This window comes from Falsiruegeria sp. JB4-1 (assembly GCF_055693495.1).
Genome location: NZ_JBVFTZ010000001.1, coordinates 740886 through 796959 on the forward strand (window position 1 = coordinate 740886; position 56074 = coordinate 796959).

At 56.1% G+C, this 56074-nt stretch carries 48 protein-coding genes, 4 tRNA genes, 3 rRNA genes and 3 pseudogenes (2 of these 58 only partly in view); 31 read left to right on the forward strand and 27 right to left on the reverse strand.

The features are described from left to right. A protein-coding gene (locus ACZ1HE_RS03800) for a DUF1330 domain-containing protein (RefSeq protein ID WP_472619619.1) crosses the window boundary here: on the reverse strand, positions 1 to 61 show its beginning. The gene continues 221 nt to the left of window position 1, outside the view; only the first 61 of its 282 coding nucleotides appear in the window; its start codon is at positions 59 to 61; its stop codon lies off the left edge, out of view. Positions 62 to 162: 101 nt separating this feature from the next. Here ACZ1HE_RS03800 and ACZ1HE_RS03805 point away from each other — a divergent pair, with 101 nt between their 5' ends. Continuing rightward, positions 163 to 1137 carry a LysR family transcriptional regulator gene (locus ACZ1HE_RS03805; RefSeq protein ID WP_472619620.1) on the forward strand — a complete coding sequence of 325 codons (975 nt, stop codon included), beginning with the start codon at positions 163 to 165 and terminating at the stop codon, positions 1135 to 1137. Here the strand turns inward: ACZ1HE_RS03805 and ACZ1HE_RS03810 are convergent. Both ACZ1HE_RS03810 and ACZ1HE_RS03815 read right to left on the reverse strand, forming a co-directional pair. Continuing rightward, the gene (locus ACZ1HE_RS03810; protein WP_472619621.1) at positions 1082 to 1786 is read right to left on the reverse strand and encodes a response regulator transcription factor; all 705 of its coding nucleotides are present in this window, start codon (positions 1784 to 1786) and stop codon (positions 1082 to 1084) included. The genes ACZ1HE_RS03805 and ACZ1HE_RS03810 overlap by 56 nt on opposite strands. Next, complete coding sequence (locus ACZ1HE_RS03815) at positions 1783 to 3648, reverse strand: PAS-domain containing protein (RefSeq protein WP_472619622.1); 1866 nt, start codon at positions 3646 to 3648, stop codon at positions 1783 to 1785. Before ACZ1HE_RS03815 ends, ACZ1HE_RS03810 begins: the two co-directional genes overlap by 4 nt. A 307-nt stretch (positions 3649 to 3955) precedes the next feature. Between ACZ1HE_RS03815 and ACZ1HE_RS03820 the strand changes: the two genes are divergently transcribed. The 8 genes from ACZ1HE_RS03820 to ACZ1HE_RS03855 all read left to right on the forward strand — a co-directional run bounded on the left by ACZ1HE_RS03820 (position 3956) and on the right by ACZ1HE_RS03855 (position 12830). Further along, the gene (locus ACZ1HE_RS03820; RefSeq protein ID WP_472624347.1) at positions 3956 to 5896 is read left to right on the forward strand and encodes an AMP-binding protein; all 1941 of its coding nucleotides are present in this window, start codon (positions 3956 to 3958) and stop codon (positions 5894 to 5896) included. 96 nt (positions 5897 to 5992) lie between these two features. Beyond that, on the forward strand, positions 5993 to 6811 hold the full coding sequence (locus tag ACZ1HE_RS03825) for an ABC transporter ATP-binding protein (protein ID WP_472619623.1): 819 nt from the start codon (positions 5993 to 5995) through the stop codon (positions 6809 to 6811). A 62-nt stretch (positions 6812 to 6873) separates the two neighbouring features. Further along, positions 6874 to 7875: a branched-chain amino acid ABC transporter permease gene (locus tag ACZ1HE_RS03830; protein WP_472619624.1), complete on the forward strand. Its 1002-nt coding sequence runs from the start codon at positions 6874 to 6876 to the stop codon at positions 7873 to 7875. A 94-nt stretch (positions 7876 to 7969) separates the two neighbouring features. Then, positions 7970 to 8227, forward strand: coding sequence for a hypothetical protein (locus ACZ1HE_RS03835; protein WP_108784915.1), 258 nt, complete (start codon positions 7970 to 7972; stop codon positions 8225 to 8227). 2 nt (positions 8228 to 8229) lie between these two features. Beyond that, positions 8230 to 9306, forward strand: a complete 1077-nt coding sequence (locus ACZ1HE_RS03840; RefSeq protein WP_472619625.1) for a branched-chain amino acid ABC transporter permease — start codon at positions 8230 to 8232, stop codon at positions 9304 to 9306. A gap of 76 nt (positions 9307 to 9382) precedes the next feature. Beyond that, on the forward strand, positions 9383 to 10663 hold the full coding sequence (locus ACZ1HE_RS03845; RefSeq protein WP_472619626.1) for an ABC transporter substrate-binding protein: 1281 nt from the start codon (positions 9383 to 9385) through the stop codon (positions 10661 to 10663). 98 nt (positions 10664 to 10761) lie between these two features. Further along, the gene (locus ACZ1HE_RS03850; protein WP_472619627.1) at positions 10762 to 11598 is read left to right on the forward strand and encodes an ABC transporter ATP-binding protein; all 837 of its coding nucleotides are present in this window, start codon (positions 10762 to 10764) and stop codon (positions 11596 to 11598) included. A 14-nt stretch (positions 11599 to 11612) separates the two neighbouring features. Then, the gene (locus ACZ1HE_RS03855; RefSeq protein WP_472619628.1) at positions 11613 to 12830 is read left to right on the forward strand and encodes a phenylacetate--CoA ligase family protein; all 1218 of its coding nucleotides are present in this window, start codon (positions 11613 to 11615) and stop codon (positions 12828 to 12830) included. A gap of 69 nt (positions 12831 to 12899) precedes the next feature. On the opposite strand, the gene ACZ1HE_RS03860 is transcribed toward ACZ1HE_RS03855, so the two are convergent. Genes ACZ1HE_RS03860 through ACZ1HE_RS03870 form a run of 3 tightly spaced genes read right to left on the reverse strand, consistent with a single transcriptional unit; the run spans position 12900 to position 14290 of the window. Further along, complete coding sequence (locus ACZ1HE_RS03860) at positions 12900 to 13295, reverse strand: hypothetical protein (protein ID WP_472619629.1); 396 nt, start codon at positions 13293 to 13295, stop codon at positions 12900 to 12902. After that, positions 13289 to 14029: an HlyD family secretion protein gene (locus ACZ1HE_RS03865; RefSeq protein ID WP_472619630.1), complete on the reverse strand. Its 741-nt coding sequence runs from the start codon at positions 14027 to 14029 to the stop codon at positions 13289 to 13291. Before ACZ1HE_RS03865 ends, ACZ1HE_RS03860 begins: the two co-directional genes overlap by 7 nt. A 3-nt stretch (positions 14030 to 14032) precedes the next feature. Further along, the gene (locus ACZ1HE_RS03870; protein ID WP_472619631.1) at positions 14033 to 14290 is read right to left on the reverse strand and encodes a DUF3302 domain-containing protein; all 258 of its coding nucleotides are present in this window, start codon (positions 14288 to 14290) and stop codon (positions 14033 to 14035) included. Between the two features lie 173 nt (positions 14291 to 14463). Between ACZ1HE_RS03870 and ACZ1HE_RS03875 the strand changes: the two are divergent. Continuing rightward, a pseudogene (locus tag ACZ1HE_RS03875) lies at positions 14464 to 16130 on the forward strand (ABC transporter permease). Here the strand turns inward: ACZ1HE_RS03875 and ACZ1HE_RS03880 are convergent. From ACZ1HE_RS03880 to ACZ1HE_RS03910, 7 genes are all read right to left on the reverse strand, one after another. Beyond that, a complete protein-coding gene (locus ACZ1HE_RS03880; protein WP_472619632.1) occupies positions 16127 to 16570 on the reverse strand; it encodes a DMT family transporter in 444 nt (147 codons plus the stop codon). The pseudogene ACZ1HE_RS03875 and the gene ACZ1HE_RS03880 sit on opposite strands and share 4 nt — an antisense overlap. Continuing rightward, positions 16567 to 17085: a GNAT family N-acetyltransferase gene (locus ACZ1HE_RS03885; RefSeq protein ID WP_472619633.1), complete on the reverse strand. Its 519-nt coding sequence runs from the start codon at positions 17083 to 17085 to the stop codon at positions 16567 to 16569. The genes ACZ1HE_RS03880 and ACZ1HE_RS03885 overlap by 4 nt, the downstream gene beginning before the upstream one ends. Beyond that, entirely contained in the window at positions 17082 to 17636 is a 555-nt protein-coding gene (locus ACZ1HE_RS03890) for a helix-turn-helix domain-containing protein (RefSeq protein WP_472619634.1), read from the reverse strand. The genes ACZ1HE_RS03885 and ACZ1HE_RS03890 overlap by 4 nt, the downstream gene beginning before the upstream one ends. A gap of 118 nt (positions 17637 to 17754) precedes the next feature. Then, positions 17755 to 18771 (reverse strand): extracellular solute-binding protein, encoded by a 1017-nt coding sequence (locus ACZ1HE_RS03895; protein ID WP_472619635.1) that lies wholly within the window; start codon positions 18769 to 18771, stop codon positions 17755 to 17757. A gap of 114 nt (positions 18772 to 18885) precedes the next feature. Then, positions 18886 to 20490: an arylsulfatase gene (locus ACZ1HE_RS03900; protein ID WP_472619636.1), complete on the reverse strand. Its 1605-nt coding sequence runs from the start codon at positions 20488 to 20490 to the stop codon at positions 18886 to 18888. A 147-nt stretch (positions 20491 to 20637) separates the two neighbouring features. Continuing rightward, entirely contained in the window at positions 20638 to 20763 is a 126-nt protein-coding gene (ykgO, locus tag ACZ1HE_RS03905; RefSeq protein WP_008562923.1) for a type B 50S ribosomal protein L36, read from the reverse strand. A gap of 87 nt (positions 20764 to 20850) precedes the next feature. Further along, a tRNA-Val gene (locus ACZ1HE_RS03910) sits at positions 20851 to 20925 on the reverse strand. Between the two features lie 149 nt (positions 20926 to 21074). On the opposite strand from ACZ1HE_RS03910, the gene ACZ1HE_RS03915 reads away from it, so the two are divergent. Continuing rightward, a complete protein-coding gene (locus tag ACZ1HE_RS03915) occupies positions 21075 to 21935 on the forward strand; it encodes an N-formylglutamate amidohydrolase (protein ID WP_472619637.1) in 861 nt (286 codons plus the stop codon). A gap of 56 nt (positions 21936 to 21991) precedes the next feature. Here the strand turns inward: ACZ1HE_RS03915 and ACZ1HE_RS03920 are convergent, their stop codons facing one another. Continuing rightward, positions 21992 to 23245 (reverse strand): DNA polymerase IV, encoded by a 1254-nt coding sequence (locus tag ACZ1HE_RS03920; RefSeq protein WP_472619638.1) that lies wholly within the window; start codon positions 23243 to 23245, stop codon positions 21992 to 21994. A 94-nt stretch (positions 23246 to 23339) separates the two neighbouring features. On the opposite strand from ACZ1HE_RS03920, the gene ACZ1HE_RS03925 reads away from it, so the two are divergent. Continuing rightward, on the forward strand, positions 23340 to 23753 hold the full coding sequence (locus ACZ1HE_RS03925; RefSeq protein WP_472619639.1) for an NUDIX hydrolase: 414 nt from the start codon (positions 23340 to 23342) through the stop codon (positions 23751 to 23753). 325 nt (positions 23754 to 24078) lie between these two features. Here ACZ1HE_RS03925 and pyrF read toward each other — a convergent pair whose 3' ends face one another. Both pyrF and ACZ1HE_RS03935 read right to left on the reverse strand, forming a co-directional pair. Further along, positions 24079 to 24819, reverse strand: a complete 741-nt coding sequence (pyrF, locus tag ACZ1HE_RS03930) for an orotidine-5'-phosphate decarboxylase (protein WP_472619640.1) — start codon at positions 24817 to 24819, stop codon at positions 24079 to 24081. Positions 24820 to 24854: 35 nt separating this feature from the next. Further along, a complete protein-coding gene (locus ACZ1HE_RS03935; RefSeq protein WP_472619641.1) occupies positions 24855 to 25163 on the reverse strand; it encodes a hypothetical protein in 309 nt (102 codons plus the stop codon). Between the two features lie 215 nt (positions 25164 to 25378). Between ACZ1HE_RS03935 and clpB the strand changes: the two genes are divergently transcribed. Beyond that, positions 25379 to 27997, forward strand: a complete 2619-nt coding sequence (gene clpB / locus ACZ1HE_RS03940) for an ATP-dependent chaperone ClpB (RefSeq protein ID WP_472619642.1) — start codon at positions 25379 to 25381, stop codon at positions 27995 to 27997. Between the two features lie 61 nt (positions 27998 to 28058). Here clpB and ACZ1HE_RS03945 read toward each other — a convergent pair whose 3' ends face one another. Then, positions 28059 to 28469 carry a hypothetical protein gene (locus ACZ1HE_RS03945; RefSeq protein ID WP_472619643.1) on the reverse strand — a complete coding sequence of 137 codons (411 nt, stop codon included), beginning with the start codon at positions 28467 to 28469 and terminating at the stop codon, positions 28059 to 28061. Between the two features lie 342 nt (positions 28470 to 28811). On the opposite strand from ACZ1HE_RS03945, the gene ACZ1HE_RS03950 reads away from it, so the two are divergent. The 3 genes from ACZ1HE_RS03950 to msrP all read left to right on the forward strand — a co-directional run bounded on the left by ACZ1HE_RS03950 (position 28812) and on the right by msrP (position 32611). Next, positions 28812 to 29909, forward strand: a complete 1098-nt coding sequence (locus ACZ1HE_RS03950) for a TAXI family TRAP transporter solute-binding subunit (protein WP_472619644.1) — start codon at positions 28812 to 28814, stop codon at positions 29907 to 29909. A gap of 238 nt (positions 29910 to 30147) precedes the next feature. Further along, a complete protein-coding gene (locus ACZ1HE_RS03955; RefSeq protein ID WP_472619645.1) occupies positions 30148 to 31641 on the forward strand; it encodes an FMN-binding glutamate synthase family protein in 1494 nt (497 codons plus the stop codon). 70 nt (positions 31642 to 31711) lie between these two features. Next, positions 31712 to 32611, forward strand: a complete 900-nt coding sequence (gene msrP, locus ACZ1HE_RS03960; protein WP_472619646.1) for a protein-methionine-sulfoxide reductase catalytic subunit MsrP — start codon at positions 31712 to 31714, stop codon at positions 32609 to 32611. Positions 32612 to 32628: 17 nt separating this feature from the next. On the opposite strand, the gene ACZ1HE_RS03965 is transcribed toward msrP, so the two are convergent. Beyond that, a complete protein-coding gene (locus ACZ1HE_RS03965; RefSeq protein WP_472619647.1) occupies positions 32629 to 33285 on the reverse strand; it encodes a hypothetical protein in 657 nt (218 codons plus the stop codon). A 146-nt stretch (positions 33286 to 33431) separates the two neighbouring features. Between ACZ1HE_RS03965 and msrQ the strand changes: the two genes are divergently transcribed. From msrQ to ACZ1HE_RS04000, 7 genes are all read left to right on the forward strand, one after another. After that, complete coding sequence (gene msrQ / locus ACZ1HE_RS03970) at positions 33432 to 34034, forward strand: protein-methionine-sulfoxide reductase heme-binding subunit MsrQ (RefSeq protein WP_472619648.1); 603 nt, start codon at positions 33432 to 33434, stop codon at positions 34032 to 34034. A 656-nt stretch (positions 34035 to 34690) separates the two neighbouring features. Next, a 16S ribosomal RNA gene (locus tag ACZ1HE_RS03975) occupies positions 34691 to 36152 on the forward strand. A 144-nt stretch (positions 36153 to 36296) separates the two neighbouring features. Further along, positions 36297 to 36372 (forward strand) — tRNA-Ala (locus tag ACZ1HE_RS03980). A gap of 61 nt (positions 36373 to 36433) precedes the next feature. After that, positions 36434 to 36510, forward strand: a tRNA-Ile gene (locus tag ACZ1HE_RS03985). A gap of 389 nt (positions 36511 to 36899) precedes the next feature. Beyond that, a 23S ribosomal RNA gene (locus tag ACZ1HE_RS03990) occupies positions 36900 to 39726 on the forward strand. A 228-nt stretch (positions 39727 to 39954) separates the two neighbouring features. Next, positions 39955 to 40069, forward strand: a 5S ribosomal RNA gene (gene rrf, locus ACZ1HE_RS03995). Together the 16S, 23S and 5S rRNA genes with 3 tRNA genes alongside form the textbook arrangement of a ribosomal RNA operon. A gap of 75 nt (positions 40070 to 40144) precedes the next feature. Beyond that, positions 40145 to 40221, forward strand: a tRNA-Met gene (locus ACZ1HE_RS04000). 420 nt (positions 40222 to 40641) lie between these two features. Here ACZ1HE_RS04000 and urtE read toward each other — a convergent pair. From urtE to urtA, 5 genes and pseudogenes are all read right to left on the reverse strand, one after another. After that, positions 40642 to 41338, reverse strand: a pseudogene (gene urtE / locus ACZ1HE_RS04005) (urea ABC transporter ATP-binding subunit UrtE). Between the two features lie 4 nt (positions 41339 to 41342). Next, positions 41343 to 42083 carry an urea ABC transporter ATP-binding protein UrtD gene (gene urtD / locus ACZ1HE_RS04010; protein ID WP_472619649.1) on the reverse strand — a complete coding sequence of 247 codons (741 nt, stop codon included), beginning with the start codon at positions 42081 to 42083 and terminating at the stop codon, positions 41343 to 41345. Continuing rightward, positions 42080 to 43309, reverse strand: coding sequence for an urea ABC transporter permease subunit UrtC (gene urtC, locus ACZ1HE_RS04015; protein ID WP_472619650.1), 1230 nt, complete (start codon positions 43307 to 43309; stop codon positions 42080 to 42082). Before urtC ends, urtD begins: the two co-directional genes overlap by 4 nt. A gap of 3 nt (positions 43310 to 43312) precedes the next feature. Next, positions 43313 to 45277, reverse strand: coding sequence for an urea ABC transporter permease subunit UrtB (urtB, locus tag ACZ1HE_RS04020; protein WP_472619651.1), 1965 nt, complete (start codon positions 45275 to 45277; stop codon positions 43313 to 43315). 63 nt (positions 45278 to 45340) lie between these two features. Further along, positions 45341 to 46621 carry an urea ABC transporter substrate-binding protein gene (gene urtA, locus ACZ1HE_RS04025; RefSeq protein WP_472619652.1) on the reverse strand — a complete coding sequence of 427 codons (1281 nt, stop codon included), beginning with the start codon at positions 46619 to 46621 and terminating at the stop codon, positions 45341 to 45343. A gap of 527 nt (positions 46622 to 47148) precedes the next feature. Between urtA and ACZ1HE_RS04030 the strand changes: the two genes are divergently transcribed. The 8 genes and pseudogenes from ACZ1HE_RS04030 (at position 47149) to ureG (ending at position 52106) form a co-directional block, all read left to right on the forward strand. Continuing rightward, positions 47149 to 47856, forward strand: a complete 708-nt coding sequence (locus ACZ1HE_RS04030; protein WP_472619653.1) for an urease accessory protein UreD — start codon at positions 47149 to 47151, stop codon at positions 47854 to 47856. Between the two features lies 1 nt (position 47857). Then, positions 47858 to 48159 (forward strand): annotated as a pseudogene (locus ACZ1HE_RS04035) (urease subunit gamma). 12 nt (positions 48160 to 48171) lie between these two features. After that, the gene (locus ACZ1HE_RS04040) at positions 48172 to 48339 is read left to right on the forward strand and encodes a hypothetical protein (protein WP_472619654.1); all 168 of its coding nucleotides are present in this window, start codon (positions 48172 to 48174) and stop codon (positions 48337 to 48339) included. After that, complete coding sequence (locus ACZ1HE_RS04045; protein WP_472619655.1) at positions 48336 to 48668, forward strand: urease subunit beta; 333 nt, start codon at positions 48336 to 48338, stop codon at positions 48666 to 48668. Before ACZ1HE_RS04040 ends, ACZ1HE_RS04045 begins: the two co-directional genes overlap by 4 nt. Next, the gene (ureC, locus tag ACZ1HE_RS04050) at positions 48643 to 50403 is read left to right on the forward strand and encodes an urease subunit alpha (protein WP_472619656.1); all 1761 of its coding nucleotides are present in this window, start codon (positions 48643 to 48645) and stop codon (positions 50401 to 50403) included. Before ACZ1HE_RS04045 ends, ureC begins: the two co-directional genes overlap by 26 nt. Before the next feature lie 11 nt (positions 50404 to 50414). Further along, positions 50415 to 50867, forward strand: coding sequence for an urease accessory protein UreE (locus tag ACZ1HE_RS04055; protein ID WP_472619657.1), 453 nt, complete (start codon positions 50415 to 50417; stop codon positions 50865 to 50867). Continuing rightward, entirely contained in the window at positions 50851 to 51498 is a 648-nt protein-coding gene (locus ACZ1HE_RS04060) for an urease accessory protein UreF (protein WP_472619658.1), read from the forward strand. The genes ACZ1HE_RS04055 and ACZ1HE_RS04060 overlap by 17 nt, the downstream gene beginning before the upstream one ends. Beyond that, positions 51495 to 52106, forward strand: a complete 612-nt coding sequence (gene ureG / locus ACZ1HE_RS04065; protein ID WP_472619659.1) for an urease accessory protein UreG — start codon at positions 51495 to 51497, stop codon at positions 52104 to 52106. Before ACZ1HE_RS04060 ends, ureG begins: the two co-directional genes overlap by 4 nt. A 346-nt stretch (positions 52107 to 52452) precedes the next feature. Here the strand turns inward: ureG and ACZ1HE_RS04070 are convergent, their stop codons facing one another. From ACZ1HE_RS04070 to ACZ1HE_RS04085, 4 genes are all read right to left on the reverse strand, one after another. Beyond that, the gene (locus tag ACZ1HE_RS04070; protein WP_472619660.1) at positions 52453 to 53682 is read right to left on the reverse strand and encodes a CHAT domain-containing protein; all 1230 of its coding nucleotides are present in this window, start codon (positions 53680 to 53682) and stop codon (positions 52453 to 52455) included. A gap of 106 nt (positions 53683 to 53788) precedes the next feature. Beyond that, positions 53789 to 54997, reverse strand: coding sequence for a hypothetical protein (locus ACZ1HE_RS04075; RefSeq protein WP_472619661.1), 1209 nt, complete (start codon positions 54995 to 54997; stop codon positions 53789 to 53791). A 2-nt stretch (positions 54998 to 54999) separates the two neighbouring features. Beyond that, entirely contained in the window at positions 55000 to 55893 is an 894-nt protein-coding gene (locus ACZ1HE_RS04080) for a hypothetical protein (RefSeq protein WP_472619662.1), read from the reverse strand. Positions 55894 to 55901: 8 nt separating this feature from the next. Further along, on the reverse strand, positions 55902 to 56074 hold the end of the coding sequence (locus ACZ1HE_RS04085) for a rhodanese-like domain-containing protein (RefSeq protein ID WP_472619663.1). Its footprint extends 688 nt past the window's final position; 173 of the gene's 861 nt are visible here — the last part of the coding sequence; the start codon falls outside the window, past its right edge — the gene reads right to left on this strand; it ends in the stop codon at positions 55902 to 55904.

A 56074-nucleotide genomic window follows, 5' to 3' on the forward strand; every position in this document is an offset into this window, starting at 1 on the left:
CCCGGTAGGTAGTCAGCGCTGCTGGATTCTTTAGATCGGCTTTAAAAACTGCATAGATCATCGGGTTCTCCTTTTGATGTCAGCTGTGTGTTCTGGATTTAGGTTCAGGTGGAGCTTGCGAAAACGCGTGAATTTGCAGGTTGAACATGCGAAAACGCATGCATGGAAATACAGTGGGACGATCTCAAAACCATTCTTGCCGTCGCCAGAACAGGTACGCTTGCAGCCGCCGCTGACACTTTGGGGATAAACTACACGACGGTGGCCCGGCGTATCCAAAGAGCCGAGGCTGCTGCAGGAGAGGTTCTGTTTCATCGGCAACCAGACGGGTATTTGGCAACCGAAACAGGTAGGTTGGTGGCAGAAAAAGCGGCTGAAATGGACCAGCAAGCTGAGTCGCTTTTTCGGGGTTTGCGTGGAAGCGATCAGTCTTTGCGGGGAAAGCTTGTCTTGACGGCGCCTCAGTTGCTTGTCGGGCCTTATGTAGCACCGGTTCTTGATCAGTTTTCCAAACGCCACCCCGAAATCGATATCCAATTGCGTGCGACCAATGATCTTTTGAACTTGAACACACGTGAAGCGGATGTTGCTATTCGCATCAGTCGCACTCCGGGTGATGCACTCACCGGGCTTCGTCTTTGTGAGCAGCAGGTCGCCAGTTTTGCGGCGCCGTCCGTCGCGCAACGCATGCAGGACGAACCAGATGCACCGATAGACTGGATTGTCTACGAGCAAACCCCGCGTGTGCCCAAGGCGTCATTGGAACGGTATCCAAATAGTCGGGTCAGAATGATGTTTGATGACATGGTGGCCATGGTTGGCGCAGCCCAGTGCCAGCCTGGGCGTTGTTCGCATGCCGATGTTTTTGGGCCGCGCGACGGTTGGCTTGCAGCAGGTTCCGGTGCTGCCGCCGGAATCTTATGCCGACATCTGGGTGGTGGCGCACCGCGATGTTTGGCCTTCTGCAAAGGTCCAGGCATTGCGGGACATTTTGGTGCCTTGGTTCAAGGCCAACCGATGGTGCTTTGTCAGCTGACCTCGGGTGCAGAACACGCAAGGTTCATCCACATTCACTACCGCATCAGTGCCATTCAACATCGCCCAAGAATATGTATCCAGCGCCATAGATCGTCTTGATCAGACGGGGGTTCTTCGGGTCTTCGTTGAGTTTTGTCCGCAGTCGCGAGATGCGGACGTCCATGGCGCGGTCAAAACTCTCTCCGGCGCCACCGCCGAGCATCTCCTGCATCTGCGCTCGGCTGATCAGACGTTTGGGGCTTTCAAGAAACAGCCGCAAAACCTCTCCCTCGGCATGCGAAAAGGTGCCTTCTTCACCGGTCTCATTCTCAAGAACATAGCGATCGAAATGTGCTGTCCATCCATTGAACACGGCTGTGTTCCCGCCACTTTGTATCGTCTTGGATCCGTCGCGAAGTCTGGCCCGCACCCGTGCGACAACCTCGGCCGGATCAAAAGGTTTGGTGATGTAGTCATCAGCGCCCAGCTCCAGCCCGGTCACGCGATCCTGAACTTGAGCACGCCCCGAGATGATGATGACAGATGCGCCCTGCTCCAAAGCCAAACGATGGACCAGCGCCAACCCATCCGTGTCAGGAAGGGATAAGTCAACAAGGCAGACATCCGGCGTGACCCTCTTGAGAGAAGCTTCGAACTCGCGAGCACGGGAAAAGCTCTGAGTGCGAAACCCGGCGTCTTCAAGCACGTCAGTGAGAATTTGGCGAATCTCGGGTTCGTCGTCGAGAATTGTGACGAGCGGTGTGGTCATTGTTCAGCCTCAGGTCGGATCAGCGCAGAAAGCTGAGCACGGGTGAAAGGTTTACGAAGAACTGGCCCCAAAGCCAGAGCTTGGCGATGCGTCGGGTCGCTTAACGGCAGCGAAGTCATCAGCACGATGGGCAAGTCATTACTCAATCGCTCGGCCAAGTCCAAACCGGTCGCGAGACCTTCGAGTTTGATATCGGACAGAACAAAGTGGATGTCAGGAAGATCAGCTGCCAAGGCGCAGGCTTCATCCACTGAAGTTGCTTCGATTACAGTGTGACCCAGCTCTACCAGCATGTCCCGGAAGTTTGCCCTCAATTCCTCGTTGTCTTCGACTAACAGGGCCAGGCCACCCTTGGAATGTGGCGCCGCGCGGTAGGGCAGGCGCAGCACAACCGAAGCTCCGTACGGGGTATTGCGAAGCCTCAAGTCACCCCCTGCAAGTTTGACGGTGTCATAAACCATCGGCAAGCCAAGCCCCGATCCTTCGCTTCCCTTTGAGGTGAAAAACGGATTGAGCGCCTTATCCAAGGCTTCTTTTGAAAACCCAGGGCCCGTATCACTCACGGTAATCTCGATCCAGATCTTGCCGATAGAATGGGCGCTGACTGTAATCTGCCCACTGGTGCCGCAAGCATCGCGCGCGTTTAGTATCAGATTCAGAAGAGCATCCTGCAACATTCCGGGATCCAACATCAGAGCTTCGTCAGGCGTGTGATCGAGAACACTCAACCCGATGCCTTGTGGCAACGAAGGTGACGCCAGCAGCTTCAGATCCTCGAGTACGCCGTGCATGTCGGTCGCAACGGGGCGCAGGGTCCGATTGCCGGTCATATCCGCGATGCGGTTCAACAATCGCCCACCACGTTGAGCAGTCTGTTGGGTGGCGGTGATCAGCTGGGCGGCTTCTTCTGACAGATTCATGCGCGCCAGTTTGGATTGCATACCCAGAATGATGGTCAGCAGATTGGAAAAGTCGTGCGCTAGCCCACTGGTCATCTGCGCCGCCATGGCGCGTCGACGCGATTGCTGCAGGGCGACGCGGGCCTGAGTTTCCTCAGTTATATCCATCGAAAGTATATAAACGCCGCCACTGTCTTCGGGGGTAAAGGCAACACGGATGCGGCGGGAATCGTGACCTTCGGTGAATTCAAAGACCGAACTTTCCCCAGTGTAGGCGGCTTTGAGATGAGGTTCGATCTTGGCAAAGGATGGGCCCAAGGCCTCGGAGATGTGCATCCGCAGAATGTTTGACGGGCGTCCGGGGATGACGGAACTCAGGCGACGGTTCGAGTAGGTATAATAACCTTGGGCATCCACATGGGCGATGTGAGCAGGCATCATTTCCGTGGTCAGGCGTGTTCGGGCCTCAATTGCCGTCAGCTGCCGCTTGGTTTCTTCCAGTGCACTGTTGGTTGCCGCTAATTCACGGTTGGTAGCGGACAATTCTTCGGCGTGACTAAGCAATTGATCCGATAGCTCTTCGGACCGGGACCGAAGCAACTCTTCGACTCGTTTGGTGCGCGTGATGTCGGTGTAAACCGTGACCCAACCACCCTCGGCCAAGGGGGCCCCTTCGATCGAGATCACCTGACCATTGGGACGCGTACGTTCGAAATAGTGCGGGACAAAAGCCAGTGCTTGATCAACGCGGCTCTGAACCAGGGCATCTATGTCGTCGACTGGGCCGTAATCCCCGCGCTCGGCAATGAATCGAATGGTCTCATCAAACCGGGCACCGGGTTCGGACAGCGAATCTGGCAAGAAGAACATTTCCTGAAACCGGCGATTGCAAACGGCCAGCTTCAGATCGTCGTCGTAGATCGAAATGGCCTGCGCAATCAGGTTCAGACCCGCAGTTGTCATCGTCTTGATATATGCGTCACTGGTGTTCAATTTGGCCCACTCCCATACCGTTCCTAGCATCGCTTTCCGGCAGACGGTAGCCATACGGGCGTGTGAACTAAACTGAACTTGGGCGAGTTTTTGACCGCTGTTACAATTCGTAAGATTTGGGAAAACATCAGGAAAAAGTTGACCCTGAACACTGAGCGCGTTCCTAATCGGGACAGAATCGCCTTGGGAAGTTTGAGGTGGTTGTTTCCGGCCCAGCGGAGGGGGTCGGTTGGGGAGGAGAGAAAAATTGGCTCAGACGCAGTCTGGCGCTGAAGGGATGCAATCCCTTCCGGCGCTGCTTCATCGTAATGCGACCCGGCACGGGTCAGCGCCCGCATACCGGGAAAAAGAATTTGGGATCTGGCAGACCTGGACTTGGTCCCAGACCGAGAAAGAGATTGAAGCACTGGCCTTGGGGCTGATCAATCTTGGTGTGAACGAAGGCGACTTTATTGCCATCATCGGACGCAACCGCCCGTATCTATATTGGGCGATGGTTGCCGCGCAATCGGTGGGGGCCGTGCCGGTCCCTCTCTATCAGGACGCCAATGCCGAAGAGATGGCTTATGTGCTGCAACATTGCGGTGCCCGTTTTGTCATCGTGAGTGACCAGGAGCAGGTCGACAAAGTGATCGAGGTGCAGGACCAACTGCAACAGTTCGAACATCTGATCTATCTCGATCCGCGCGGTCTGCGCAAATACGACCATCACACGCTGCATCAGTACAGCCACGTGCAGGATCAGGGGCGCGCAGCCCACGACGAATGGATCACTGACCTGAACGCGCGTCGGGCCAAGCTGGATTATGACAGTACCTGCGTGATGCTCTACACATCGGGCACAACAGGCAAGCCTAAGGGTGTGGTGCTATCGAACCGCAATGTGATTGAGAGCGCCAAGAACGCGAGTGATTTTGACAAGCTGACAGAGAAAGAAGATATCCTGTCCTATCTGCCCATGGCTTGGGTAGGTGATTTTATCTTCTCAATCGGCCAAGCCTATTGGTGTGGGTTCTGCGTGAACTGCCCTGAAAGCGCTGACACGATGATGACCGATCTGCGCGAGATCGGGCCGACCTATTTCTTTGCGCCACCGCGCGTATTCGAAACCCAGCTGACCAACGTCATGATCCGGATGGAAGATGCGGGTTCGCTGAAAAAGAACATGTTCCACAAATACATGGAGCACGCGAAGAAGGTTGGCGGCGATATTCTCGATGGTAATCCAGTCAGTACTGCAGATCGGATGAAGTATGCCATCGGGAACACGCTGGTCTATGGCCCGCTGAAAGATACGCTTGGACTGGGTCGGGTGCGCGTGGGCTATACCGCCGGTGAAGCCATCGGTCCCGAGATCTTTGAGTTCTATCGCTCGCTTGGCATCAATCTGAAGCAGCTTTACGGTCAGACCGAAGCCACCGTGTTCATCACTGTGCAGCCTGATGGCGAGGTACGTGCGGACACCGTGGGTGTTCCGGCCCCAGACGTAGAGATCAAGATCGACGACAACGGCGAGATTTACTACCGCTCGCCCGGAACGTTTGTCGAATACTACAAGAATCCGGAATCCACCGCCTCGACCAAGGACCCCGAGGGATGGGTTGCGACCGGCGACGCGGGATTCTTCGAGGACGGCTCGGGCCACTTGCGGATCATCGACCGTGCCAAGGACGTGGGCAAAATGGCGGATGGAGCCATGTTCGCGCCCAAGTACGTCGAGAACAAGTTGAAGTTTTATCCCGACATCCTGGAGGCGGTTCTGTTTGGCAACGGCAAGGACCGCTGCGTGGCCTTCATCAACATCGACCTCACTGCGGTAGGGAACTGGGCGGAACGCAACAACATCGCTTATGCGTCCTATCAGGAATTGGCCGGGCATCCAAAAGTTCTGGAGACGATCCAGAGCCACGTGGAAACGGTGAACAAATCCGTGGCCGAAGACCCGATGTTGTCTGGATGCCAAGTGCATCGCTTTGTTGTGCTGCATAAGGAGTTGGATGCGGATGACGGCGAGATGACCCGGACCCGCAAGGTGCGCCGTCGGATCGTAGAAGAGAAGTTCGCGGACATTATCGCGGCGCTTTATGATGGCTCGCCCCAGATCTCGACCACGACTGAAGTGACCTATGAGGATGGGCGCAAGGGCTCGATCAGCGCCACGCTCGATATTCGGGACGCGGCCGTGTCATCGGTTGCGGCAAAAATGGCAGCGGAATGAGGGGCGGTTGGACGACGCTCGTCCCCGTGCCGGGGACATCGCCCCGCCCACCATCCCGTAGGGAGCAGTCCCGCCGAATGAATGAGGGAGAGTTTGATGCTGGATGCATCTGAAGGCTATGTCACCGAGGACGGTCGCCAGATCGGCGGCGTGGTGATGGAGATGAAGAACATCACGCTTCGCTTTGGCGGTGTGGTGGCAATCAAGGACATTTCGTTCGACATTCGCGAAGGCGAGATCCGGGCCATCATTGGTCCGAACGGGGCTGGCAAGTCCTCAATGCTCAACGTGATTTCGGGGTTCTATGTGCCGCAGGAAGGCGAAGTGTTCTTTCACGGCAAGAAGCGTCCGCAAATGCGCCCCTATGAGGTTGCGCGTCAGGGGATTGCCCGGACCTTTCAGAACATTGCCTTGTTCGAAGGGATGAGCGTTCTGGACAACGTAATGACGGGCCGCTTGAACCATATGAAATCGGGTCTTTTTTCACAGGCTTTGTGGAAAGGTAAGGCAGAGCAGGAAGAAACCGAAAACCGCGAGATCGTTGAAAAGGTCATCGACTTTCTGGAAATCCAGCACATTCGGAAAACGCCCGTGTCGCGGCTGCCGTATGGCTTGAAGAAGCGGGTCGAGTTGGCACGCGCGTTGGCGGCAGAGCCTAAACTTTTGCTCTTGGATGAACCGATGGCGGGCATGAACGTCGAGGAGAAAGAGGACATGTCCCGCTTTATTCTCGATGTGAACGACGAGTTCGGCACCACCATTGCCCTGATCGAACACGATATGGGCGTTGTGATGGACCTGTCTGACCGTGTGGTCGTGATGGATTATGGCAAAAAGATTGGCGACGGCACCCCGGACGAGGTGCGCACCAATCAGGATGTCATCGATGCCTATTTGGGGGTGTCACATGACTGATCCAAGAGAATTAGAGAATTATGGGCAGATTTCAGTGACGAAGTTTGCAGGGGGAGAGCAGGATGCCTGATTCACTTCTTTATGGAACAGAGGTCGTTCTGAATGGCCTTATGGCGGGGGTCCTCTATGCGCTAGTGGCCCTGGGTTTTGTCCTGATTTACAAGGCATCTGGCATTTTCAACTACGCGCAGGGTGTTATGGCGCTGTTTGCGGCGATGACCCTTTATGGGATCATGGTCGGGCAGGTTCCGTTTGCGCATCTGATCAATGCGATCTTTGGGACGCACATCCATCACTTTGGGTGGGAGGTGCCAGCGATCATTGCGATTGTGCTGACAGTCGTGGTGATGGTGGTCTTTGCTTGGCTGGTTCAGCAATACATCTTTCGTCATCTGGTTGGTCAAGAGCCGATCATCCTGTTCATGGCGACCATTGGTTTGGCCTATTTCCTTGAAGGTGTGGCCGACCTGATGTGGGGTTCCGAGATCAAAGCGTTGGACGTTGGCTTGCCACAGGGTGGTAGCCTTTGGATCGAAGAAAACACCCAGTGGCTGGGGATGGGGAACGAGAACTTCTATGGGTTCTTCCTGGATCAGCTTGATTTGATTGCGACCGTGATTGCTGCGGTACTGGTGATCGCGCTGGTGGCTTTCAGCCAGTACACCAAACAGGGCCGCGCCATGCGCGCTGTGGCGGATGATCACCAGGCGGCTCTGTCGGTAGGGATCAACCTGAACTTCATCTGGGTTTTGGTCTGGTCGGTTGCGGGCTTTGTGGCCTTGGTTGCCGGTATCGTCTGGGGCAGCAAGTCGGGCGTTCAGTTCTCGCTGTCGCTGATCGCGCTGAAAGCCCTGCCGGTTTTGATGCTGGGTGGCTTTACCTCGATCCCGGGCGCCATTGTCGGTGGTCTGATCATCGGGGTCGGTGAGAAGCTGTTTGAGTTTTCCATTGGTCCGCTGGTAGGTGGCGCGACCGAGAATTGGTTCGCTTATGTGCTGGCGCTGCTGTTCTTGGTGTTCCGACCACAAGGTCTGTTTGGGGACAAGATTATCGAAAGGGTCTGAGGTTCAGGGTGGGCGACCCCGTTGCGCCTTGCGCAACGAGACCCACCCGCCCTGAACCTTCACCCAGTATGAGAAACGAAAGGGGTATCCGAAGATGAACAAACTGATCGCCATCATCAACGTGATTGCGTGGTCCGGGTTTTGGGCATTCGGGTATCTGGCCGTCACCGCTGAAGGGTTGACGGAGAGCCAACTGGTGATTGCCGCTCTGCTGGCCTTTGGCGGGCTGGTGACAGGGATCGCTGCTTACATGCGGCTGGTGCGGGCCTCGGAGGTCAGCGGCTATGCCAGGAAATCTAATCAACTCGACGCCGCGGCCCGGAACCGCGCGCAGTCCGAAGGGGGCATCTGAACATGTTCTACCGCGAAGCCGGAGATTTCAAAATCTCCTACACTCAGGACAACCAGACCTTTCCGATCCGGTTTGATCGCTATCGTTACTATGCGGTGATAATCTTTGCCTTTGCCGTGGTCCCGTTTCTGATCAACGACTATTGGGCCAATGCGATCATGCTACCCTTCCTGATCTATGCGATTGCGGCGATTGGGCTGAACGTCCTGACCGGCTATTGCGGGCAGGTCTCGCTGGGTACCGGCGGCTTCATGGCTGTGGGGGCTTATGCCTGCTACAAGCTGATGACTGCATTCCCGGATGTGAGCATGTTCATCCACGTCCTGCTAGCAGGCGGAATCACGGCCCTTGTCGGCGTGTTGTTCGGCCTGCCGTCTTTGCGGATCAAAGGCTTCTATCTGGCAGTTGCCACGCTTGCAGCACAATTCTTTCTGGTTTGGTTGTTCAACCGTGTGCCGTGGTTCTACAACTACTCGGCCTCGGGGCAGATCAACGCGCCCGAGCGTGATGTCTTTGGCATTATCATCACCGGCCCCAATGCACCGGCTTGGGCGACATATCTGTTCTGCCTGATTTTCCTGACATTCTGTGCCCTGATTGCGCGCAATCTGACGCGCGGCACCGTTGGTCGCAAGTGGATGGCCATTCGCGACATGGACATCGCGGCCGAAATCATTGGGGTGAACCCGCTGAAGGCCAAGATGACGGCCTTTGCGGTCAGCTCGTTCTTTGTGGGCATCTCAGGCGCGCTATTCTTTGCCGTCTATCTTGGCGCCGTCGAAGTGGGCGAGGTGTTTGGCATCCAGAAGTCGTTTCTGGTGCTCTTCATGGTGATCATTGGTGGACTGGGATCGATCTTTGGCTCCTTCGCTGGCGCGGCCTTTCTGGTTCTGCTGCCTGTGGTGCTGAAGGTTGTGGGAGCCGACTGGCTGGGATGGCCCACAGATATCGTGGCGCATCTGCAACTGGTGATTGTTGGCGCGCTGATCATCGTGTTCCTGATCATGGAACCGCATGGGTTGGCGCAGCTGTGGCGCGTTGCCAAGGAAAAGTTGCGTCTCTGGCCGTTCCCGCACTGACGCGGGGCTGGCTCAAGAATTGCGGGGCGGAGGACCTCGTTCACGATCGGATAATACCTAGGGAGGAATAAAGCCGATGAAAATGAAACTGACCACTCTGGCGCTTGGTGCGCTGATGGCCGCCGGACCTGTGATGGCAGACCTTGTGTTCCCGTCGTTGAGCTACCGGACAGGACCTTACGCGGCAGGCGGTATCCCGTTTGCGGATGGATATGCGGACTACTTCACCATGCTCAACGAGCGCGACGGCGGCATTGGCGGTGAGGCGATCCGTCTTGTCGAGTGCGAAACTGGCTACAACACCGAAAAAGGCGTGGAATGCTATGAATCGACCAAAGGTGAAGGCGCCTTGGTATATCAACCGCTGTCGACCGGCATCACCTATCAGCTGATCCCCAAAGCGACTGCAGACGGCATTCCGATCCACACCATGGGTTACGGGCGTACTTCGGCTGCCAATGGCGATGTGTTCTCGAACGTCTTCAACTATCCAGCTAACTACTGGAACGGTGCGTCGGGCGTTGTGAACTATCTGCTGGAAAGCAACGGTGGTGACATCAACGGCAAGAAAATCGCGCTGGTCTATCACAACTCGGCCTACGGCAAAGAGCCGATCCGCACCTTGGAAGAGCTGTCGAAAAAGCATGGTTTTGAACTGAACGCTCTGCCCGTTGACCACCCCGGTCAGGAGCAGAAGTCGCAGTGGCTGCAAATCCGGCGTGATCGTCCTGATTACGTTGTGATCTGGGGCTGGGGCGTGATGAACCAGGTTGCGGTTCAAGAAGCTGCAAACATCCGCTTCCCGATGGAAAACTTCATTGGTGTCTGGTGGTCCGGCGCCGAGCATGACGTTCTGTCTGCAGGCGACGCCGCCAACGGCTACAAGGCGATCACTTTCCACAACGTTGGCAGCGATTTCCCGGTCTTTGACGACATCAAAAAGCACGTCATCGACGCAGGCAAGGCGGCAGGTGCTGGCGATCAGGTTGGTACTGTTCTGTACAACCGTGGTCTCTATGCCGCGATGCTGGCAGCCGAAGCTGTGAAAACCGCACAAGAGATGCACGGCGTGACAGACATCACACCGCAGCAGATGCGTGACGGTATGGAAGCTCTGGAAATCACCGAAGACAAGATGGCCGCGCTTGGCATGCCGAACTTTGGACCTTCGTTCAAGGTGTCGTGCGAAAACCACGGTGGCCCTGGTCTAGTTGGTGTGAACCAGTGGGATGCGGCAACCAAGACCTGGTCGCTGATTTCGGACTTCAAACCGACTGACGCAGAGGTGATCGGTGCGTTGGTTAAGGAAGATTCCGGTGCCTATGCGGCGGAAAACAACATTGAACCGCGCTGCTGATTAGCAAGGTTTGAAAACAATCGGAACGGCGGGCGCACCCGCCGTTCCATTCCCCAAAGCCCGGCATGGGAACCGGGCATGCGTGAGGACAACAACTGATGCTGGATGCAGCCAACACAAACGACGTCGGTGTCGAGACCCTTTTGGAGGTCAACAATATCGAGGTGATCTACAACCACGTGATCCTCGTGCTGAAAGGCGTCAGCCTGAATGTGCCCAAGGGTGGGATCACCGCTTTGCTTGGCGGCAACGGTGCCGGCAAAACGACCACGCTCAAGGCGATCTCGAACCTGCTTCATTCGGAACGTGGCGAGGTAACCAAGGGATCGGTCAAGTATCGTGGTCAGGATGTGCACGATTCTGATCCGGCAGAATTGGTGCGCAAGGGCGTGATCCAGGTCATGGAAGGGCGCCATTGCTTCGAGCACCTGACAGTCGAGGAAAACCTGCTTACGGGCTATTACACCCGAAAGTCCGGCAAGGCCGAGATGCAGCGTGACCTTGAACTGGTTTACACCTATTTCCCACGCCTGAAAGAGCGGCGGAAGTCATTGGCAGGTTATACCTCAGGCGGGGAGCAGCAGATGGTTGCCATTGGTCGCGCGCTTATGGCTAACCCGGAAACGATCCTGCTGGATGAACCTTCGATGGGTTTGGCGCCGCAGCTGGTTGAAGAAATTTTCGGCATTGTTCGCGACCTTAACGAAAAAGAGGGTGTGTCCTTCTTGTTGGCTGAACAGAACACCAACGTGGCTCTGCGCTTCGCACATTATGGTTACATTTTGGAATCTGGACGCGTCGTGATGGACGGCCCGGCGGCCGATTTGCGTGAAAACCCGGACGTCAAGGAATTCTACCTCGGCATGTCCGAAGAAGGACGCAAGAGTTTCCGGGATGTCAGGTCCTACCGCCGCCGTAAGCGGTGGTTGAGCTGATGAGGGATCAGGCTATGACGCATTTTGATACCCTTGAAACTCGAAGCGAAGACAAGCGCGCCGCAGATCTGGCGGAGGCCTTGCCGAACCAGATCGCACGGGCGCAGTCGGCCGCTGGTTATGCCGAAAGTCTAGCCGGAGTGGACGCATCCGCCATCCGCCGAGTAGAGGATCTTGTTAGCTTGCCAGTCTTGCGCAAGTCCGAGCTAAGCCGTGCGCAGTCCGAACGCGCACCTTTTGGCGGGTTTACCGTCAAACCGGCAGCGGGGTTTGCCCATATCTTTCAGTCACCTGGCCCGATCTATGAACCGGGAGGCGTGGACCATGATTGGTGGCGCATGGGTCGATTCCTGCATGCGGCTGGCATCGGGCAGGGGGATATCGTTCAGAACTGTTTTGGCTACCACCTGACACCTGCAGGCATGATCTTTGAAAACGGTGCACGCGCTGTTGGGGCGGCTGTGCTTCCCGCCGGTACCGGTCAGACCGAACTGCAGGTCAATGCGGCACGCGACATCGGTTGCACGGCTTATGCGGGAACGCCAGATTACCTGAAGGTAATTCTGGATAAGGCCGATGAAATGGGCGTGGCACTCGATTTCACAAAAGCGGCGGTTGGCGGCGGGGCTTTGTTCCCGTCCTTGCGACAGGAATACGCGGATCGCGGTATCACATGTTTGCAAAGCTATGCCACTGCCGATCTGGGCAACATCGCTTATGAGAGCTCGGCGATGGAAGGAATGATTGTCGATGAACATGTCATCGTCGAGATCGTGACGCCAGGTACGGGTACACCGGTCGCTCCGGGCGAAGTGGGTGAGGTCGTCGTCACTTCCCTAAACCCTGACTACCCACTCATCCGCTTTGCCACCGGTGACTTGTCTGCTGTTTTGCCGGGTATCTCGCCTTGTGGGCGCACCAATATGCGGATCAAGGGCTGGATGGGCCGGGCTGATCAGACGACCAAGATCAAGGGCATGTTTGTCCGTCCCGAGCAGGTTGCGGCATTGGTCGACAAACACGATGAGATCGTGAAGGCTCGCGTGATCGCTTCGCGTCAGGGTGAGATGGATACGATGACGGTACAAATCGAAAGCTCGGACGGAAATGATACCGCCTATGCCAAGTCGGTGGTCGAAGTCCTGAAACTTAAGGGTGCAATCGAAGTGGTCGCCCCGGGATCCCTACCCAAGGATGGGCTGGTGATCGAAGATCAGCGCGTTTACGACTGATCCAAGCGCGCCGTGGTAATAGAAAAGCCCGCGGAAATGTTAACCGTGGGCTTTTTCTGTGCCCTAAAACTACAACGTAGGGATCACGTAATTCATGATGCTCTGCATGCGGATCATCACACGACGGATGACATGTGTTGGCTTGACCGAGTCCGTGTAAACTGTGGCTACTCCAACTGCGCCCGGGCGTAGGGCCTCCATGATATCTGGATCGTCCAGTAAAATCTGTGCCACAAACGGTTCTGCCTGCACTTGCCCCGTCGTGTAGACCGTTCCCGACACCAGAGCCTGCCCTTGCGAAGAAATGTTGATGATGTCCCCAAGGGTCCCGGCCAGAACTATTCCGGGCTTGGTTTTTAACGCAATTTCAACGCCTTGACCAACTTCAAGGTGCCGAACATAGATCTGTTGAATGTTCGCCACCAGGATCTTTTCGGACGTGTCCACAAAGACCATGGCTAGCATGCGAAAGGAAGGCTGGTGACACGTTGGCCCACAGCCAAGGCAAGGTTGGTGACAAATCCGTCGCTCGGCGCGCGCACCGAGGTTTGATCCAGATTCCAGCGGGCCTGATCCAGATTTGCTTGTGCTTCGGCCACTTTTGCGACAACGCCGCTATCTGTAACTGCGCCCAATTCAGTCTCGGCCCGCGACACAGCGGCCTGTGCCTGATCAACAGCTGCGTCGGCCGCGTCGAGATCGGATTGGCGGCGCTCAAGGCGGTTTTCCGAGATTGTGCCGCTTGCAACTAGTTGGGCGTCATCGTCATATCGGCTCTGAGCCAGCACCTTGTGAGCAAGTGCTTGTTTCAACTGTGCTTCCGCGTTTCGCAATGCGTCTGTATCTTGCTTCGCTTGGGTTTGTGTCCGCACCAGCTGTGCCTCAGCGGCAGCAACAGCAATTTCAAAGGGTTCAGAATCGAGCCGGAACAAGAGGTCTCCCTTGTTGACCGGAATGTTTGGCTGGACTGCAATTTCAACGACCTCGCCGTTGACGTTCGGTATGATCTGAACGGCCCGCGTTAAGACACGGGTTGATCCCTGAGGTGCGCCCCACTGCAATGGAATGAAAAGGAAAATGAATAGAACAACCATCCAGACCAACGTCGTGGCCCATGTCAAACCAGAGTTTGGTACCACTTTTAGGCGGATCAGAACGAAAAGAAGAGCCACGTAGATAAGAGTGAGAAAGACAATCATGGCTTAGGCCTTCTTCTCAGAAACTGAGGCCATTCGGGGATCCTGCAATGGCACAGTGAAAGCCCAAACCAAAGCCAGCGGCCAGAAAATTCCAAACATCAACGCCCCAAGCCAACCCGCGACCGAGATAGCTTCGGCTTGTGGATGATTTCGGTCTTGGGCAATTTTTCCGGGCAGTCGCGCGAGCATAACGAACCCGACAATCGCGGTCAGAATCAGGACAACAAGAACAATCCAGGCAAAATAGTCCAATGCGGTCATGTGTAAGAACCCCGTGATAATGGAAATTTTTCAGCATTGTGCACGTGGTACAGGCTGATGAAAACTGATTTTACCGGAAACGGCACTGCATGAGAAACCAATGACCGGCTTTGGTGCTGGCATTGCCGACAAAAATGATCGAATAAGGGCAAACAGCCTTTAGCAACACGATCATGGCCGATATCGAATACTCAGAACTGGGCACACGACACCGTAACTCTCCGGGAACGCGAGCACTTGGCTGGATTGCCATCGTGATCGCTGGGATGTGTCTGTTGCCAATGCTTGCGGTGGTGTTGGCCGCCCTAACAGGTGGGACGGATACAGTGTCCCATCTGCTGTCTACAGTACTGCCACGATATGTGGTCACCACCGTTGTTCTTGTCGTACTGGTCGCAGCAGGTACTTTTTGCCTGGGCGTTGGGGCTGCCTGGTTAGTGACAATGACCCGTTTTCCCGGATCGCGGTTGATTGAGGTCGCGCTGGTGTTGCCGTTGGCTTTTCCGGCTTATGTGCTGGCTTATGCTTATACTTTTATCCTTGATCATCCGGGGATTGTGCAAAGCACCTTGCGAGAGGTGATGGGGTGGGGACCGCGTGACTATTGGTTCCCCGAGGTTCGCTCGACTGAAGGGGCGGCGGTGATGCTGATCCTGGTCCTGTACCCATACGTCTATTTGCTGGCTCGTGCCGCATTCCTGCAGCAAAGTGCGGCGGCATTTCATGCGGCGCGTTCCTTGGGTTCCAGTGCCTTCGCCGCGTTTTGGAAAGTATCTTTGCCCATGGCGCGTCCTGCGATTGCGGGGGGTGTGTTGCTTGCGGTGATGGAAACTATCGCCGATTTCGGGACCGTGGCCTACTTTGGGGTGCAGACGTTTGCGACAGGGATTTACACCAGCTGGTTTACGATGGCCGATCGGGGAGCTGCAGCACAACTCGCTCTGTGTTTGTTGGGGTTTGCCTTGATGCTTGCAGTCATGGAAAGGGCGCAGCGCGGCAAATCCAAATACCATCAGGCAGGCCGCCGACACGCGGGGCTACCTCAGGCCAAGTTGCGAGGGATACCAGCGGCGGCAGCCTTTGTCTTGTGTGTGATACCCGTGGTTCTGGGCTTTGTACTGCCTGTTTTCATTCTGTTTCAGATGGGTTTGGATTCCGAGCAGGATCTGTTGTCGCGCCGATACCTTGGATTTATCAAGAACTCGCTTACACTTGCATCCGTGGCCGCTGTGGTGACGGTCTGCGCAGCCATCTGCGTCGGCTTTTTCAGCGCCTTAAACCGGGCCGCCGTTCAATGGCCGCCGTTTACATTTCACGCCTTGGATACGCTGTACCTGGTGGTGTTATCGCCGTTGGTTTGATGGTGCCATTTGCGAACTTTGACAACATTCTGGACAGTTGGATGCGGGCCACGTTTGGTGTGTCCACCGGCTTGCTGATCACCGGGTCGATCTGGCTTTTGATAGCTGCTTATATGGTAAGGTTTTTGTCTGCAGCACTTTCGGCGTACGAGGGTGGGCAGAGCATGGTGCATCCGAACATGGATGCCGCCGCTCGGTCGTTGGGCAAGACACCTATGGGCACATTGCGCCGGGTGCATCTGCCGATCCTGACACCTTCGCTTTTGACAGCGTTGCTGATTGTCTTTGTCGATGTAATGAAAGAACTGCCTGCCACGCTGATCATGCGACCGTTCAACTATGACACCCTTGCGGTTCAGGCATTTCGTCTGGCATCGGATGAGCGACTCGAAGGGGCGGCGGTTCCGTCATTGGTCATTCTGGCGGTTGGATTATTGCCGGTTATCCTGATCTGTCGGCAGGTGGGGCGCGGGCGTTAGCGCCAGACGACCAAACCAGCCCCAACCGCGACCAAGCCAAGCCCGAGCAGGTTGGCGGAGGAAAACTCCCGAACTTCCAAGCCAAATGCACCAATCCGATCGTAGGCAAAGCTGGCGGCCAACTGCCCGATGATTACGCAGACCATGTAAGATGCGATACCCATGCGCGGTACAGCAAAGATCGAGACCAGTACTACGTAGACGCCGATCAGGCCGCCAAACCAGATCCAAGCAGGCACTGCCGCCATATCCGAGCGGCGTGGAAAAGGGGCGCCTGTGATGGTTAGAAGAGTAAACAACGCAACGGTTCCGATGGCAAAGGCAAGAGCCGTCGCCTGAATTGATCCACCAACCAGTTCGGACATCCGTGTATAGATTGCGCCCTGCGCCGCGATCAGGGCGCCTCCAATCACAACGGCCAGGATCAGGGCTGCCGTCATTTCAACAGTTTGTACATGTATGTTGTGGGTTCCAACCGGGCGTTGAACGGATTGTGGCAATAATCGGGGATTTCCCCGGCCGTTTCGTAACCCAGCGTCTGGTAAAGGTGCTGTGATGGATCCCCACTGCGGGTGTCGAGTACCAAGAGTGATTTGCCTGCATCACGTGCGCGCTGCTCCAAGGCCTCCATCAGGGCCCTCGCGTGTCCGCGTCTACGGCATTTGGGGTGAACGAGCAGTTTTGCGACATCTGCGCGGTGTGGTTGATTGGGCATTGTGGCGGGTATCAGTTGTACCGTGCCCATGACATGGCCGTCTTGCCGAGCGACAAGTAACTGGGACTGTCCAGTGTCAACCAAAGGGGCAACGCGGTTTTCCCAATAGGCCCGCGCATCCCGACGCGTGAATGGCAATATGAATCCGACACTCGCACCTGCATTGACGCATTCGCATAAGACATGTGCCAGATCATCCAAAATCGAGGGAAGCTCTTTCGGAAAAATTTGTTCGATCATATCAGCACCAGCATGTAACGAACGCCGCGACTTGGCGTGGTTTCAAACACAGAAGGCCCGGACAGGTGATATCGCAAACAATCTCCAGCTGTCAGATCATGGCGTACCGCATCGACTGTAAGTGACATCGCCCCGTCAAGAAGGATCACGTGGTGTTCCTGTCCCGGCTTAAGTGGACCGTCATAAGAAACGCGCGTTCCCGGCGGCAAGTGGCATTCGATTACTTCACCTGCCAGGCCCATTGCTGGAGGCGAGACCGATCGGCGGACAAACCCTGTTTCGGGGTCGGTCCACTCGGTTTGCCGTTCAATTGGGACGCGCGGAACAAATGTGTCTTCGATCATCATCATGAGGCGGGACATCGGCAGGCCATAGGCCGTGCATAATCGTCCTAGGTTTTCTGCGGTTGGGCTGACGTCGGCCTTTTCAAGGCGCGATAGCGATGCCCTGCTCAACCCGCTGCGGGCCGCCAATTGATCAAGAGACCATCCCCGTTGCTGGCGAAGCTCCCGAAGTCGTTCAGAGAGGCGTTGTGATAGAATATCAGGCATGATCAATAATGGGAAAGATTCTCAGTTACGAGAATAATGAAATATTTTTTTAATGAAAAATCAAGAAAAAAGGCGCGAAAAATTCTTCGCGCCTATTTCGTGGTGGGTGTTAAGTAAATTACTTCCAACCAGCTTCATCAAAGACTTTTTGTGCGGTTGGAATGTTCTTGGCTACCGCGGACAGGTCTACGTCATCAGGTTTGAACTGGCCAAGCTTCGCAACAGATTCAGCCAGCGCGACCCCGGAAACAGCAGGATATTCGTCGTTGGCGTTTGAGAAGTACTTCTGGGCCTGATCCGAAGCGAGGTACTCCAGAAACTTGATGGCGTTCTCTTTGTTCGGTGCATTGGCCGCCACACCGCCACCCGACAGGTTCATATGAGCACCTTCGGCGTCTTGGGAGGGAAACACCCAACCGATTAAGTCGACACTGTCGCTGACACCTTTGACGTTCTTTCGCAGGGCGCGAGCGAAGTAATAGGTGTTGCTGATCGCGATCTGGCACTCGCCGGAAACAAGCCCGCGCAGTTGATCGGTGTCACCGCCCTTGGGGTCACGCGCCATATTGGCGACAATCCCTTTGGCCCAGTCCAGCGCGGCATCTTCGCCGTGATGCTCGATGATCGAGGCCAACAAGGTCTGGTTATAGGTATTGGTCGACGACCGCACGCAGATCATACCGTCGTACTTGGGGTCGGCCAGATCAAGGTAGGATTGCGGCGGGTCGATGACGTCTTTTTTGCTGTAAAAAATTACCCGGCTGCGCTGCGAAAACCCGAACCATTGGTTGTCCTGATCTTGCAGGTAGCTTGGAATGCGGGCTTCTAGAACATCGCTGTCGATCGACTGCAAAACACCTGCGTTCTTGGCGCGCTCAAGGCGCGATGTGTCAACGGTGATCAAGACGTCAGCAGGAGAGTTCGCGCCTTCGGCAATGATACGGGCCGTCAGTTCGTCCGATTTTCCCTCAATCCGATTGATCGTGATGCCAGTGGCTTCTTCAAAGTCGGAGTACAGGCGTTCGTCGGTGTCATAGTGGCGCGAGGAGTAAAGGTTCAATTCACCTTCGGCCAGAGCGGTAGTGGTCAATGCCGCGACCATTACAGCGGCAAGTGGAGTGGTTGCGTTGAACATGGCAGGTCCTTCGTCGTGATGGGGGCGGATGCCGACCCGATTGCCCAAAGGACCTAATGCAATCCCGGCAATTTGAAAAGGAATTCCGATAAAAATACTCGGATAGGTTCAAGCCTATCCATCAGCGCTGTCCATGTTCCATGCGTGAAGGAGTTTGGGGAGAGCGATTTCCCAATCCATGACACCGGATTTGTCTGCCCAGTTCTGGTATGATCTGATCATTTCGTTCGCTCTATCCTCCTCTCCGCGGATTAGGTCTTTCAATTCTGTCCGGTCCGCTTCCATGTCGTACAATTCCCAATCCAAACCGTGCAGGCGAACAAGTTTGAACTGGCCCATACGAACAGCGGCATTACCTTCGTGCTCAAAAAAGATTGGCTGTTCCCGGGTCCAATCCGACCCCTGGAGCAATTGCAGCAGGCTTTCCCCCTGCAGGGGTTGGATCTCATGACCGCCCAGTTCTTTCAGATAGGGAGTGTCAGTAGCTTCGAGTATGGTGGGCAATAAGTCGACCACATGGCAAGCCGCGTGCTTGACCCCCTGTTTTTCGAAACTCTTGGGCCAGTGCGCCACCAAAGGAGTAGAAACACCTCCCTCGTGGACGTAATGCTTGAACAGTCGGAAGGGAGCGTTTGAAACGTTTGCCCAGGGCTTGTCATAGCTTTGAAAGGTTTGAGCGTCCCCTGGGTTCAGGTCGGGGATGTTGCCCATAGTGATCTTGCGGCCGTCATGCGTGATGTCCGGGTAGAATTGGGCCCACCCGTCTTCGGCCATGAATTCGGCACAACCGCCATTGTCGGACAGGAACAGGATCAGCGTGTTGTCCAACTGGCTCAATCTGCGAAGCGCGGCCACAAGTGTCCCGACGGACTGGTCCATCCGGTCGACCATGGCGGCATAGGTGGCCATCTTGGCGGCTTCCCAATCCTTATGCGTTTCATCCCCCCAATGGTGCACGTCCTGATCTCTTGGAGAGATGTCCCATGCCGTTTGAAACAGGCCCATGCCGTTCATGGTTTCATGCCGAGCAGTCCGGATCGCATCCCAACCCTTGGCATAAACGCCGTCATAGCGGGCGATGTCTTCAGGGTGGGCATGCAAAGGCCAATGCGGGGCGGTATGGGCGAGATAGAGAAAGAAGGGGGTATCGTCCTGTACTGCTTCTTCGATCATTCCAATGGCTTTGTCGGTGATCGCATCTGTGAAATAGAAGTCATCGGGCAGAACTTCGACCCGGCGGTCATCTTCCATCATGTAATGCGGCGAAAAGAAATGTGCGGCCCCGTCCATAATACCAAAGAAGCGGTCAAAGCCTCGCTGGCGCGGGGTGGGGTGTTCGACATCGCCGGGGCGCCAGCTGTCATAGTCACGAGATCCGAAATCCCCTGCTACATGCCACTTGCCGCTCATCAGGGTGCGATAGCCTGCGGCACGCAGGTGTTCCGCTATGGTGGCGGAGTCGTTGCGCAAGAACCCCTGATAGGCGGGCGTACCAAGATTGGCCCCCATGTGCCCGATGCCAGCGTTGTGAGGATAAAGCCCGGTCAAAAGAGAAGCGCGAGTGGGGCAACATCGCGCGCAATTGTACATCGCGCTTAGCAAGGTGCCATCTTTGGCTAGGGCATCGATGTTGGGCGTGCGAATTTCCGACCCGGTGCAACCCAGATCGGCAAACCCCATGTCATCGGCCAAAATCAGGATGACGTTGGGACGAGACATGGCGGACCTCCGGTTCTGTGCGGCCCAGTCAGGCTAGCAGCATTCGAAGAATCCCCACAGAACTCTCTGTTCGGTGGTCCAATCAGGGGAGAGGGCATAAAAAAACCGCGCTCGAAGGCGCGGTTTTCTTTGAATATGCGGTCTGGTTTAGCCCTGGCGAGCTTTGAACCGACGCTGCGTTTTGTTGATCACATAAACGCGGCCTTTGCGACGCACAACACGGCAATCACGGTGCCGGTTCTTGAGCGAGCGGAGCGAGTTCTTGACCTTCATGGCCTGTCTCCTGTCCTGCGGCGCCTTTGCAAGGTGGCCAGCGCCTGGTGTTACGGGTGTCCCGGAAAACCGAGACAGTGAAATTCATGGTGGGCGATACAAGGTTCGAACTTGTGACCCCTTCGATGTCAACGAAGTGCTCTACCACTGAGCTAATCGCCCATGAATACCTTTGCAATCCCTGTCCCAGAAAAAACTAGGACGCGGAGAACCGCGCCGGTAGCGGGGTCTATAAAAGGAGTCGTCGAGGGGATCAAGGGCTTTTGATCGAACTATTTTCCGGTCTATGTTTTTCTTTGTAAGGAGATCCCATGCCGCGAGCTGCATATCATTTGTCCGAACCTATGAAACGCACATCCTGCGTGGTTTTTGCGTCTCCTCACAGTGGAAGTGACTATCCGGACTGGTTTCTGAATCAAACTGTTCTGGATGAAAGAGCGATTCGTTCATCCGAGGACGCTTACGTTGACCTTCTGTTTCAGGATGTTGCTGATCATGGTGCCCCATTTCTGAAGGCCGGTGCACCACGAGCGTTTCTGGATTTGAACCGTAGCCCTGACGAATTGGACCCGGCTTTAGTAGAAGGTGTTCGCAAGCATGGGCACAATCCTCGCGTGGCATCGGGACTGGGGGTGATTCCCCGTGTCGTGGCAAACGGGCGGGCGATCTATCGAGGTAAGTTGCCTTTGAGCGAGGCCCGTCGGCGTATCGAAAAGTATTGGCATCCCTATCATACTCGGTTGCAGTCACTATTGAACGATTCACATCAAATGTTCGGTCAGGCGATCTTGTTGGATTGTCATTCGATGCCCCACGAAGCGTTGGACAGTGTTTGCCGTAGAGGTAGAGCGTGCCCGGATATCGTTCTGGGTGATCGTTTCGGGGCTGCTGCCTCAAGCGAAGTCATGGATGAGGTCGAGGCGGCATTTGTTGACGTCGGGCTTACAGTAATGCGCAACACACCGTTTGCAGGAGCCTATGTAGCTCAAGCTTACGGGCGCCCGTCACGCAGGCAGCACGCCATTCAGATCGAAATTGATCGCTCTCTGTACATGGACGAAAAGCGGATCAGACCGAACGCTGACTTTGATCGCGTGCGAACGCTACTTGGACGTATGGCGGCGCGAGTCGCAGCTTTTGGGCAGGGGCCAGTAAAGGTTGCTGCCGAGTAAGAAGCGCCCGGTGTATACGACGGCTTTCGCCAGCTATTTCCGCACGTAATTCAAAATCAACGTAATGTGCGCCCTTTGATGATTGCGTCGCTGCCAAAGCGCTCTCGGATTTTGTCGGTGGCCCGTTCTGCTTCGTTGCGTTGGCCTGCTTGCGGATCCAGCAAATCTCCGGATTTGTCCGCGTCATGTTCCGGGCACAAATCCGACAACCCGCACCCCAAAAGGCGATAAGGGCCCTGATCCCCAACTTGGTCAAACAGGTTGCGGGCCGTGCGATACACTGTATCCGCCATCTGCGTCGCGTCCCTGAGAGAAACGCGCCGCGTAAGCAGTGCATGGTTTGCGCGCTTGAGTTTGAGTGTTACGACGCGCCCTGCGATACCTTTCGCCTTGGCGCGATCCGCAACTTTTTCCGCCATGCGCCATAGATGTCCGTCCAGGATATGCGGATCACCGGTGTCTTCGAAGAAAGTGGTCTCATTCGAGATGGATTTCATCGGTTCGTGTGCGGAAACTTTGCGTTTGTCCTGGCCGCGCGCAAGGTGCCACAAGCGGTACCCCATGGCGCCAAACCTGTCAGCCAGGGCCTGTTGCTCCCATCGCAGCAAATCACCGAACGTTCGAATGCCTGCCTTTTCCAGCGAAGCTTGTGCGGCTGGACCAATCCCCCAGATCAAGCGAACGGACTTTTCTTCGAGAAAGGTAGCCGTCTCTTGGCGACTGATCACCGAAAACCCGCGTGGTTTGTCCAAATCTGAGGCGACTTTTGCAAGAAACTTGTTGTGGCTCAGGCCGATAGAACCGGTCAGGCCCAATTCGTTTTTCATCCGTTTTACCAGCTTTGCCAGCATCACTGCTGGAGGCGCGCCGTGCAATTTCTGTGTGCCAGAAAGATCCAGGAAAGCTTCGTCCAGCGACAATGGTTCTATCGCTGGCGTCAATTCGTCCATCATGCCTCTGATGTGTCGACTGACTTCTGCGTATACGCTCATTCTCGGCTTGATCACCACGGCATCTGGACAAAGGTCCAGCGCTTTGAACATTGGCATGGCAGAGCGGACACCGCGAATTCGGGCAACGTAGCAGGCTGTTGAAACCACACCTCGCTTGCCCCCTCCTATGATAACCGGCTTGTCTTCCAGTTCTGGGTTGTCGCGTTTTTCGACCGAGGCATAGAAGGCATCACAATCCATGTGAGCTATAGACAGATCGAACAATTCGGGGTCCGCTACCACCCTTGGGCTACCGCAAGAAGGGCAGCGTCGCGCATCTTGGAACTGGAACATGCAGTCGCGGCACAGGGAAGGCATTGGCGGCTCGGAATTGAAGTGTTGTAACTGAGATTAAGATCAATACGTTGTACGTCGGATTCGGGCGAAATGACAGTCTGACGGGGTGATTTTCATGACATATGCAGGTTCAAAACTTGCGATCTTTATTGGGTCGAAATTGCTGGTGATCCTAAGGGACGATCGGGATGATATCCCCTATCCAGGACACTGGGACTTGCCCGGCGGAGGACGGGAGGGAACCGAAAGCCCGGAAGACTGTGCACTACGAGAAACCGAAGAAGAGGTTGGTTTGAGATTGTTGGTCTCGAATATCAGTTGGGCGCGATCATACGAGCGGCCGCACGGAACAGTCTGGTTTTTTGTCAGCCATCTGGATGCAGACGCAGTAAACGATATTCGTTTTGGTTCCGAAGGGCAGGGATGGCAGCTCATGTCGCCCATGGAGTACGTCGAACATCCCCTGGCGGTTCCTCATTTTGCGGACCAGCTTCGGACCTACTTGTGGGAAACCGAGATGGTGTGCTGAGGCCAAAGATCAGTTACGCGAGTACACAAACAGACTGATGCTTGTCCAAAAATTGGTTAGATAAGGGGGCTTTACCGAGAAAACCCCCGCTTCTCGAGCGGGGGAGGTAACGAACTTCAGGAAGAATAAGCTCGTTGGGGAGTGTCTCACTCTTAGACTTCACCAAAAATCGCTGTTCGCATAGCCTAGATTTCCAGTCGCTTGAATTGAGTGCGGCATATGTGCTTTTGCGGGCACAGCGGGCAGGCAGCTCTGCGTTAGGTTTCAACCTTTGCTTACCGAAGTCGAAATCGCCGGAAGCATCCTGGAAAGGGAATAGTCAATTTCAAGCTTTAGGCCGGTTCCGGGTCGTCGCTTGTGCCGAGTTCAGTTCCGCGAGAATCTCTTGTGCCGCAGCGCGTGGATCGGGCGCACGATAGATGGGACGTCCGACGACGATGTGGTCGGCTCCGTCGGAAACAGCATTGGCTGGAGTAGCGACACGTTTCTGATCACCCAATTCAGCGCCAGCTGGACGAACGCCAGGCGTAACGATCAGACGGTTGTTGGCCTCAGGCAGGGCCCGGATCAATCCCGCTTCTTGTGGAGAAGCGATCACCCCGTCCGCCCCAGCCTCGAATGCGTTTGCCGCCCGTTCAGTGACAAGGTCGTGAATATCACCTGCTTTGATCAAGCCAGCATCCAGATCATCGCGGTTCAAGGACGTCAGGATGGTCACGGCCAGGATCTTCATGTTGGTGCCAGCAGCACCTTCCTTGGCGGCTCGGACGACATGTGGATCCCCATGAACAGTCAGGAAATCCAAATCGAACTGCGACAGCCCCCGAACCGCGCTTTCCACAGTATTGCCGATATCAAATAATTTCATGTCCAGGAAAATGCGTTTGCCATGATCCTGTTTGAGTTCATTGGCAAGAGCGAGCCCGCCGCCAGTCAGCATTCCAAGCCCGATCTTATAGAACGAAACCGCGTCGCCCAGCTGTTCTGCCAGGGCCAAACCTTGCAAGGCATTGGGAACGTCAAGGGCGACGATCAGTCGGTCGTCAGACGCAGGTGTAGCGGTCATTGGGCGCAATCCTCTCTGTATGGGGTCGCGCCTGTCTAAATAGCTGTCTCCGCCAGTGCAAGAGACGTCGATGCTTTATGCGAGCAAAGCCAAGGGGGTTGAACATGCTCGGACAATTCGACGGATCGTCTACCTGAGCGGTATTCAGGCATGCGCCTCAATTGCCGCATGGCATCCCCGACAAAGGCTTTTGCACGTTCCTTGGGGCATTCATTGGCAGGCATATCCAGTGCACAGAATAGAGTGACAAACATATCGCCCAGCGTCATGCAGACATTTGCAGTATGACGCGTGGATTGTTCGCAGTAAGAGTAGTGAGAAATTTCTATATTCGTAACCAGCATGACAGCCTCCACTTTGTACCCTTATCTGAACTCTGAAATATTACTAAAGTGAGGCGCTGTTGAGGTGAAATTCAGAGAATTTAACTCATTTTGAATTTCCGTGATCGAACCTCTTGAAGCGTAGCATTCATTTCCCAAATTGAATGTGAGGCCCAACGACAGGCGTGCCGATTTCGGGCGCCGACATGACCGGGCGCTTGGAAAAGGAGAGAATGATGGACTTGAACAAGTTCACCGAGCGGGCACGAGGTTTCGTGCAAGCGGCGCAGACAATTGCGATGCGCGAAGGGCATCAGCGACTGACGCCCGAACATATTCTAAAAGCTTTGATGGATGACGAGCAGGGGCTGGCGAGCAACCTGATCACCCGAGCGGGCGGTGCGCCCGGCCGCGTGGTTGAAGCGCTTGATCTGGCCCTGTCAAAACAGGCCAAGGTAAGCGGTGATGCTGGCCAGATCTATCTGGACACTCAAACCGGTAAGGTCTTGGCCGAGGCCGAAAAACTGGCGCAAAAGGCGGGTGACAGCTTTGTCCCGGTCGAGCGTGTTCTGATGGCACTCTGCATGGTAAAGTCCAAGGCCAAAGAGGCGTTGGATGCAGGCGCGGTGAGTGCACAGAAGCTCAACGAGGCAATCAACGACATTCGCAAAGGACGCACAGCTGATACCGCCAGTGCCGAGGATGGTTATGATGCACTCAAGAAGTACGCCGATGACCTGACCGAGGCAGCGGCTGCGGGGAAGATCGACCCGATCATTGGTCGGGACGAGGAAATTCGCCGAGCAATGCAGGTGCTCAGCCGCCGAACCAAGAACAACCCGGTTCTGATTGGCGAGCCCGGCGTTGGTAAAACCGCGATTGCCGAGGGGATGGCGCTACGCATCATCAACGGTGATGTGCCTGAATCCCTGCGCGACAAAAAGCTTTTGTCGCTCGACATGGGTGCGTTGATCGCGGGTGCGAAGTACCGTGGTGAGTTCGAGGAGCGCCTGAAGGCGGTTCTGACCGAAGTGACCGAGGCTGCGGGCGAAATCATCCTGTTCATTGACGAGATGCACACGCTGGTCGGCGCCGGTAAGTCCGACGGTGCGATGGATGCCGCCAATCTGATCAAACCTGCGCTTGCCCGCGGCGAGTTGCACTGTATCGGTGCGACCACGCTGGATGAGTATCGCAAATACGTCGAAAAAGACGCAGCTCTGGCCCGCCGGTTCCAACCGGTCATGGTCAGCGAGCCGACGGTTGAGGACACGATTAGCATCCTGCGCGGTATCAAGGAGAAGTATGAGCTTCACCACGGTGTTCGTGTCTCGGACTCGGCGCTGGTATCGGCGGCGACTCTGTCGCATCGCTACATCACTGACCGCTTCCTGCCAGACAAAGCCATCGACCTTGTGGACGAAGCAGCCAGCCGTCTGCGGATGGAGGTCGACAGTAAGCCCGAAGAGCTTGACCAACTCGACCGCCAGATCCTGCAATTGCAGATCGAGGAAGAGGCATTGAAACTCGAAGACGATGCTGCGTCCAAGGATCGTTTGGAAACGCTGCAAAAGGACCTGTCGAATCTGCAGGAGAAATCCGCCGAGATGACGGCACAGTGGCAGGCCGAGCGTGACAAGCTGAATGCAGCGCAGTCGTTGAAAGAGCAGTTGGACAAGGCGCGCGCCGATCTGGAGATCGCCAAACGCGAAGGTAACCTCGCCAAGGCTGGTGAGCTGTCATACGGGGTTATCCCTGAGCTGGAAAAGCAGCTGGAACAAGCAGAAAACCGCGAAGACGGCGGCATGATGGCCGAAGAGACTGTGCGTCCCGAGCAGATTGCGGCTGTGGTAGAGCGTTGGACTGGCATCCCCACGTCCAAGATGCTGGAAGGCGAGCGTGAAAAGTTGCTGCGGATGGAAGATGATCTGCACCGCCGCGTGATCGGTCAGCACTCGGCCGTGACCGCCGTAGCAAATGCGGTGCGTCGTGCACGGGCTGGATTGAACGATGAAGGTCGCCCGTTGGGATCCTTCCTGTTCCTAGGACCGACCGGTGTGGGTAAGACCGAGCTGACCAAGGCTGTCGCCGATTTCCTGTTCGACGATGACAGCGCCATGGTTCGGATCGACATGTCCGAGTTCATGGAAAAACACGCGGTGGCGCGTCTGATCGGTGCCCCTCCGGGTTATGTTGGGTACGACGAGGGCGGTGTGTTGACCGAGGCCGTGCGCAGGCGTCCGTACCAGGTTGTCCTGTTCGACGAGGTCGAAAAGGCACATCCCGACGTCTTCAACGTGTTGCTGCAGGTGTTGGATGACGGTGTGCTGACTGATGGTCAGGGTCGCACGGTCGATTTCAAACAGACACTGATCGTGCTGACCTCGAACCTTGGGGCACAGGCGCTAAGCCAACTGCCTGAGGGTGCTGATGCCTCGGATGCGCGGCGAGATGTGATGGACGCGGTGCGGGCTCACTTCCGGCCCGAATTCCTGAACCGTCTGGATGAGACGATCATCTTTGATCGCCTAGCACGCGCGGACATGGACGGCATCGTCGACATTCAGCTTGGACGCCTGTCAAAACGTCTTGCTGGTCGCAAGATCGGTCTCGAGTTAGACGAAGCCGCAAAAACCTGGCTTGCCGATGAAGGCTATGATCCGGTGTTTGGTGCCAGACCGCTCAAGCGTGTGATACAACGCGCGCTGCAGAATCCGCTGGCCGAGGCTCTGTTGTCAGGGGACATCAAGGATGGTGAAACGGTTCCGGTCTCGGCCGGATCCGACGGTTTGATCATCGGTGACCGCTTGGGATCATCGGATCGTCCGCGGCCGGATGATGCAGTGGTGCACTGACGAACACCTCGACACCTGAACCGATACATAAAAGCCCGCCAGTTTTGGCGGGCTTTTTTTGTCAACCGCTTGAAGTTCTCTCGTCACAGGTGCGTTTGGCTTGGGCAACCGTCAGTGAGTTTCCGATAATTGAGACATCTGTTGTGAACGTCGTGCTCGGCGCTACGCCAGGTGGGGGAGAGAAGGCAAAAGTGACCGCGCGTTGACCGGGTTGCGCTTTGCTGGGCGCGGGTCCACTCCAGACATAAAGCCGGGCATTCCCGGATGTTGACAAACGCCGCAAGGCGTAATCTCCGGCGCCACACCAGTAAATGGCGTTTTCAGAGAAATCAGCGATGACCTCCAAAAGGCCATTGCCGATGTCGTAGGCATCGGAACGGGATTCGTTTCCGCTGTGGCCGATGGCGGGAAGCCCGATCATTGCAGTGGCGATTACGAGTCTTGAGACACGCTTTTTGAGGGTTCCGGTCATGAATGGTGTCCTCGGTTGTCGAGTTTGTACGACTTAATACGGTTTGTGGTTCCTTTTGGACCAATGTCGTTTCATGGATCGCGCAAATTGTAGCAGCCAAGCGAATGTCGCCTTGCCCGATCCATTGTCGCCCGCTAGGTTTTTCAGCGCTACGAAACTCCCGAAATTGGAAAGGCCAACCTATGAGGAACTGGACCCTGCTTGCTGTGGCTGTGCTCGTAATGGGTTTGGTTTTGATATTCCTCCAGTTGCACCCGCCAAAGACAATTCGGTTAGCCGCGGGCCCTTCGGGAGGCGCCTACAGTCAGGTTGCCGAACGGTACAAGGAGCAACTGGCACGAGATGGTATCGAGCTTCAAATTGTCGAAACTGCTCGGCTCTGTCGAGAATGTTTCACTGCTCGAAGGCCGCGAGGTGGATGCGGCTCTGGTGCAGGGTGGAATTGTCGTTGCTGATTTGTCCATCGAAGCCATCGGCGCAATTTTCTTTGAACCAATGGTGTTTCTGGCCCGGAGTGAGTTGACGATTCCCGGAAACCCGGCGTTTTGGCGAAATCTGCGAATAAACGGTGGTCGTCCCGGTTCCGGTACAGCTGCTGCGTTTGTCGACTTTCAGACCGCTATTGGGCTTGACCCGACAGCCAACGAAATTTTTGAGCTGGGCTATGATGACGCGGTTAGTGCATTGGTGGCGGACCAGATCGATGTCGCGGTGTTTGTCGCGCCAATCGATGCGCCCTATTTGCAACGTGCCTACGGGCATCCCGATATCCAATTTGTCTCACTTGAGCACAGCGATGCAATTGCTCGCAGGTTGGCTTACGCAACCACGGTTACGGTGCCGACCGGGGCTGTGTCACTTCTGCCGGTTATCCCACCTGTGCCTCAATCCATTCTTGCGCTTGAAGCACGTCTGGCGGTCGCGCCAGACCTGCATCCCGCGTTGGTCAATCGCTTGACCATGGCTGCAAAGACACTTCACGCTTCGCGCGACATCATCACCGACCCCGACGCCTTCCCTTCGATTGATGGGACGGATCTACCGATCAACAATGCCGCGCGGCAGTTGATCATGGAAGGACCGTCGACTTGGCACGACTGGTTGCCGTATTGGATGGCGGCCCAGGTCAATCGAACATTGCTCCTTCTGTTGCCGATCCTGTTCATTGTGGTCCCAATGCTGCGGGCCTTGCCGGGGATCTATGCCTACATCATGGGTTGGAAAGTGTGGCAACACTATCCCGACATCCGTGCCATTGAAGATGAGCTCGATGAGAGCCCTTCGAGGGAAGATCTGGAGCGGATGGATGCAAAATTGGTTGAGCTGGATGACCGGCTGTCCAAGGTGCGTTTGCCCGCTGCCTATCGTCAGGCTGCCTATCACGCGCGGATGCATGTCGAGCTGGTGCGCAAGCGGATCGCAGGGATGCGCACGACTTGAGGCGCAGGCGAGCGTGGGCGGTGTAACATTTGGCCGACGCGCTATTTATATGCATAATCTAGATCTGGGGGTCATTTGCTCGCCGCGTCTATATGTGGGGTGAGCCAGCCAAATTCTGTTTCAATCTCCTTTTCGCAACGTGATTGCAGGTGGCTTGATCCGTCGTGCTGTTGTGGCCAGTCTCTTACTTAAGCCAGCAACGCATCAACCGCAGCAAGAACAGATCGGAGGTCCCCAGATGGGATTTGCAATGAACGCCATCGAGTTTATGGCTTTTGCCTTTGTCAGTGTCGTCGGAGTGGCGGTCCTGGGCGCGATCGTTTTGTTCTTCATCGACCGGTTCCAAACCCATGACGCCATCCGGCGGAATTACCCTGTCATCGGGCGCTTTCGAAAATTGTTCAGTGGGCTGGGAGAGTTCTTTCGCCAGTATTTTTTCGCAATGGACCGCGAAGAGCTGCCGTTCAACCGGGCGCAACGTGAATGGGTCAACCGCGCGGCCGAGGGCGAGGGGAACACGGTCGCCTTCGGTTCAACTCGCAATCTGAACGTGCCTGGTACGCCGATCTTTGTGAATGCACCCTTTCCACCGCTTGGCGACCAATTCACCAAATCTGAGCCGCTGCGGATCGGTCAGACCGCGCGCGAGCCGTATGATGCGCCGTCATTCTTCAATATCTCAGGCATGAGCTTTGGCGCGATTTCCAAACCTGCGGTGCAGGCACTCAGCCGTGGTGCGAAAGAGGCGGGCGTTTGGCTAAACACAGGCGAGGGGGCGCTGAGTCCGTTTCACTTGGAGGGTGGCTGCGACATCGTTTTCCAGATTGGGACCGCGAAGTACGGCGTCAGGGATGAGCACGGTAACCTAAGCGATGACAAGCTGCGCGAAGTTGCAGCTCATGAAACCGTACGCATGTTCGAAATCAAGCTGGCCCAGGGCGCCAAGCCGGGCAAGGGTGGCATTCTACCTGCCGAAAAAATCACGGATGAGATTGCTGCGATCCGTGGAATCAAGAAAGGCCATGACAGCCAATCCCCTAACCGGCACCGCGAGGCGGGCAACGTCGAAGAGCTGCTGGATATGATCAGGCATGTTCGCGAGGTCACCGGCAAGCCGACCGGCATCAAAACCGTTGTGGGCTCTGAGCAGGTGTTCGTGGATCTTTTTGACGCCATTGTTGCACGCAGCGATGATTGTGCACCGGACTTTATTACCTTGGACGGGGGCGAAGGGGGCACAGGTGCCGCGCCTATGCCACTGATTGATTTGGTCGGCATCTCCGTGCGCGAGGCATTACCCGTCATTGCGAACCTGCGCGATGAACGCGGGCTTAAGGACCGTATCAGACTGGTATCGAGCGGTAAGCTGATTAACCCCAGCGACGTGGCCTGGGCCTTGGCGGCGGGGGCGGATTTTGTGACTTCGGCCCGAGGGTTCATGTTCTCGCTTGGCTGCATTCAGGCGCTCAAATGTAACAAGAACACATGCCCAACCGGAATCACCACCCATGACCCGCGCTTTCAAAAGGGACTGGTGGTTGAACACAAATACAAACGCGTCGCCCGCTATGCGCAGGAAATCCGGCACGAGGTGGAAACCATCGCGCATTCCGTTGGCGTGCCCGAGCCCCGGATGCTGCGCCGTCGCCACGTGCGGATCATGATGGAGAACGGCTGCTCAACGCCGATGAACGAAATTCTGCCAAGTTACAGCCCCGTCTCTGAAACGTGAAACAAGTTGGTTTGGCCTGACCAATCCGAACAGCTACCTGATAACAAACGATCAACAACCGGAGACCGAAATGGCCCACCGCTGGAAGAACGATTTGACCCTCGCTGACGTGACACCCGAGGCGGCATTCCTGAACCGCCGTCATTTTATTGCGGGGCTGGCCGGGGTTGGGCTTGCCTCAATTGCAAAACCTGCCTTGGCCGAAGAGCTGGAGGCCAATACCTGGGAAGAAATCACAACCTACAACAACTTCTATGAGTTCGGCACGGGCAAGGGCGATCCTGTACAATATGCCGATATCATGAAGACCGACCCATGGACGGTGCAGATCGACGGCATGGTCGACCGCCCCGGTGACTATGGGTTCCAGCAGATCATGTCCGAGATGACGGTCGAAGAGCGTATCTATCGTTTCCGCTGCGTTGAAGCATGGTCAATGGTCATTCCATGGAATGGCTTTGAATTAGCTGACCTACTCAACCTGGCAGGCGTTCAAGAGGGTGCAAAATACGTGGGCTTTGAAACGCTTTATCGTCCCGAAGAAATGCCAGGCACCCAATACCCCGTTCTGGAGTGGCCCTATAAGGAAGGTTTGCGCCTGGACGAGGCAATGCACCCCCTAACGATCATGGCCACAGGTATCTATGGTAAACCGATCCCGAACCAAAACGGCGCGCCGCTTCGGTTGGTGGTGCCATGGAAATATGGCTTTAAGTCGATCAAGTCGATCGTGCGCATCACTTTGACAGACAAAGAACCACCCACCAGCTGGAATCAGGCCAATGGTCGCGAATACGGTTTCTACAGCAACGTGAACCCCGAGGTGTCTCACCCACGTTGGTCGCAAGCTAGTGAACGCAAGATCGGCGGTGGATTGTTTGCCAAACGCATTCCGACGCTAAAGTTCAATGGTTACGAGAAAGAAGTGGCTGGTCTTTATGAAGGTATGGATCTGGCAAAGTTCTACTGATGTGGCAGGGGGCTGGTTCAGAACCCCAATCGCGCGGCAAAATTTGGTTCAGGGGACACCAACCCCAGATGACGGTTGCGCTGCGCGATGTCTTCCATGTCCGCCACGAACTGTGCCCGCCCGGACAAGAACTTGGGTATGTAGAGCGGTTTCTGCTCGGCAAATGTCAGAACCAATGCCGGGCGACTTTTGTGGACTCGGATGTCCACCAAATCTGAAAGATGGCGGGTTTGGCGGGACAGATCCACGCCGCTGCACTCGATCTGGGCTCGATCATAAACTACTTTCTGGAAGAAGAGCAGCATGACCCAGGAATATCCGGTGAGAAGGCAACAGACGACCAGAAACGCCAGATGTATGCGCGGATCCGAGACACCGACGTTGTACCAAATGGGTGACAAATCCGTCGTTAGGAAAATCAGAGTGGCCAGTGTCGGCGTCATTAGCCGCATTCCCCACGGTGGCCGCAATTCTGAAATGCCGTCGATGCGTGTCATTGAACGGCTGTCGAAGAGCGACGAGAGCAAGGACATGCCAATCTCATCAAAGCTGCTGTCTTGGGAAAAGATTGATGTGCGGCCCTTTTTGTTGCGCCAAAGGACGGCACCTGCGGTTGTAAGAAGCCCCAAGAACATACTGAGGAACGCGGCGGTGAACATGGTTTCGTCGAGCATTGGAACCTCATGCGGGACAGGACAAAGTTATCGGTCAAAAATTCGATTTGGGTCTTTTGAGCAGGGTCGTTGGTTGATTGGTTTGGTTTTTGGCGGAAACGGGGCCATAGCATGACATTGACTTTTGAAGGGAGCACAGTGCTCTGATGGTTGACCAAGTGAACCGCTTTGTGCGTTTGTGCCCGGCATGGGTGCTGTATCTTTCTGGAGGCGTATATCCTGCCTGGCTGCTCTATCAGGGGCTGACCGGCGGATTGGGTGTTGATCCGGTCAAGGTGCTGGAACACGAGATGGGCGAGCGGGCGCTGCAACTCTTGCTTCTAGGGTTGGCGATAACCCCACTTCGTCAGTTCACCGGTTTGAACCTGATGAAGTTTCGGCGCGCCATTGGGGTTCTGACCTTTGTCTACGTTCTGTTACACCTGCTGGTTTGGCTGGTTCTGGATGTACAGATTCTTAGTCAGGTCTGGGCCGACATTCTTAAACGCCCTTACATCACCATTGGAATGGCGGGGTTCCTGATCCTGCTGCCATTGGCGTTTACGTCCAACAACTGGTCCGTGCGCAAGCTTGGTCCCAAATGGCGAAGTTTGCACAAAGCGGTTTACGCCGCAGCTATCCTGGGTGCAGTTCATTATGTCATGGTCGCCAAGGGTTTTCAGATCGAGCCATTGATCTATCTAGGTGTGACTGTGGTCCTGCTGATGCTGCGACTCCCCAACAGACGAAGACGAGCCCAACGCGCCTGATTCCTAACTTTAAGGGCTATACGCGAAGCAGAAGTTCATGAGTCTGTGGGCGAGTCTGTGGAAAACTCCATTTTTCTTTATTGGGTTTGAAGCTCGACTGGAGGGACTGTGGTTATCGGTCTGAAATCGAAGCGCTGTTGTTGGTTTAACCAATTGGAATTATTGACTTTTTCAACTTTCTTTTGATTTTTGTGATTTTTGTGATTTTTTGGGTTGCGGGTGTTTGGTGTTAGGACTAGAACCCCCTTCACCGGCGGCGCTGAGGCGCTACGGTGCGGACGGAACGGACTGGACGGAGAGTTCGGGATGGGAAGTTCGGAGAGAATTCGAGGTAGGATTGACGCGGTTTGCGCCAGGTAAGATTGGCGCTTCGTGTTGGTTTTTGTCTCTGGGGTTTAGGCTCCGACGCTGTTTGACAATAGAATACACTGAAGAGATATGTGGGCGGTTTGGTTCATTTCGATGGATCAACGTCTGTATATCAACGCTCTTAGGGTTTCGGCCCGATGATTGAGTGTCAGCTTCACTGTTTGTACGGCTTTCGCTACTTTGTAGCTGAAGCACACAAACAGAGAAAACTTATATTGGTTTCAGTAATGCCAATATGAGTGATGTGCAGAGGTTCGAACGTCAAGGATAAGCATGCAAGTGCTTTTCAACTTGAGAGTTTGATCCTGGCTCAGAACGAACGCTGGCGGCAGGCCTAACACATGCAAGTCGAGCGCGCCCTTCGGGGTGAGCGGCGGACGGGTTAGTAACGCGTGGGAATATACCCAAAGGTAGGGAATAGCCTCTGGAAACGGAGAGTAATACCCTATGTGCCCTTCGGGGGAAAGATTTATCGCCTTTGGATTAGCCCGCGTTAGATTAGATAGTTGGTGGGGTAATGGCCTACCAAGTCTACGATCTATAGCTGGTTTTAGAGGATGATCAGCAACACTGGGACTGAGACACGGCCCAGACTCCTACGGGAGGCAGCAGTGGGGAATCTTGGACAATGGGCGCAAGCCTGATCCAGCCATGCCGCGTGAGTGATGAAGGCCTTAGGGTCGTAAAGCTCTTTCGCCAGGGATGATAATGACAGTACCTGGTAAAGAAACCCCGGCTAACTCCGTGCCAGCAGCCGCGGTAATACGGAGGGGGTTAGCGTTGTTCGGAATTACTGGGCGTAAAGCGCGCGTAGGCGGATCAGAAAGTAAGGGGTGAAATCCCAGGGCTCAACCCTGGAACTGCCTCTTAAACTCCTGGTCTTGAGTTCGAGAGAGGTGAGTGGAATTCCGAGTGTAGAGGTGAAATTCGTAGATATTCGGAGGAACACCAGTGGCGAAGGCGGCTCACTGGCTCGATACTGACGCTGAGGTGCGAAAGTGTGGGGAGCAAACAGGATTAGATACCCTGGTAGTCCACACCGTAAACGATGAATGCCAGTCGTCAGCAAGCATGCTTGTTGGTGACACACCTAACGGATTAAGCATTCCGCCTGGGGAGTACGGTCGCAAGATTAAAACTCAAAGGAATTGACGGGGGCCCGCACAAGCGGTGGAGCATGTGGTTTAATTCGAAGCAACGCGCAGAACCTTACCAACCCTTGACATCCTAGGACAACTCCAGAGATGGAGCCTTCCTTCGGGACCTAGTGACAGGTGCTGCATGGCTGTCGTCAGCTCGTGTCGTGAGATGTTCGGTTAAGTCCGGCAACGAGCGCAACCCACATCCTTAGTTGCCAGCAGTTCGGCTGGGCACTCTAGGGAAACTGCCCGTGATAAGCGGGAGGAAGGTGTGGATGACGTCAAGTCCTCATGGCCCTTACGGGTTGGGCTACACACGTGCTACAATGGCAACTACAGTGGGTTAATCCCCAAAAGTTGTCTCAGTTCGGATTGGGGTCTGCAACTCGACCCCATGAAGTCGGAATCGCTAGTAATCGCGTAACAGCATGACGCGGTGAATACGTTCCCGGGCCTTGTACACACCGCCCGTCACACCATGGGAGTTGGGTTTACCCGAAGGCCGTGCGCCAACCTTTCGAGGGGGCAGCGGACCACGGTGAGCTCAGCGACTGGGGTGAAGTCGTAACAAGGTAGCCGTAGGGGAACCTGCGGCTGGATCACCTCCTTTCTAAGGATGTTTCTAGTCATCATAGAGTTCGCTCTTGATCGTGAAACACTTAGCAACGGTCAGTATACAAAACTGACCAAACATCAGGACCAGGCCGTCCTCATATCTCTTCAGTCACCGAGCCCTGAATGCAGGGTTCTTCAAGGGGCCTTAGCTCAGCTGGGAGAGCGCCTGATTTGCATTCAGGAGGTCAGGAGTTCGATCCTCCTAGGCTCCACCAGATATACGGCCCTGGATAACCACGAGGGGCTGAACGCCGATTTTGCAACGCAAAATCAGCTGGGTCGGTAGCTCAGGTGGTTAGAGCGCACGCCTGATAAGCGTGAGGTCGGAGGTTCAAGTCCTCCTCGACCCACCATATCCCTTCGATTTGATCGTTAAGCACCGTTTTTGGTTTTTAACCGTCCAATCGGACGTCGCTTCTTCGGAAGCATTGACATCGTTTAGAGAGAAATCAATCAACACTGTTTGATCGCGCCGAGTGTGGCGTGGATCTCAGTTCGGTTCCACTTCGGTGGAAGGCATTTGACACGAGTGTTTCCTCGCTCCGTCTTATGTATCCCGTCTGAAACGAACAGAGTTGTCCAAGTCAAGTACACTAACCCGAGTGTTCCGCACGGAACACTCAATGTCCGCTTCACCGACATGAAGCGGGCGGGAAAGTATGCTTTTGGTTCAGGAAGATAAGCTGCAGTTACTTACCAGCTACTGCGGTCGAAAGACGTCAGTTTTTCTCTTTCTGGATCAAATCAAGCGCGAGAAGGGCGTTTGGTGAATGCCTTGGCAGTAAGAGGCGATGAAAGACGTGATACTCTGCGATAAGCCATGGGGAGCTGAGAATAAGCTTTGATCCATGGATCTCTGAATGGGGGAACCCACCTGAAAGTTCATTATAATAGCTTCGGCTGTTTATAATGTTCTTAACCAGGTACTTAAGACCTGAATACATAGGGTTTTAAGAGCAAACCCGGGGAACTGAAACATCTAAGTACCCGGAGGAAAGGAAATCAATTGATACTCCCCTAGTAGCGGCGAGCGAACGGGGACCAGCCGAGCCGGATGAGTGACTAGAACATGTTGGGAAGCATGGCCATAGCGGGTGACAGCCCCGTATAGGAAGCTCTGATGGACGTATTAAGTAGGGCGGAACACGTGAAATTCTGTCTGAAGATCGGAGGACCACCTTCGAAGGCTAAGTACTCCTTACTGACCGATAGTGAACCAGTACCGTGAGGGAAAGGTGAAAAGCACCCCGACGAGGGGAGTGAAACAGTACCTGAAACCGAACGCCTACAATCAGTTGGAGGCCCCTTGAGGGCTGACAGCGTACCTTTTGTATAATGGGTCATCGACTTGGTCTCACGTGCAAGCTTAAGCCGTTAGGTGTAGGCGCAGCGAAAGCGAGTCTTAATAGGGCGTCGAGTTCGTGGGATCAGACCCGAAACCGAGTGATCTAGGCATGACCAGGCTGAAGGTAAGGTAACACTTACTGGAGGGCCGAACCCACACCTGTTGAAAAAGGTCGGGATGAGTTGTGCCTAGGGGTGAAAGGCCAATCAAACTCGGAGATAGCTGGTTCTCTGCGAAATCTATTTAGGTAGAGCGTCATCCGAATACCCCGGGGGGTAGAGCACTGGATGGGTAATGGGGCCCCACAGGCTTACTGATCCTAACCAAACTCCGAATACCCGGGAGTACTAGATGGCAGACACACTGCGGATGCTAACGTCCGTAGTGGAGAGGGAAACAACCCTGACCTACAGCTAAGGCCCCCAATTCATGGCTAAGTGGGAAAGCAGGTGGGATGTCCAAAACAACCAGGAGGTTGGCTTAGAAGCAGCCATCCTTTAAAGATAGCGTAACAGCTCACTGGTCTAATTAAGACGTCCTGCGGCGAAGATGTAACGGGGCTCAAGCCATGAGCCGAAGCTTAGGATGCCGTAAGGCATGGTAGCAGAGCGTAGTGTGACATAGTTCCATGCGTCTTTAACCTTCTTCGGAAGGTGTTGGACGCAAGGAGCTTTCGATGAAGCCGACCTGTGAGGGATCCGGTGGAGAGATCACTAGTGAGAATGATGACATGAGTAGCGACAAAGAGTGTGAGAGACACTCTCGCCGAAAGTCCAAGGGTTCCTGCTTAAAGCTAATCTGAGCAGGGTAAGCCGACCCCTAAGGCGAGGCCGAAAGGCGTAGTCGATGGGAACCAGGTTAATATTCCTGGGCCAGGAAGAGGTGACGGATCTCGGAGGTAGTTCATCCTTATCGGATTGAATGGGCTGCTGAGAGGTCCCTGGAAATAGCCCTTCCATGAGATCGTACCCTAAACCGACACAGGTGGACTGGTAGAGAATACCAAGGCGCTTGAGAGAACGATGTTGAAGGAACTCGGCAAAATACCTCCGTAAGTTCGCGAGAAGGAGGCCCGGTTCCTAGGCAACTAGGGGCTGGGGGCACAAACCAGGGGGTGGCGACTGTTTATTAAAAACACAGGGCTCTGCGAAGTCGCAAGACGACGTATAGGGTCTGACGCCTGCCCGGTGCCTGAAGGTTAAAAGGAGGGGTGAGAGCTCTGAATTGAAGCCCAGGTAAACGGCGGCCGTAACTATAACGGTCCTAAGGTAGCGAAATTCCTTGTCGGGTAAGTTCCGACCTGCACGAATGGCGTAACGACTTCCCCGCTGTCTCCAACATCGACTCAGCGAAATTGAATTGCCTGTCAAGATGCAGGCTTCCCGCGGTTAGACGGAAAGACCCCGTGCACCTTTACTACAGCTTCACACTGGCATTAGGCCGAACATGTGCAGAATAGGTGGTAGGCTTTGAAACAGGGACGCCAGTTCCTGTGGAGCCTCCTTTGAGATACCACCCTTGTTCTGCTTGATGTCTAACCGCGGTCCGTTATCCGGATCCGGGACCCTGTGTGGCGGGTAGTTTGACTGGGGCGGTCGCCTCCTAAAGCGTAACGGAGGCGCGCGAAGGTTGGCTCAGAGCGGTCGGAAATCGCTCGTTGAGTGCAATGGCAGAAGCCAGCCTGACTGCAAGACTGACAAGTCGAGCAGAGTCGAAAGACGGCCATAGTGATCCGGTGGTCCCGAGTGGAAGGGCCATCGCTCAACGGATAAAAGGTACGCCGGGGATAACAGGCTGATACTGCCCAAGAGTCCATATCGACGGCAGTGTTTGGCACCTCGATGTCGGCTCATCTCATCCTGGGGCTGGAGCAGGTCCCAAGGGTACGGCTGTTCGCCGTTTAAAGAGGTACGTGAGCTGGGTTTAGAACGTCGTGAGACAGTTCGGTCCCTATCTGCCGTGGGTGTAGGATACTTGAGAGGAGTTGCCCCTAGTACGAGAGGACCGGGGTGAACGAACCACTGGTGGACCTGTTGTTGCGCCAGCAGCAGTGCAGGGTAGCTATGTTCGGACAGGATAACCGCTGAAGGCATCTAAGCGGGAAGCCCCCTCAAAACAAGGTATCCCTGAGGGCCGTGGTAGACCACCACGTCGATAGGCCGGAGATGTAAGCATGGTAACATGTTCAGTTGACCGGTACTAATTGCCCGATAGGCTTGATTTGATCCAGTAAAAGAAAAACTGGTTCCAATAAGCATACGAACCCTACAAAACACAAAATCATGGACAGCACGTGAGACTTTGAAAACAAAGTCCACGGTGTTGATTGATCTTCTTCGATGAACTGGAACAGCCAGCCTGACATAACTCAGGTGCGGCAACGGGCATTTGCTACGCAAATACCCTGCCTGCCGCCAAATCCATTCATCGAAGTTAAATGGATTTTTCTCGGTTTGGTGGTCATAGCGCAAGTGAAACACCCGGTCCCATCCCGAACCCGGAAGTTAAGCACTGCTGCGGCAATGGTACTGCGTCTCAAGGCGTGGGAGAGTAGCTCACCGCCAAACCTAGTAAAATCCAATTCTCTCAAAACGGTCAAATATACCAGACCTCAAACCGCAAGCGCGGACGGTCAAAAGTGTCGCGGGATGGAGCAGCCCGGTAGCTCGTCAGGCTCATAACCTGAAGGTCGCAGGTTCAAATCCTGCTCCCGCAACCAGAATACTCGACTAAGCCACCCTCGGGTGGCTTCGTTCGTTTTGAGGTGCGCTTAGTGCCAACAAGCCCGCTAGTTCCCCAACAAATTCAATGGACAGTTTACCCCCGTCCGGGATCAAACGGATCTCCGAGAGCATTCCACGAATGAGTGATGTGGCTTCGGCTTTGGTGACCGGGTCTTCTAGAGCTTCAGACAAGTTTGCGACTTTTTCTTTGTAGATGTTCGCAAGGCCAGGGTGCAGCATTACAGGAGGCTCGGCTTTGCATCAGCCGTTCCCGGAGTAGATCGAGAACGAAACTCTCAAGGACTTGCCGCCGGAGGCCTTTGCACCGATCGCAGGTTCCGAGTTAGCGCGCATTCGAACAGGCGAGGTAGTCCCGGCTGGACGTTAAGCACCCGCGCTCCCGATGACTACGAATTCTAAACCGATACCAAGTTCAAAAGATCGTCACGCTCAAAGCGCTCCCTTGCCCCTTGCTTTTGAACTTCGCCGCGCCGAAGAACCACAAACCTGTCGCCAAGATCGAAAGCGAAGTCGAAATACTGTTCGACAAGGAGGATAGCCATTGTGTTCTGGTCCCTGAGGTGTCGGATAACTTCTCCTATCTGAGCAATGATGTTTGGCTGAATGCCCTCGGTAGGTTCGTCGAGAAGCAACAGCTTCGGGCGGGTGATGAGCGCGCGCGCAATGGCGAGCTGTTGTTGTTGCCCTCCAGAGAGATCACCGCCGCGACGGTGCAGCATTTTCTTGAGAACCGGGAAAAGGTCAAAGATCTCTTCTGGAATCTCATGCGAGATCCGTGGGCAGGCAGGCGAATCCGGTTTCAAGATTTTCGCGCACCGTCAGAAGCGGAAAGATCTCGCGCCCCTGTGGCACGTAGGCGATACCTTTACGCGCAAGAACCTGCGCCGGAAGCTGACCCAGACCTTCATCATCGAATTCAACCTCTCCGCCGGAACGAGGATGGGTTCCGGAGATTGCCTTCAGAAGGCTGGTTTTACCGACACCGTTGGTGCCCATAACACAAGTGACTTCACCCAAGGCGGCTTCCATCGAGATGTCATGCAGAATTTGCGAGTGGCCGTAATGCAAGGTCAGGTTATTAAGTTTCAGCATCTTGTCATCGCCCAAGATAGACGTCGATCACGTCTTGATTAGCGGTTACATGGTCCAGGCTGCCTTCGGCCAGAACCGCCCCTTCGTGCAGCACCGTGACCTTGCAGCTCAGGCGTCGGACGAACTCCATGTCATGTTCGACCACCACCACGGCACGGGTTTTGGCAGCGCGGACCAGGATGTCCGTGGTATGCTCGCGCTCTACTGGGGTCATGCCTGCAGCAGGCTCATCTACCAGCAAGAGGCGCGGTTCCTGTGCCAGAAGCATGCCGATCTCAAGCCATTGTTTCTGCCCGTGGCTGAGCTCGCCTGACTTGCGAGGGAGCGCGTCTTCAAGCCCGATTTCGGCGGCAAGCTCCTGCACTTTTTCCATGTCCCGGACGTCGGGACGATAGCCTAAAACCCGCAACCAGCCGCGCGGTTTCTTCAGCGCCAAAAGGAGGTTCTCTTGCACGGTCTGATCTTCGAACACGGTGGGTTTCTGGAACTTGCGGCCAATGCCTGCCTGGGCAATCTTTGCCTCGCTTATCCGCAGGAGGGACTGGGATTTTTCGCCCCAGAGAATTCGGCCTTCGTCGGGTTTCGTCTTGCCCGTGACTATATCCATGAAGGTCGTCTTGCCTGCCCCGTTGGGTCCGATCACAGCGCGCATTTCGGCCTCTCCGATGCGGAAAGACAGATTGTTGATGGCACGGAACCCGTCAAAGCTGACGGACACACCTGAGACTTCAAGCAGGGTGCTCATTGGCTGGCCTCCTGTTCGCGCAGGGAACCAGCATCGGGGCCGAGATCCGCACCATGCCGGTCCGGAGAACGACGCTCGGTGATAAGATCGATCAAACCGCCGATGCCCTTTGGCGCAAAGAGCGTGACAAGCACAAAGGACAACCCCAACAGCACCAGCCACCAATCGACCCATTTGATGGTGTAGAAACCAAGCGGAACATCGGGGGCCTGGCCACCGGTGAACCAGGTCGACAGCAGGCTGACAAAGGCGGCACCGATCACTGCACCGTAAAGCCTGCCACGCCCGCCGATGGCGACCCAGACAGCGAGGTAGATCGACGCGATGGGCGCGATCTCGGCCGGGTTGATGATGCCCGCCTGCGGGTAATAGAGCGCTCCGGCAATGCCCGCGATACAGGCCGTGAGGGTAAAGACGGTGAGCTTGTAGGTCTCGACCGAGTAGCCAAGAAAGCGTACCCGCGCCTCGTTGTCGCGGATGCCACGGATGACCGAGCCGAACTTGCCGGACACAACCCAGGCTGCCAGCAGATAACCCAGCCCCAACGCCAAAGCCGAGGCCCAGAGGAACCACAGCGATACATGATCCTGAGAGGCGGTGATTCCGGGCAGGTTCTGTAGGCCGGACAGCCCGTTATTGCCCCGTAATCCGCTGTCGTTCTGAAAAAGGTAAAGCGCTAGTGCCAGCGTCATGGCCTGTGTCAGGATCGACAGGTAGACGCCGGTCACGCGGCTGCGGAATGCCAGCCAGCCGAACACCAGCGCCAACAACCCCGGAACCAGAACGACCAGCGCCAGTTGCAGGAACAGGCTGTCGGCAAAGGCCCAGATCAAGGGGAACTCGGAGGACCCCACGACGCCGAAGATCTGGTTGCCGATGGCATCAGAAACTTCGGTGGCGGTTGGCGGGATGTCGGCCTGTGACAGCGATTCAACCACGATCAGGCGGGTGCGTTCGTACATCAGCCACATGCCAATCATGTAACCGCCCAGCCCGAAAAAGGCGAAATGGCCAAGCGAAAGGATACCGGCAAAGCCCCAGATCAAGTCCATGGCCACGGCGACCAGGCACAGGCAGAGTGTCTTGCCCAGCGTCTTGACGAAACTGGTCGAGATGACGCCAACTCCGAACCCTTCGGACAGCACCGTGACGATCACCGTGAACAATGCCAGCAAAGACAGAAAGACCAGGACAGAGGGGTTGCGGGCAACAAGTGATTTCTGCATGGCTTAATCCCCCGCCGCGCGGCCCTTGAGGGCGATGATCCCCCGAGGGCGGAACTGGATGAAAATGATGATGAAGACGATCATGTAGGTCTGGGCGGCAAGCGTGTTGGACGGGTTCATCCACTCGATCCCCTTTTGCAGGAAACCGATCATGGCAGCGCCTGCCAGCGTGCCCCAGATGTTGCCAACGCCGCCTACCACCACGGTCATGAAGCTCTGCACGATATAGTCTGACCCCAGCTCGGACGTGACCTTGGCAAAAAGGCCAATGGCGACCCCGGCGACGCCGGCGATCCCTGATCCAAGCCCAAAGGTAAGCATGTTGACCTTGTCGGGATTGATGCCCATCGACGCCGCCATGCGAGGGTTTTGTGTCACCGCTCGGGTTTCCAGCCCCAACCGCGTGCGCTTCATGATGAAGAGAAAGACACCAAGAAAGAGCAGCGCAAGCGCAAAAATCGCGATACGGATATAGCTGATCGACACGACATCATTCAGCACCCATGCCCCGTCCAGCCAGCCCGGAGCGGTCAGTGGGCGGGCCTGTGTGCCAAAGATGTTCTTGGCCAGCTGTTGCAGGGCAATCGAGATGCCGAACGTCGCCAGCAAGGTCTCAAGCGGGCGGGCATAGAGCTTGCGGATCACCAGCCGCTCCATTGCGACACCGGCGGCAAACGTCACGGCAAAGGCCAGCGGGATCGCGACAAGGACCGACACGGTGTGATCGGGGATAATCTGCTGCACGACATAGCCCGTGTAGGCGCCCATCATGATGAACTCGCCATGGGCCATGTTTATGACACCCATAACGCCAAACGTGATGGCAAGACCGATCGCGGCGAGGAAATAGATCGATGCCAGCGACAGGGCGTCCAGCGCCAGGTCGAGCGTCTGGTTCAGGCCAACCTTGGTGGCAATCCCGTCCAGCGCCTGTTCTGCGGCGGCGGTTACAACGGCGGAAGGCTCGGCATAGGCGTCAAAAAACACATGCTTCGCAAGGGCGGCGTCAATCTGTGCTTCGCCCATGCGCGGTGGAACCACGCCGGTTTCACTCAGCAGGTCATAAGCGCGAAATCGGGTTTCCGGGTCACTCATCTGCGCCACAGGGATACCTGCGACCTTGCCTCCGTCCACATGGCCACTAAGCGCGTTGCGGATATCGCCCGGGGAGAGGAGCGGAGCGGCCAGCCCCTCGCGGACCAGGAGTGCATAAGCGGCGTCGCGGCGAAACCCGTCCTCACCAGGGATCAGCATGGTGGCGATGTTGGCGTTGTCCGGCAACTTGGTTGCCGCGCGGCGCGTGGTGGCAACAAGCGGGTTCAGCGTGGCACGAACATCGACGCTCAAATCGCCCGACATTTCGGAAATGGCGGCCACGCGAACAACTTCGTCCGCATCGAAGCGGATAGTCAGCAACCGTTCAAGCCGCTGCTTTTGGGCCTTGAGACCCGCATCTGTCTCTGTCGCTATGGAGGCGCGAAGGGGGAGCAGATGGGCAGCCTCCGCATCGCGACTGATCGAAACGAGCGCATCGCGACGCCTTTTCGCATCCGGGTCGGTCAACTGGAACCGAACCAACGCGGTGCCGATCATCGACCGGATACCGCTGTTTGGTTTCAGTTGTTTGAGTTCGGATTTCGCAAACTCACCAACCGGTTCGCCTGTGTCAAAATCGGTCAGGCGGTAGGTCTTGGTGTCGATCTTCTCTGCGTGAAAGAACAACCCGTCCGTCTTGCGCAACCACATGTTCTTGGCGGCCCAGGTTTCGAGCACGTTCTGCGCCTGCGGCATCCCGCTTGCGGCTATGGCATCAATCGCGGGGGCAATCGTCTTGCGCGAGCTTTTGGCGATCACCGCCTGATGTTCCTGCAAAACGGCCTGAATTCCGGCCTCCTGCGCAGCGGCAGGCAAGCAGCTCAGCAGCCATGCCAATAAGAGGCCAAGGGCCGGGTTGAAAAATTTCATCATCGGGGAGTGTTCCGGAAGTTCTGGGTGGAAGGGGGCAGCTTGCCCCCTTCGCAAGTTCAAGCCTCAGTAGTTGGACAGAGTCTGAACGCAGGTCTTCGTGTCGGTATTGAACATGCCGCAATCAAGCGTCTTCCAGTCCGATTTGAGCACCGAGGATTCCGGAAGGAAGTCGGTCCAGGCATCGCCCGGCACTTCCGAGGTCTGACTGATGATATCGAACTGGCCGTCGTCCTGGATCTCGCCGATCAATACAGGCTTGGCCAGGTGGTGGTTCGGCAACATCACGGCGGTTCCGCCGGTCAGGTTCGGGAACTCCTGCCCGTACATCGCGGTGCGCACGGCGTCGACTTCGGTCGAACCAGCCGTGGTCGCAGCATTCACCCACATGTTGAAGCCGATATAGTGGGCCTCCATCGGGTCATTGGTGACGCGCTCGTCGCCCATCGCAGCTTTCCAGGTTTCGACGAATTCGGCATTCACTTCGGTATCCGCCGACTGGAAGTAGTTCCATGCCGCCAGATGGCCGACAAGGTTGGCGGTATCGAGACCGGACAGTTCTTCTTCGCCGACCGAGAAGGCCACGACCGGAATATCATCGGCGGAAATGCCGGCTGCGGCCAGTTCCTTGTAGAACCCGATATTTGCGTCGCCGTTGATGGTCGAGATCACACCGACCTTTTTGCCATCCGCACCCAATGCGACCACGTCGGCCACGATCTTGGACCAGTCGGAATGGCCGAAAGGCGTGTAGTTAACAAAGATATCTTCATCTGCGATGCCTTTGCCCTTGAGATAGCTTTCAAGGATGTTGTTGGTGGTCCTGGGGTAGACATAATCCGTGCCGAGCAGAGCAAATTTCTCGACCCCCAGTTCCTCCAGGAAATAGTCGGTGGCCGGAATGGCCTGCTGGTTGGGCGCGGCCCCTGTATAAAAGACGTTCCTGGAACTTTCCTCGCCCTCATACTGCACCGGATAGAACAGTAGGCCATTCAGCTCTTCGATTACCGGCAGAACGGATTTGCGGCTGACCGACGTCCAGTTGCCAAAGATCACGTCCACCTCGTGAACGGTCAGCAACTCACGTGCTTTTTCCGCAAACAGCGGCCAGTCCGAGGCCGGATCGACCACGACCGCCTCAAGCTGCCTACCCAGCACGCCGCCCTTGGCGTTCTGTTGGTCGATCAGCATCAGCATGGTGTCTTTCAGCGTGGTCTCGGAAATGGCCATGGTGCCAGACAGCGAATGCAGGACACCGATCTTGATCGGGTCCTCGGCAGCCAGCGCGGCGGTGGTCAGGGCAGCGAATACTGCCGAACCGGCAAGGGTGGTTTTCAGAAAGTTCATGTGTTCCTCCTGCGGGACGTCAGGCAGAATGGCTTGCGCAGGGGCGCATTCTTCCATTACCTGACTCCGCAACTCTGTGTTGCAATCCGTGTGGCGGCCGGTCGAGGTCCAATTCGTTGGTCGCCACACACCCCCGTTTCTCAGACATCTTGTCCCCGGCAGGTGGGTCAATTGTTTCTGCATCGCAGCATGAATGGCAATTCTGCTGCCAGAACTTTGATTGCGTTGATCGCGCCCGCCCAATTTCTAGGCAGAATTTTCGGGAAGCGTTCAGATTTTAAGCATGATGGTCGAAATGATGAAGCCGAATCCCGATTTGAAATGGTCAATTACCGGAGATCGGGATGATGAGAGGGAAAATACTCGATCCGTTAAGGAGCCCCGTCATCACCTGCCAGGACATGATATCCTCAAGCCCCGTCCCCTTGGTTCCGGTTGCGCAACCACGTGCGGTGGGCGAACTGAGGCTGAGCGTCAAGCGGCGTGGGGCGCGGACGGTACTTGACCGGTTTCGGCAGTCGGGCTCAATGAAATGCCTGTTTCCGCGCGGCTCTGGACCGGAAATGCAGGCGGTTCTGATCAATACTGCCGGTGGAGTGACCGGGGGAGACCGGTTCGATACCTTGGTGCAAACGGCAGAAGACACCGCTTTGACGCTGACCACGCAGGCCTGCGAGCGGGCTTATCGTGCACAGGCGGGGCAGATCGGAGAGATCCGCTCACGGTTAAAGCTTGCTGCGGGTTCACGCTTAAACTGGCTGCCACAGGAAACACTTGTCTTTGACCGTTCGGCTGTGAACCGTCGGCTGTCGGTCGAACTTGCCGAAGGGTCAGAGTTCCTGATGACCGAGCCGATCATCTTTGGCCGCTCTGCAATGGGCGAGGTTGTAAACGCCTGTCATTTTGCTGACCGGATCGACATCCGGCGCGACGGGAAGCCGCTATATCTGGATACAATGTGGCTGGAAGGCGATGTTCAGGCGCATCTGTCGCAACCTTTCGTGGCGTGTGGTGCCAAGGCAATGACGAGTGTCGTGCTGGTCTCTGACACCGCGGAAGCGCATTTGGGACTTGTGCGGCAAATGTTACCGGAGACCGCCGGTGCGAGCCTGTTGCACCGGGACGTCCTGGTGCTTCGGATATTGGCCGAAGACGGGTTCTCGCTTCGCCAATCGCTAATTCCGATCCTCAACCGCCTGGGCGGCGGACCTCTCCCACGATGCTGGATGATCTGACATGAACCTGACCCCAAGAGAAAAAGACAAACTGATGGTGGCCATGGCCGCCGAGATTGCCCGCAGGCGGCTGGCGCGGGGGTTCTTTTGAACCACCCCGAAGCCATCGCGCTGATCACCGATGCGGTCGTCGAGGGCGCGCGTGACGGGCGATCCGTTGCCGATCTGATGGAAGCGGGCGCGCAGGTCGTTAGTGCCGAACAATGCATGATTGGCATTCCCGAGATGATTCACGAGGTGCAGGTCGAAGCCACCTTTCCCGACGGCACCAAGCTTGTCACCGTTCACAACCCCATTCGCTGAAGGAGATACCCGATGAAACATGTAATTTGTACTCTGGCCTTCCTGGCTGCTTCCCCCGCTTTTGCCCATACCGGCGCGCATCTGCACCCGCATGGCGCCGACAATTGGCTCGCCGTTGTGCTGGCGGCGGTCACGGTCGGCGGTATGGTAGCCCTGGTTTACGCGCGCGGGCGCAAATGATCCCCGGGGAATTGTTTCCGGCGGAAGGCGAGTTGACTCTGAACGCCGGGCGCAGCGCCCGGTTGGTCATGGTTGCCAATACCGGCGACAGGCCAGTTCAGATCGGCAGCCACTATCATTTTGCCGAAGCCAACCCGGCGCTGGAATTCGACCGCTATGCCGCCCTGGGTATGCGGCTGGACATACCGGCGGGTACGGCAGTGCGGTTCGAACCCGGGCAGAGGCGTGAAGTGATGTTGGTTCCCTATATGGGTCGTCGGCACATTTATGGTTTCAATCAACATATCATGGGAGCGCTGAAAGATGCCGGGCAAAATCAGCCGGAGTGACTATGCCGCTATGTTCGGCCCCACCACCGGGGACCGGTTGCGACTGGCGGATACAGATCTGATAGTCGAGGTCGAGGATGACCTGATCGTGCAGCGCGCCACCGCCGCGCAATTCAGCGCCACAGGCCTGCAGCTCGATGTATATGGAGAAGAGGTCAAGTTCGGCGGTGGCAAAGTGATCCGCGACGGTATGGGGCAGTCTCAGATCACGCGCGCCGGGGGTGCCGTGGATACGGTGATCACCAATGCGCTGATCGTGGATTACACAGGCATCTACAAGGCGGATGTAGGGCTGAAGGACGGGCGCATTGCCGCCATCGGCAAAGCGGGAAACCCGGACACGCAACCGGGTGTCGACATCATCGTGGGCCCCGGCACCGAAGCGATTGCCGGTGAGGGTCGCATCCTTACCGCGGGCGGTTTCGACAGCCACATCCACTTCATTTGCCCGCAACAGATCGAGGACGCTCTGCACTCGGGCCTGACCACCATGCTGGGCGGCGGCACTGGGCCTGCGCATGGGACGTTGGCCACGACCTGCACGCCTGGGCCCTGGCATATCGGGCGCATGCTGCAGGCTGCTGACGCGTTTCCGATGAATCTGGCCTTTGCCGGCAAGGGCAACGCCTCGCTCGCGGCCGGGCTGGAGGAACAGGTGCTGGGCGGGGCCTGCGCGCTGAAACTGCACGAGGATTGGGGCACCACCCCCGGTGCGATCGACTGCTGCCTGTCAGTGGCCGATGCGATGGATGTACAGGTGATGATCCACACCGACACGCTGAATGAATCGGGTTTCGTGGAAAACACCGTTGCCGCCATGAAGGGCCGCACGATCCATGCCTTCCACACCGAAGGCGCCGGTGGCGGCCATGCGCCCGATATCATCCGCATCTGCGGCGAGGAACATGTGCTGCCGTCCTCGACCAACCCTACGCGACCGTTCACCGTCAACACGGTGGACGAACATCTCGATATGCTCATGGTCTGCCACCACCTCGACAAGTCCATCCCCGAGGACGTGGCCTTTGCCGAAAGCCGTATCCGGCGTGAAACCATCGCGGCAGAAGACATCCTGCACGATATGGGGGCGTTTTCGATCATCGCTTCGGACAGTCAGGCAATGGGGCGCGTGGGCGAGGTTCTGATCCGCACCTGGCAGACAGCTGACAAGATGAAGAAACAGCGCGGGCGACTGGCTGACGAGACCGGCGACAACGACAATCTTCGCGTCCGCCGCTATATCGCGAAGTACACGATCAACCCGGCCATCGCGCATGGTCTGAGCCACGAGATCGGCAGTATCGAGGTGGGGAAACGTGCCGATCTGGTGCTATGGGATCCCGCGTTCTTTGGAGTGAAGCCGGAAATGGTTTTGCTGGGCGGGACAATCGCAATGGCGCAGATGGGCGACCCCAATGCCTCAATCCCAACGCCACAGCCGGTCTATTCCCGGCCCATGTTCGGTGCCTATGGGCGGTCGGTAGAACAGTCTGCCGTCAGTTTCGTCAGCGCCGCCGCGCAGGAGGCCGGGATCGGCGATAAGCTGGGGCTGGCAAAACAGACGCTGGCCGTTGCCAACACGCGCAACATCGGAAAATCGTCGTTGAAGCTCAACACCGCGACCCCCGAGATCGAAGTGAACCCCGAAACCTACGAAGTCCGCGCCGACGGCGAACTGCTGACCTGTGAACCGGCTGACGTGCTGCCCATGGCGCAGCGATACTTCATGTTTTGAAAAGGAACGACATGATGCAACCAAACCCAGTTGCCCGCATCTATCACGCGCATTCTCATGGTGATGCCTCGGATGAAATTGCGCTCGACTATGAAGGACGCTTCCTGCGCCGCAAGATGCTGCGCACTGCTGGTGGCATGTCGATTCTGGTCGATCTGGCACAAACCACTTCGCTGGATCACGGCGGGGTGCTGGTGTTGGAGGATGGGCGGGAGGTGACGATCCGTGCGGCCGCCGAGGCATTGCTGGAAGTGACCGGGCCGGACCTGACCCGGCTGGCCTGGCATATCGGAAACCGTCACACGCCGTGTCAGATCGAAGAAGGGCGGCTGCTGATCCAGCGCGATCACGTGATCCGGGACATGCTGGAAAAGATCGGCGCCTCGATGCGGGACGTCGAAGAACCCTTCACTCCCGAAGGCGGTGCCTATGGTCATGGACGTACGCATGGCCACGTCCACTGAGATCCTGACCCTGACGCAATGGTTCTCTCCCGCTTTCCCAGTCGGAGCCTTCGCCTATTCCCACGGGTTGGAATGGGCGATCGAGGCCGGCGAGGTCTGCGATTGCGCCAGCACGTCGGACTGGATCGAAACCGTGCTGCGGCACGGGACCGGTTGGAATGATACAGTGTTGCTGGCTGCGGCTTACAGGGCCGATGACAGGGCGGCTCTGACGATGGTTGATGCGACCTGCCGTGCGCTGGCCAGTTCGCGGGAACGGTTGCAGGAAACGGATTTGCAGGGTGCTGCGTTCTGCACCGCTGTGTCCTCGGTCTGGAAGGCAGATCCGGAGGGCCTCAGCTATCCGGTGGCGGCGGGGCGGGCGGCTCGGTTGGAAGAACTGCCGCTGGAATTGACCGCGCAGTATTACCTGCAGGCCTTTGTGAGTAATCTGGCCTCTGTCGCCATGCGGCTTGTTCCCCTGGGCCAGACCGAGGGGCAGGCCCTGATCCGTCGCCTGACACCTCTGTGCTGCGAGATTGCCGAAAGGGCCGTGCGGGCAGATTTGGATGACCTGGGCGCTTCGGCATTCTTAAGCGACATCGCGTCGATGAAACACGAGACACAATACTCAAGGATCTTCAGAACATGAACAGAATGAACGGCCCGCTGCGTGTGGGCATTGGCGGCCCTGTCGGCGCGGGCAAGACCACCTTGACCGCACGCCTGTCCGAGGTGCTGCGCGAAACCCATTCGATCGGCGTCATCACCAATGACATCTACACCAGCGAAGACGCCGAAGCCCTGATGCGGATGCAGGTCCTGCCGCAAGACAGGATCATCGGAGTTGAAACCGGCGGATGTCCTCATACGGCCATCCGCGAAGACGCCTCGATCAATCTGGCCGCAGTGGCCGAGATGCGACAGCGCCACCCAGAAGTTGAGATCGTTCTGATTGAAAGCGGCGGCGACAACCTGTCGGCCACTTTCAGCCCCGAATTGGCGGATGTGACACTCTATGTCATCGACGTCGCTGCGGGTGAAGAAATTCCTCGCAAAGGCGGCCCGGCGATCACCCGGTCAGATATCCTAATTATCAACAAAACTGACCTCGCTCCGCATGTTGGCGCCAGTCTGGAAGTCATGGATCGAGATGCCAGGCGCATGCGAAAGGACAGGCCATTTGTTTTTTCCGCTCTCAGAAAGAACGAAGGCGTCTCAGAAATTGTTGAGCTTCTCGGCGACATAGGCGGTCTTTAGGCCTGCAAAAAAGTCATACTTCAAAATGGATGGTCGCGTTGAAAAAATTGAAGGCTACGGCTGGCAAACCGGCTGGTTTCAGTCCGCTAAATGTCGTTAGCATCAGAGGAGGCCGCAGACCCTCAAGGACCAATCACACGGGTTTGAGCCGAACCGGTCAAGGTCGGAAATATCCGCAACTCGGGCGCCCGCGAATTCTGAATGCTGCGGTTGGCAGTCAATGTCTGCTTTGGAGAAGTTGCTATGCAGCTTTGACGAAGAGTCCAATGCCCAACACTAGACAAGTGCGTGTTGACCGGGCCCAAGTTCTTCGGCTGATGCCAAAGTATCGGCCATTTGGATCGGTTCAACTTGCTCCAATAACAGCGAAAGGTGCCCAATACGCAGGGTGCTTTGCTGTTTGTTTGGCTTGCGGATCATCTATGACTGTTAGGACAGCTTGGCGCAGTGCTTGCGAGACCGATAATTCTGGCATCTCCGATTGAGCTGCAAACAGACCGGTTGTAATTTGGACTGCAGCTTCCGAGTAGACCGCCCAATGAGTCACCAACAATGTGCGTGCTCCGGCATGAAAAAAGCTGCTAGCTAGTCCTGACAACCCTTCGCCATCCGCCTCAGACCCTGCAGCTGTGTTGCAGGCAGACAATACAACAAGATCTGCATCCAGCGTCAGGGCTGCAATCTCGGCTGCGGTTAGCAAGCCGTCGTCCATGAGGCTGGGCTTGGTCGGGGGTGTCAGCACAAGACCTGGAGCAACCGCGCTGGTTTCACCAGCTGTCAGCCCGTGGGTTGCAAAAACCAATACGTCAAACTCGGACAACTCCCCGCTATTGTTCAAGGCTTTGAGCCGTGTTTCGGACGCCTCCGCTTGCAGCAACAACTGCGCCTGGCCCGGGTCCAATTGGTTGGCAATGGCGCGCAGCTCGCATTCCGCATCAGGCAGGCGGGTCAGACGAGACAGGCGTTCCGGGTCGGCCAAAGGAATGCCGTCCGCAAAGTATTGGGAATAAAGATTGATCTTGGTATCGCCCACAGACCGCAAGGTTGCTGTTTCGATGTCGTGGCAATGTACCGAAGGCGCTGATCCAATTTTTGGATCGCCCATGCCCAGCATTCTGTGGGGGCCCGTGGCGTTGTTGGCCTTTTGGGTGCGCAGCAAGCGCAAGGCAGGGATCGACGGGATGACCGAGATCGAATGCGTGCGGATGAACCAGTCCGCCTTTTCGAGCGAGAAATCCTGCTGCTTGCGGGTGATCAGCGCGTGAAAGGGCAGCGACAGCAAATCTCCGGGCGGCGCGATAATCACGTGATCAGCCGCAGATACCATTGGCTTTAGCCCGCCAAACAAATCCTGGTAGAGCCTATGGGCCTGACGCCAGTCGAATGCCGGTTCGCTGGGTTCAGGATCATCGGCCAACATCGCCCCACGCAGACCGCTTGCACTGTTGCTCCCACATTCTGGATCGCTGATCGCCATCTCGCAGCGGAACGATGCGATCTTGCGCGTTAAAGCCCCGCGGCTATTTTCCGCGATCGGGGTTACCATGATCTGTGTGGCGCTGATGCCAATCGCCATATTCGAACTGTCCCCAACCCCGGGCACCCGATCCGGTTTTAGGCCTGGCAATAAGAACGTGACAAGGACCTCTCCTGGGCGCAGGAGTGCCTGAATTTCTTTTGTGTTAAGTGGTTGAATGGCGGCGAGCCCGGTGAGATCGAGAACCCGCATCAGAAATGTCGTCTTCGACGTCGGCTAAACGTGATGTGAGCCGCTCCTGCCGTTGAACTAGGGCTGCGCGAACTTGAGATTTCTCCTCTCCAGCGGAATAAGCCGCTCGCAGGCCAGAGCGGGTCCGTTCCATATCCAACAATAGATCCTGGCGTGTCTTCAGCAAAACTGCACGCGAGCTATCCGCTGCAGCCAACCGCGCGCCCATCATCGCAAGCGCGTCGGCCGAGTGCGATACTTGCGTCCACTGCAGTGCATCTAACGCGTCGTCAAACTGTGGGGTGGGGCTGTTCAGCAATGCCCATGCAAGCATTTCAAAATTGTCGGCTGCCTGAGGCAAGGTGCTGCGATACCGAGCGGATTTACGCGCCTTCGTCACATCTTGCATTGTCTTGATCATCCCAACACGATCACCGACGGTCATTTCGGCCAAAGCACGCTTGACGCGGATTTCGACAAGCCGCGGTGCGTCCGGGGGCATGGACTTCTGTGCTACACGCTCTGCCTCGGTCAAAAGATCCATGGCCTGAGTGTTTTGCGAGTGGACAAACAACATGTCAGCCGCGTTGGCTAGCACCAGCGCCTTATCCGGGTGATCTGGGTCAAACAAGCGTCGCGCAGCCGCTGCCATGTCGTGGGTCGTGGCAACCGCGTCATCCCTCGCGCCCTGCAGGTCTTGCAACAGGGCTGTGCTTTGCAACAACGCTATTTCATGGCGTAGCTGATTTGGCTTTAAGTTTTTCTTAGCCTGCGCCTTGGAAAACAGATCTTTGGCACGGGCCAGGTAGGATTGAGCCGCGAGGATCTCTTCTTGGTCAATCGCAAGTCGGGCCCGGTTGGTAGCTTCAACCGACAGGTCAATGAAAGGCAAGGGAAGCGCACCGTTTTGCACCCCAGCGTGATATCGGTCTTCTGACTGCTGATAGAGTGCCTGCGCCGCATCGTACAACTCTCGCCGCCAAGCGTTGGCCGCAAGGTCCGCCAGCACGAGGTAACTGCTTTGACGCCCGATTGGGGATCGCTCCAAGATGGCGAGGGCATCTTGCAAGGTGGCTTCGGCGATCAGGAGCTGATCCATGGTTGTTTCCGCCGCTGCGCGCTCTCGCAGAGCCAATCCAATTCGCGCATCGTCAGGGGAATAGGCCAGCTGTGCCGCTGCCACTGTCAGTTCCGCATAACCCAGTTGAGTGGAGCTTTGCCCCCGTAGCCGGACAACTGCGTCAAAGTCAGAGCCGCCTGAGCGAGGTCGGTTAGAAATGCCTTCTGGTCCGGGGACATGGTCCCGGTTGTTGCCCAGACCCTAAGCGCATCCGCAGCCACACCAAAGCGTTCGGCCTGATGGTTCATATAAAACTTGGTCCAGAGCGCGGCATGAGAAAACTCGGCCAACATCTGCGGGGCAAGCGCACCTACCAATAGAATACGCGCGTCGATCAGAGCTGAGACGGCCTCGATATCCTTGGCTGTTTCGAGATCCAGTTGGCGGGCATAAAGCTGGTCGAGAGTGGTTTGGGAGTAGACCTGATTGCCAACACTCAGCATCTCGGTCAATGCTGCCAGCATGCCGGGGTAATCCTCTGTAAGAAACCGGAGGTCGGCCGCTTGGGCAGCAACAACAGCGTGCAGGTCGCTCCGCCTGAGTTTCCGTAGGGCGTCGTTGATGATCCTGGCAGCGGCTGACTGATCCCCATGTCGCAACACCCAATGTGCTCGAGCCGTAACGCTGCTGAGCCACCCAGCTGAATTGTCTTGTCCGCTGGCTTCGGCAAACTCGACGGCACGGTTGATCAACGCACCTAGATCCTGTGGCCACGGCTCGGACTGAGTGTTGAGAAAAATCAGGTTGTTCAGTGCTTCGAGATAGGCGGTTGGTTCGGCTTGCGCGAGATCGGGGGAGACCACCACCACCTCTCGGGTCAGGGCGCGGGCCTGATCCAGATCACCCGCGTTAAACGCAGCAACTGCGCGGGCGTTCTGATCGGCAAGTGAGGCATTGATTTGCGCCCAACCTGTTGTCGCCCAAAATGACAACACAACAATTACGATCGCGTGGGCCATACAGCTCATCAAAATGAGGCCGGTTGCACATTCAGCCCTGCCATTTGCCACGCTTGCAAGCCGCCGCGATACCAATAGACCTGCCGAAATCCGGCAGAGATGGTACGCAAGGCCGCATTGTAGCTGAGCCAGCATTGAGGGTCCGAGCAATAGATCACAATCGGCAAGTCCGGATTACCGC

What these genes read in the sequence shown, in the direction of transcription:
- ACZ1HE_RS03805 (WP_472619620.1), top strand. Translation starts at nt 163, where the DNA reads ATGGAAATACAGTGGGACGATCTCAAAACCATTCTTGCCGTCGCCAGA.
- ACZ1HE_RS03810 (WP_472619621.1), bottom strand. Translation starts at nt 1,786, where the DNA reads ATGACCACACCGCTCGTCACAATTCTCGACGACGAACCCGAGATTCGC.
- ACZ1HE_RS03815 (WP_472619622.1), bottom strand. Translation starts at nt 3,648, where the DNA reads ATGACAACTGCGGGTCTGAACCTGATTGCGCAGGCCATTTCGATCTAC.
- ACZ1HE_RS03820 (WP_472624347.1), top strand. Translation starts at nt 3,956, where the DNA reads ATGCAATCCCTTCCGGCGCTGCTTCATCGTAATGCGACCCGGCACGGG.
- ACZ1HE_RS03825 (WP_472619623.1), top strand. Translation starts at nt 5,993, where the DNA reads ATGCTGGATGCATCTGAAGGCTATGTCACCGAGGACGGTCGCCAGATC.
- ACZ1HE_RS03830 (WP_472619624.1), top strand. Translation starts at nt 6,874, where the DNA reads ATGCCTGATTCACTTCTTTATGGAACAGAGGTCGTTCTGAATGGCCTT.
- ACZ1HE_RS03835 (WP_108784915.1), top strand. Translation starts at nt 7,970, where the DNA reads ATGAACAAACTGATCGCCATCATCAACGTGATTGCGTGGTCCGGGTTT.
- ACZ1HE_RS03840 (WP_472619625.1), top strand. Translation starts at nt 8,230, where the DNA reads ATGTTCTACCGCGAAGCCGGAGATTTCAAAATCTCCTACACTCAGGAC.
- ACZ1HE_RS03845 (WP_472619626.1), top strand. Translation starts at nt 9,383, where the DNA reads ATGAAAATGAAACTGACCACTCTGGCGCTTGGTGCGCTGATGGCCGCC.
- ACZ1HE_RS03850 (WP_472619627.1), top strand. Translation starts at nt 10,762, where the DNA reads ATGCTGGATGCAGCCAACACAAACGACGTCGGTGTCGAGACCCTTTTG.
- ACZ1HE_RS03855 (WP_472619628.1), top strand. Translation starts at nt 11,613, where the DNA reads ATGACGCATTTTGATACCCTTGAAACTCGAAGCGAAGACAAGCGCGCC.
- ACZ1HE_RS03860 (WP_472619629.1), bottom strand. Translation starts at nt 13,295, where the DNA reads ATGCTAGCCATGGTCTTTGTGGACACGTCCGAAAAGATCCTGGTGGCG.
- ACZ1HE_RS03865 (WP_472619630.1), bottom strand. Translation starts at nt 14,029, where the DNA reads ATGATTGTCTTTCTCACTCTTATCTACGTGGCTCTTCTTTTCGTTCTG.
- ACZ1HE_RS03870 (WP_472619631.1), bottom strand. Translation starts at nt 14,290, where the DNA reads ATGACCGCATTGGACTATTTTGCCTGGATTGTTCTTGTTGTCCTGATT.
- ACZ1HE_RS03880 (WP_472619632.1), bottom strand. Translation starts at nt 16,570, where the DNA reads ATGACGGCAGCCCTGATCCTGGCCGTTGTGATTGGAGGCGCCCTGATC.
- ACZ1HE_RS03885 (WP_472619633.1), bottom strand. Translation starts at nt 17,085, where the DNA reads ATGATCGAACAAATTTTTCCGAAAGAGCTTCCCTCGATTTTGGATGAT.
- ACZ1HE_RS03890 (WP_472619634.1), bottom strand. Translation starts at nt 17,636, where the DNA reads ATGCCTGATATTCTATCACAACGCCTCTCTGAACGACTTCGGGAGCTT.
- ACZ1HE_RS03895 (WP_472619635.1), bottom strand. Translation starts at nt 18,771, where the DNA reads ATGTTCAACGCAACCACTCCACTTGCCGCTGTAATGGTCGCGGCATTG.
- ACZ1HE_RS03900 (WP_472619636.1), bottom strand. Translation starts at nt 20,490, where the DNA reads ATGTCTCGTCCCAACGTCATCCTGATTTTGGCCGATGACATGGGGTTT.
- ykgO (WP_008562923.1), bottom strand. Translation starts at nt 20,763, where the DNA reads ATGAAGGTCAAGAACTCGCTCCGCTCGCTCAAGAACCGGCACCGTGAT.
- ACZ1HE_RS03915 (WP_472619637.1), top strand. Translation starts at nt 21,075, where the DNA reads ATGCCGCGAGCTGCATATCATTTGTCCGAACCTATGAAACGCACATCC.
- ACZ1HE_RS03920 (WP_472619638.1), bottom strand. Translation starts at nt 23,245, where the DNA reads ATGCCTTCCCTGTGCCGCGACTGCATGTTCCAGTTCCAAGATGCGCGA.
- ACZ1HE_RS03925 (WP_472619639.1), top strand. Translation starts at nt 23,340, where the DNA reads ATGACATATGCAGGTTCAAAACTTGCGATCTTTATTGGGTCGAAATTG.
- pyrF (WP_472619640.1), bottom strand. Translation starts at nt 24,819, where the DNA reads ATGACCGCTACACCTGCGTCTGACGACCGACTGATCGTCGCCCTTGAC.
- ACZ1HE_RS03935 (WP_472619641.1), bottom strand. Translation starts at nt 25,163, where the DNA reads ATGCTGGTTACGAATATAGAAATTTCTCACTACTCTTACTGCGAACAA.
- clpB (WP_472619642.1), top strand. Translation starts at nt 25,379, where the DNA reads ATGGACTTGAACAAGTTCACCGAGCGGGCACGAGGTTTCGTGCAAGCG.
- ACZ1HE_RS03945 (WP_472619643.1), bottom strand. Translation starts at nt 28,469, where the DNA reads ATGACCGGAACCCTCAAAAAGCGTGTCTCAAGACTCGTAATCGCCACT.
- ACZ1HE_RS03950 (WP_472619644.1), top strand. Translation starts at nt 28,812, where the DNA reads ATGGTATCGAGCTTCAAATTGTCGAAACTGCTCGGCTCTGTCGAGAAT.
- ACZ1HE_RS03955 (WP_472619645.1), top strand. Translation starts at nt 30,148, where the DNA reads ATGGGATTTGCAATGAACGCCATCGAGTTTATGGCTTTTGCCTTTGTC.
- msrP (WP_472619646.1), top strand. Translation starts at nt 31,712, where the DNA reads ATGGCCCACCGCTGGAAGAACGATTTGACCCTCGCTGACGTGACACCC.
- ACZ1HE_RS03965 (WP_472619647.1), bottom strand. Translation starts at nt 33,285, where the DNA reads ATGCTCGACGAAACCATGTTCACCGCCGCGTTCCTCAGTATGTTCTTG.
- msrQ (WP_472619648.1), top strand. Translation starts at nt 33,432, where the DNA reads ATGGTTGACCAAGTGAACCGCTTTGTGCGTTTGTGCCCGGCATGGGTG.
- urtD (WP_472619649.1), bottom strand. Translation starts at nt 42,083, where the DNA reads ATGAGCACCCTGCTTGAAGTCTCAGGTGTGTCCGTCAGCTTTGACGGG.
- urtC (WP_472619650.1), bottom strand. Translation starts at nt 43,309, where the DNA reads ATGCAGAAATCACTTGTTGCCCGCAACCCCTCTGTCCTGGTCTTTCTG.
- urtB (WP_472619651.1), bottom strand. Translation starts at nt 45,277, where the DNA reads ATGATGAAATTTTTCAACCCGGCCCTTGGCCTCTTATTGGCATGGCTG.
- urtA (WP_472619652.1), bottom strand. Translation starts at nt 46,621, where the DNA reads ATGAACTTTCTGAAAACCACCCTTGCCGGTTCGGCAGTATTCGCTGCC.
- ACZ1HE_RS04030 (WP_472619653.1), top strand. Translation starts at nt 47,149, where the DNA reads ATGAAATGCCTGTTTCCGCGCGGCTCTGGACCGGAAATGCAGGCGGTT.
- ACZ1HE_RS04040 (WP_472619654.1), top strand. Translation starts at nt 48,172, where the DNA reads ATGAAACATGTAATTTGTACTCTGGCCTTCCTGGCTGCTTCCCCCGCT.
- ACZ1HE_RS04045 (WP_472619655.1), top strand. Translation starts at nt 48,336, where the DNA reads ATGATCCCCGGGGAATTGTTTCCGGCGGAAGGCGAGTTGACTCTGAAC.
- ureC (WP_472619656.1), top strand. Translation starts at nt 48,643, where the DNA reads ATGCCGGGCAAAATCAGCCGGAGTGACTATGCCGCTATGTTCGGCCCC.
- ACZ1HE_RS04055 (WP_472619657.1), top strand. Translation starts at nt 50,415, where the DNA reads ATGATGCAACCAAACCCAGTTGCCCGCATCTATCACGCGCATTCTCAT.
- ACZ1HE_RS04060 (WP_472619658.1), top strand. Translation starts at nt 50,851, where the DNA reads ATGGCCACGTCCACTGAGATCCTGACCCTGACGCAATGGTTCTCTCCC.
- ureG (WP_472619659.1), top strand. Translation starts at nt 51,495, where the DNA reads ATGAACAGAATGAACGGCCCGCTGCGTGTGGGCATTGGCGGCCCTGTC.
- ACZ1HE_RS04070 (WP_472619660.1), bottom strand. Translation starts at nt 53,682, where the DNA reads ATGGCGATTGGCATCAGCGCCACACAGATCATGGTAACCCCGATCGCG.
- ACZ1HE_RS04080 (WP_472619662.1), bottom strand. Translation starts at nt 55,893, where the DNA reads ATGGCCCACGCGATCGTAATTGTTGTGTTGTCATTTTGGGCGACAACA.